The following is a 56,860-nucleotide window of genomic DNA, read 5'->3' as shown; positions in this document are numbered from 1 at the left end:
ACTCAGGTTCTGCGCTTCGGTCGCCAGGTCGTTAAGCACCGGGGTGCTTTCCTCGACCAGGTCCATGGTGCGGTTGGCGGCGCCTTCGGTGAGCTTGACCACGTAGGACAAACGCTCAGTGGCGTCGGTGATCTGCGAGACTTCCTCGGCCTGCGGCATGCGCGGGTCGATCTGAAAGCTGACGATCGCGCTGTGCAGCTCGCGGGTCAGCTTGCCGACTTCCTGGTACAGGCCACGGTCGCGGGTCTGGTTGAGCTGATGAATCAGCTGCACCGCCTCGCCGAACTGCCCCTTCTCCAGGCTTTCGACCAACTCCTGGGCATGCTTCTTCAGGGTCGATTCGAACTCCCCCAAAGACGTTTGTGATGATTCCATGGCGCCCCCTGAGCTGATTCAGCCGTTGACGCGTTCGAAGATCTTCTCGATCTTTTCTTTGAGCACCTGCGCGGTGAACGGCTTGACCACGTAGCCATTGACCCCGGCCTGGGCCGCTTCGATGATCTGGTCGCGCTTGGCTTCGGCGGTCACCATCAGCACCGGCATGCCCTTCAGGCGCTCGTGCGCGCGCACCTTGCGCAGCAGGTCGATACCGGACATGCCCGGCATGTTCCAGTCGGTCACCAGGAAGTCGTAATGGCCGCTTTCGAGCATCGGCAGCGCCGTGGTGCCGTCGTCGGCTTCGTCGGTGTTGGTGAAGCCCAGATCACGCAGCAGGTTCTTGATGATCCGCCGCATCGTCGAGAAGTCGTCAACGATGAGGATTTTCATGTCTTTGTTCAATTAGACCTCCAAGCAGTCTCTAACGCGCTCGGCCCCGAGCGCGCACTCAATCAATTCGGTACAACGTGAAAACGACTGCAACGACCCCCGGCTCAGCGCGCCCGCCACTCCCCCAGACGGCTGCGCAGGCGCGCGGCACACTGGCTATGCAGCTGGCTGACACGCGATTCGCTGACCCCCAGCACCTCACCGATTTCCTTGAGGTTCAGTTCTTCGTCGTAGTACAGCGCCAGGACCAGCCGCTCACGCTCCGGCAGGTTGGCGATGGCATCGGTCAGGGCGACCTGGAAGCGCTCGTCTTCCAGGTCGCGCGACGGCTCGACCTGGCCACTGGCGCCATCCTCGTGCAGCCCTTCGTGTTCGCCGTCCTGCAACAGGTCGTCGAAACTGAACAGGCGGCTGCCCAGGGTATCGTTCAAAATCCCGTAGTAATCATCGAGACTCAATTGAAGTTCGGCAGCAACTTCATGATCTTTAGCGTCGCGGCCGGTTCTGGCTTCAACGGCGCGCATCGCGTCGCTGACCATGCGGGTGTTGCGGTGCACCGAACGCGGCGCCCAGTCACCCTTGCGCACCTCATCGAGCATGGCGCCGCGGATGCGGATGCCGGCGTAGGTTTCAAAGCTCGCACCCTTGCTGGCGTCGTACTTGTTGGCGACTTCCAGCAGGCCGATCATGCCGGCCTGGATCAAGTCCTCGACCTGCACGTTGGCCGGCAGGCGCGCCAGCAGGTGGTAGGCAATACGCTTGACCAGCGGGGCGTAGCGTTCGATCAGTTCGTACTGGGCGTCCTTGGACGCCTTGCTGTACATCTTGAAGCCGCTCGCACTCATAGCACTGGCCCTGCACTGGTGGGCTGAACCAGGCGCTCGACGAAGAACTCCAGGTGCCCGCGCGGGTTGGCTGGCAACGGCCAGCTGTCGACCTTCTGCGCAATGGCCTTGAACGCCAGCGCGCATTTGGAGCGCGGGAAGGCCTCGTAGACCGCCCGCTGCTTTTGCACCGCCTTGCGCACACACTCGTCGTACGGCACGGCGCCGACGTATTGCAGGGCGACATCGAGGAAGCGGTCGGTGACCTTGGTCAGCTTGGCGAACAGGTTGCGACCTTCCTGCGGGCTCTGCGCCATGTTGGCCAACACGCGGAAACGGTTCATCCCGTAATCGCGATTGAGCAGTTTGATCAGCGCGTAGGCGTCGGTGATCGAGGTGGGTTCGTCGCACACCACCAGCAGCACTTCCTGCGCCGCGCGGACGAAGCTGACTACCGAGTCACCAATACCCGCAGCGGTGTCGATCACCAGCACGTCGAGGTTGTCGCCGATCTCGCTGAAGGCCTGGATCAGCCCGGCATGCTGGGCCGGCGCCAGGTGCACCATGCTCTGGGTGCCGGAGGCTGCCGGCACGATGCGTACACCGCCTGGCCCCTGCAACAGCACGTCGCGCAGCTCGCAGCGCCCTTCGATGACATCAGCCAGGGTGCGTTTGGGGGTCAGGCCCAGCAACACGTCGACATTGGCCAGGCCCAGGTCGGCGTCCAGCAGCATGACCCGGCGGCCGAGCTCGGCCAGCGCCAGGGACAGGTTCACTGAAACGTTAGTCTTGCCGACGCCACCTTTGCCACCGGTTACGGCGATCACCTGTACGGGATGCATGCTACCCATGTTCGTTGTTTACCTTGTCTCGCTTGGACCCAAGCCACACGAGGGGCGATGCGGCAGCCCCCTTGGTGTAGGTATTTTGGACACGCTTCATCAACCCGCTCGCCGTGGATTGTGATAGAGATCAGCGAACATGTCGGCCATGGCCTCTTCGCTGGGCTCGTCCTGCAACTGCACATTCACTGCGCGGGTCACCAGCTGGTGCGCCCGTGGCAAGTGCAGGTCGTCAGGAATGCGCGGGCCATCGGTGAGGTAGGCCACGGGCAGTTCATGACTGATGGCCAGGCTCAGCACATCGCCGAGGCTCGCCGTTTCATCGAGTTTGGTCAGGATGCAACCGGCCAGGCCGCAGCGCTTGTAGCTGTGGTAGGCGGCGGTCAGCACCTGCTTCTGGCTAGTAGTGGCCAGCACCAGGTAGTTCTTCGAGGCGATGCCACGGCCGGCCAGGCTTTCCAGCTGCATGCGCAGGGCCGGGTCGCTGGCCTGCAGGCCGGCGGTATCGATCAGCACCACGCGCTTGCGCAGCAGCGGCTCCAGCGCCTGGGCCAGCGACTGGCCCGGGTCGACGTAGGTCACCGGCACATTGAGGATGCGCCCCAAGGTCTTGAGCTGTTCCTGGGCACCGATGCGGAAGCTGTCCATGCTCACCAGCGCCAGGTTCTGCGGGCCGTACTTGAGCACGTAACGCGCGGCCAGCTTGGCCAGGGTGGTGGTCTTGCCCATGCCGGCGGGGCCTACCACGGCAATCACACCACCCTCTTCGATCGGCTCGACCTCAGGTACCTCGATCATCCGCGCCAGGTGCGCCAACAGCATGCGCCAGGCATGGCGCGGCTCTTCGATTTCCTGGGTGAGTTCGAGCAGCTCGCGGGCGATCGGGCCGGACAGGCCGATACGCTGCAAACGGCGCCAGAGGTTGGCCTGGGCCGGCTTGCTGCCTTGCAGCTGGTTCCAGGCCAGCGAACCGAGCTGCACTTCCAGCAGTTCGCGCAGGCCGGACAGTTCCGAGCGCATGGCATCGAACAAACGAGGGTCGACCGGCGCCGGGGCGGCCGGGGCTACTGCAGCTGGCGCATCCACGTGCGGCTCGATCAACGGCTCCGATGCGGTCAGCGACTGGCCGGCAAACAATTGGCGGCTGCCTTCGCTGGCCTCGCTGCGGTTGTCCAGCTCGGCCTGGGCGGTGGCGATCCGCGTGTGGGTCTTGCGCAGCTCTTCTTCGAGCTCGGCATTGGGCACGCGCGGGGCCAGCGCGGACAGCTTGTAGTCCAGCGCGGCCGTCAGCTCGACACCGCCGGCGATGCGGCGGTTACCGATGATGGCGGCGTCGGAGCCCAGCTCATCACGAACCAGCTTCATGGCCTGACGCATATCGGCGGCGAAAAAACGCTTAACTTGCATAACCCACTACCTCAGCCGTTGGGGCCCACGGTGGCAACGATGGTGACTTGCTTGTTATCCGGTATTTCCTGATACGCCAGAACATGCAAATTCGGTACAGCCAGGCGGCCGAAGCGCGACAGCATGGCACGGATCGGGCCAGCGACCAGGAGGATGGCCGGTTGGCCTTGCATCTCCTGGCGCTGAGCCGCTTCGATCAACGAACGCTGCAGCTTTTCGGCCATGCTCGGTTCCAGAAGAACACCGTCTTCCTGACCTTGCCCGGCCCTTTGCAGACTATTGAGCAAAATCTGTTCCAACCTTGGCTCAAGGGTGATCACAGGCAGCTCGGACTCAACGCCGACAATGCTTTGCACGATGGCACGACACAATCCGACGCGCACTGCCGCGACCAACGCGGCGGTATCTTGACTCTTGCCGGCATTGTTGGCGATCGCCTCGGCAATACTGCGGATGTCACGCACCGGCACTTGCTCGGCAAGCAGCGCTTGCAGGACCTTGAGCAGGCCCGACAAGGAAATGACACCCGGCACCAGTTCCTCAGCAAGTTTAGGCGAAGCCTTGCCCAGCACCTGCAGCAATTGCTGGACCTCTTCGTGGCCAATCAGTTCGTGGCAATGCTTCTGCAGAATCTGGTTCAGGTGGGTGGCCACCACAGTACTGGCATCGACCACGGTATAGCCCAACGACTGCGCCTGGGCGCGCTGAGCGATGTCGACCCACACCGCCTCCAGGCCGAATGCCGGATCGCGGGCGGCGATACCGTTGAGGGTGCCAAATACCTGGCCGGGGTTGATCGCAAGCTCCCGGTCGGGGTAGATCTCGGCCTCGGCCAGAATCACGCCCATCAGCGTCAGGCGGTAGGCGCTGGGCTGCAGGTCGAGGTTGTCGCGAATGTGCACGGTGGGCATGAGGAAGCCCAGATCCTGGGAAAGCTTCTTGCGCACCCCCTTGATCCGCGCCAGCAACTGGCCGCCTTGGTTGCGGTCGACCAGCGGAATCAGGCGGTAGCCGACTTCCAGGCCGATCATGTCGATCGGCGTCACGTCATCCCAGCCCAGCTCTTTGGTTTCCATCGCCCGTTGCGGCGACGGCAGCAAGTCCTGCTGGCGCTGCGCTTCCTGCTGCGCGACGACTTTGGCCTTCTGCTGCTTCTTCCACACCAGGTACGCACCACCACCGGCCAGCAGGCCAAGGCTGAGGAAGGCGACGTGCGGCATGCCTGGCACCAGGCCCATGACGATCATCAAACCCGCCGATACACCTAGCGCCTTCGGCGAATCGAACATCTGCCGGTTGATCAGCTTGCCCATGTCCTCGGAGCCCGAGGCACGGGTAACCATGATCGCGGCCGCAGTAGAGAGCAGCAGTGATGGCAATTGCGCCACCAAACCGTCACCGATGGTCAACAGGGCGTAGACCTTGCCGGCATCGCTGAACGACATGTTGTGCTGCAACATGCCGATGAGCATGCCGCCGATCAGGTTGATGAACAGGATCAACAGGCCGGCGATGGCGTCACCGCGGACGAACTTGCTGGCACCGTCCATCGAACCGTAGAACTCGGCCTCCTGGGCCACCTCGGCGCGACGCGCCTTGGCCTGGGCCTGGTCGATCAGGCCGGCGTTGAGGTCGGCGTCGATGGCCATCTGCTTGCCGGGCATGGCGTCGAGGGTGAAACGTGCGCTGACTTCGGAGATACGCCCGGCACCCTTGGTCACCACGACGAAGTTGATGATCATGAGGATGGCGAACACCACCGCACCGACGACGTAGTTGCCGCCGATCACCACTTCACCGAAGGCCTGGATCACCTTGCCCGCAGCGCCGTGGCCCTCTTGACCATGAAGCATGACCACACGTGTAGAGGCGACGTTAAGCGCCAGACGCAGAAGTGTGGCGACCAGCAGAATCGTGGGGAACGCGGCGAAGTCGAGCGGGCGCAAGGCGTATACGCAGACCAGCAGGACCACGATCGACAGGGCGATGTTGAAGGTGAAGAACACATCGAGCAGGAACGGCGGTATCGGCAACATCATCATTGCCAACATCACCAGCAGCAACAGCGGCACACCCAGGTTGCCCCGACCGAGGCCAGCCAGGTTGTGGCGTGCGTTGCTGATTAACTGAGTGCGATCCACCGGGTGTCCTCTTCGAGCAAAACTTTGACGCCCAAGGGGCGCTTGGGCGTGGCTCTGCAAGAAGCTTTCCAACTTTGCAGGTATCAGGGCTCATCTCCCCAATGCCGTGGCTGACGGCGACCTGCCTCAGCCTCACAGCCATAGCCTTGGCGTGGGTCAACTGACAAATATGCCAGTAGCGGCCTCATCTGCTGAATTGTAGGTTCAACGCTGACTGGCTCATCGAAACGTCATCCAGCAATCACTGGAAACGGGTAGTCGCGCAGGCCGATCGGGAACCTACATGAGGCCTGAGATTATGAAGTTTTTGATACTGCTTCTATTGAATTTGATGCTGGCAGCATGTGTCAGCCCGCCGCGCACACCATCGACGAATACCACTTCGACACTTGACGGCGAAGCTACCGCCGCAGCGCTCACCGAGCAATACATGGATACCACGCCCAGGTGCAACAACTCGGACACGCAACCCGCGTTTCTTTGCTCGGGCGTGATCATTCGAGTTACCACTTACTCCGATGACTATGAGTCGTGGGACCCCAGCCCTATGGCCAAGAAAAAGCGCGCTGTCTCATTCTCTTACCTGCGCAAGGATCAAAACTTCGGACTTTTCGCCTATAGCCGCCCCAACGCTAACGGCTTCATCTTTTATCCCAACTTCAAAGTCACGCCGGAGCGGCGCATACCGGTACTCTGCTTCTAACCACAGGACGCGATGACCGACCTGCGTGTTGAAAAAGGACCCTGCGGCCGCTATCCCAACAATCCCACAAGCGAAACCTGCTGGGGTCGAAATCCGCCCATTTATACAGCCCAGCAATGGGTTGCCGCCTACCCCGCCACCCCCCAATTCAATGCCAACATCTGTGCGTTTGATGTAAGAGATGAACGCGATGGACATGCCACAGGTGCCTTCCATCATGGCCTGCTGGCGAAACGGCTGGATTCGTCGAGATTCTTCATGGCATGGAACGAGCTATTGCTGAGTGTGTGGACCGACGACACGGATGGTCTCCTACCCATACAGGCATTTTTCTACAACACCGCCACTGCGTTGGTAGACGCTAGAAAAGACAGAGACCGATTTCGCGTAAAAACCGGCATCGACATTCCACTGATCAAAGTCACTCTACCCACTGCTGCAACGGGTGATGCCAAATTCGAGTTTATCCAAGCCGATCAATAGCCTGCGGCAAGTGCATCAATCATCCCGCCGTAAATCCGGCGGAATTGGCAAGTCTTCCTTCAACGGCTCCGGCCGCTTGCCCTTGCCCGATCGGTACTGGCGAATCTGGAACACATACGCCAGCACCTGTGCCACTGCCAGGTACAAGCCCGCCGGAATTTCCTGCTCAAGCTCGGTGGAGTAATAGATCGCCCGCGCCAGCGCGGGCGACTCCAGAATCTGCACCTTGTGCTCGACGCCAATCTCGCGAATCTTCAGGGCGATGAAATCCGTCCCTTTGGCCAGCAGCAACGGCGCCACCCCACCCTTCTCCGGGTCGTATTGCAGGGCCACCGCATAGTGCGTCGGGTTGGTGATAATCACATCCGCCTCGGGCACTGCGGCCATCATGCGTCGCTGCGAAGCTTCACGCTGCAGTTGGCGAATACGCTGCTTGACCTCAGGCTTCCCTTCGCTGTCCTTGTACTCGTCCTTGACCTCCTGCTTGGTCATCTTCAGCTTCTTGTGCGTCTGATACAGCTGGAACGGCACATCCGCCGCCGCAATGATCAACAGCCCGGCGGCCATCCACAGTGCACTCCAGCCGACCACCTGAACACTGTGGATGATCGCCTGCTCCAGCGGTTCGTTGGCGATCGCCAGCAGCGCCTGACGGTCGTTACTGAGCACCACCAGCGCCACGATGAGGATCATGAAGAACTTGGCCATCGCCTTCAGCAGCTCGGTCAGCGCATTCATCGAGAACATGCGCTTGATCCCTGACAACGGGTTCATGCGGCTGAATTTGGGCTGCAGCAGGCTGCCCGAGAAGATAAAGCCGCCAAGGGCGACGGGCGAGATCAAGGCGACAATGAACAACAGCACCAGAATCGGCTGCGTCGCCCAGATGGCCATCTTGCCCGAGGCCAGCAGGAACAGGCCCATCGAGCGCTCATCGGTGAGCACTTCGCGGGTCAGCGAAAAATTCATCTGCATCAAGGTCATCAAGGCCTCGGCCAGATTGCCACCAAAAGCCAGCAATGCACCGGCACCGCCCAGGGTCACCGCGACGGTGTTCAGCTCTTTGGAGCGGGCGATCTCACCTTTTTCACGCGCGTCACGTTTGCGCTTGTCGGTGGGGTCTTCTGTCTTGTCCTGGCCGCTCTCGCTCTCTGCCATGCTCAGCGCGCCCTGGCCAGTTCACGCAGCCATTGCAGCGCTTCGCTGGCCAATGCCTGGTAGTGGGACAGTATGTCGGCCAGGCCGACCCAGAAAATGCCGATGCCCAGCACCAGCGTCAGCGGGAAACCGATCGAGAAGATGTTCAGCTGTGGCGCGGCACGCGTCATCACGCCAAAGGCGATGTTGATCACCAACAGCGCGGCGATCGCCGGCAGGATCAGCAACAGCCCGGCACCGAACACCCAGCTCAGGCGCCCTGCCATCTCCCAGTAATGATTGACCACCAGCGCCTGGCCAACCGGCAAGGTGGTGAAGCTCTCGGTCAGCACCTCGAACACCACCAGGTGGCCATTCATCAGCAGAAACAGCACGCTCACCAGCATGGTCATGAATTGGCTGACCACGGCCACGTTGACGCCGTTGGCCGGATCGACCATCGAGGCGAAGGCCATGCCCATCTGAATCGCGATGATCTGTCCGGCAATGACGAACGCCTGGAACAGCAACTGCAGCGAAAAACCGAACAACGCGCCGACAATGATCTGCTCGCCGCAAAGCAGCAGGCCGCGCAGGCTCAAGGGGTCGAATTCAGGCAAGGGTGGCAGCGCCGGGACGATCACCACGGTGATCGCCACCGCCGCATACAGGCGCACGCGCGCCGGCAGCATGCGGGTGCCGAAGATCGGCATGGTCATCAGCACCGCCGTCACCCGGAACAGCGGCAGCAGAAAGGTGGCGACCCAGGTGCCGATCTGCGCGTCGGTCAGCTCCAGCATGGCCGTCTCAACCGATCAGCTGCGGGATGCTGGTGTACAGGCCGATGAAGTACTCCATGAACTTCTGCGTCAGCCAAGGCCCGGCCACGATCAGCGTCACCAGCATCACCAGCAGACGCGGCAAAAAGCTCAAGGTCTGTTCGTTGATCTGCGTGGCGGCCTGGAACATCGCCACCACCAGGCCGACCAACAGGCTTGGCACCACCAGGACAGCGACCATCAGGGTGGTCAGCCAGAGCGCGTCACGGAACAGGTCGACAGCGACTTCAGGTGTCATGCAAGGCTCTCCTTGGCAGCGTCAGACGCCACCGAAACTGCCGGCCAGGGTACCCATGATCAGCGCCCAGCCATCGACCAGGACGAACAGCATGATCTTGAACGGCAGCGAGATGATCAACGGCGACAGCATCATCATACCCATCGCCATCAGCACACTGGCGACCACCATGTCGATGATCAGGAACGGGATGAAGATCATGAAGCCGATCTGGAACGCGGTCTTCAGCTCAGAGGTGACGAACGCCGGCACCAGAATGGTCAGCGGCACCTGGTCGGGGCCGGCGATGTCGGTACGCTTGGACAGGCGCATGAACAGGTCGAGGTCGCTTTGCCGGGTCTGCGCCAGCATGAAGTCCTTGAGCGGGCCTTGAGCCTTGTCGATGGCCTGCTGGGCGGTCATCTGCTCCTTCAGGTACGGCTGCACGGCATCCTGGTTCACCCGGTCGAACACCGGCGCCATGATGAACAGGGTCAGGAACAGCGCCATGCCGGTCAACACCTGGTTCGACGGCGTCTGCTGCAGGCCCAGTGCCTGGCGCAGGATCGAGAAGACGATGATGATGCGCGTGAAGCTGGTCATCAGGATGACGAACGCTGGAATGAAGCTCAGCGCCGTCATGATCATCAGGATCTGCAGGCTGACCGAATACTCCTGCTGCCCGTCCGGGCCGTTGGACAGGGTAATGGCCGGGATCGACAGCGGGTCGGCGCCCAGGGCCAGCGGTGCGGCCAGCAGCAACGCCAGGGTCAGTACGATGCGCAGCGCGCCAGTCATCACTTCTTGTCCTTCTGATCCTTGCCCATCAGCTCCATCAGCCGCTGGGCGAATTCCGGCGTCGCCTGGCGGGCGCTGGCGGGCACTTCCACGGGTTCGGCCATCACATGCAAGGCTTCGATGCTGCCTGGGGTATGGCCGATGAGGATCTGCTCCTTGCCGACCTGCACCAGCAACAGCCGGTCACGCGGGCCGAGGGCACGGCTGCCAACAATCTCGATTACCTGGCCGCCCTTGGGCGCGGCGCCCTGCATGCGCCGCAGCAGCCACGCCAGGAAGAAGATCAGGCCCACTACCAGCAGCAGGCCCAGCACCATCTGCGCCAGCTGGCCGCCGAGGCTGCCAGGCGCGCCAGCCGGTGGCGTGGCCGGCACGGCCGGGGCGGCTGCGGCGATCACCACTTCGCTGACAAGCAGCGTGGCCAGGGCCGTGACGGCCCGCATCGTGCCCTTCACTCAGCGCAGCTTCTTGATACGTTCGCTGGGGCTGATCACATCGGTCAGGCGGATGCCGAACTTCTCGTTGACCACCACCACTTCGCCGTGGGCGATCAGCGTGCCGTTGACCAGCACGTCAAGCGGCTCACCGGCCAGGCGGTCGAGCTCGATCACCGAGCCCTGGTTGAGCTGCAGCAGGTTGCGGATGTTGATCTCGGTGCTGCCCACTTCCATGGAAATGTTCACCGGGATGTCCAGGATCACATCCAGGTTCGGGCCTTCCAGGCTGACGTTTTCCTTTGGCTTCGGGGAGCTTGCGAACTCCTCCATCGGCAGCCGGCCAGCGCCAGCGCTGCCGCTGTCGCCGCCCAGCAGCGCGTCGATGTCCGCCTGGCCGGCATCACCGGTTTCTTCAAGTGCCGCAGCCCACTCGTCGGCCAGGGCCTGGTCTTCCGGGGAGGTGATCTCGTTTTCGTTAGCCATGATGTCCTCGACAGGCATTCAATTCGTAGTGAGCGACCGGCACGCCGTCAGCGGCGTTCGATCGGGTCAATGATCTGCAGGGCCAGGTTGCCCTTGTGCGAACCCAGGGTTGCCTTGAACGACGGCACGCCGTTGGCGCGCACCACCAGGTGTTCAGGCAGCTCCACCGGGATCACGTCGCCAGGCTGCATGTGCAGCACATCGCGCAGTTTCAGCTGGCGACGGGCGACCGTGGCACTCAGCGGCACGGAAACGTCCAGCACATCCTCGCGCAGGGCCTTGACCCAGCGCTCGTCCTGGTCGTCCAGGTCGGACTGGAAACCGGCATCGAGCATTTCCCGCACCGGCTCGATCATCGAGTACGGCATGGTCACGTGCAGGTCGCCGCCGCCGCCGTCCAGTTCGATGTGGAAGGTCGACACCACCACCGCTTCGCTCGGCCCGACGATGTTGGCCATGGCCGGGTTGACTTCGGAGTTCATGTACTCGAAGTTGACCGGCATGATCGCCTGCCAGGCTTCCTTGAGGTCGATGAAGCACTGGTCCAGCACCATGCGCACCACGCGCAGCTCGGTCGGGGTGAACTCGCGGCCTTCGATCTTGGCGTGACGACCGTCACCGCCGAAGAAGTTGTCCACCAGCTTGAACACCAGCTTGGCGTCGAGGATGAACAGCGACGTGCCGCGCAGCGGCTTGATCTTGACCAGGTTGAGGCTGGTCGGCACGTACAGCGAATGCACGTACTCGCCGAACTTCATCACCTGCACGCCGCCAACCGCCACGTCCGCCGAGCGGCGCAGCAGGTTGAACATGCTGATGCGGGTATAGCGGGCGAAGCGCTCGTTGATCATCTCCAGGGTCGGCATGCGACCGCGCACGATCCGATCCTGGCTGGTCAGGTCATAGCTCTTGATGCTGCCGGGCTCGGCAGCGCTCTCGGTCTGTACCAGCCCATCATCGACGCCGTGCAACAGGGCATCGATCTCATCCTGGGACAGCAGGTCCTGTACGGCCATTGCGGACTCCTACTGCAATACGAAATTGGTGAACAGCAGCTGGTCGACCACCGGCTTGCCGACTTCCTTCTGCGCCACTTCCTGCACCACCGCGGTGGCTTTCTGGCGCAACATCTCCTGGCCCACAGGGCTGCCCGCCAAGGTGTCGAAACCTTGCCCGGAGAACATCATCACCAGGTTGTTGCGGATCACCGGCATGTGCACCTTGAGGGCATCCAGGTCGGCCTGATTACGGCCTTGCAGGGTGATGCTCACCTGCATGTAGCGCTGACGACCGTTCTGGTTGAAGTTGACCACGAAGGCCGGGGCCAGGGGCTCGTAGATCGCCGCCGGCTTGACGTTGGCCACAGCCGGGTCGGCTGCTGGAGCAGACTCGCTCTTGTGCATGAAGAACCAGGTGGCGCCCACCGACAGGCCGACCGCCAGCAACAGGGCCAGCACCAGCAGCAGGATCAGCTTGAGTTTGCCTTTAGTGGCGGGGTCTTTCACTGCGTCGCTCTTCGCCATGCCAATAATCCGTCGTCCATCGGGGTTTCAAAGGAGGATGACGTGGCTTGAGCAAGTGTTATGCCAGGTTTGGCGGAAAGTGGAGATGCCACAGGCATAATTGGCCGTAGGTAGACCGTAGGAGCGGATTCATCCGCGATGCGCCGCGCGGGCGGCGCTCGGTCTCAAACCCACCACACCCCTCAAGCGTAAAAATCAACCGCACTATCACCAATAACCACCTGCTGCTCAACAGCCCGGCCAACCTCGGCAACCTCCCCCTGCTCACCCCCACCGCCACTCTGCGCCCGCCGCGCCGCCACGCCGGACAACTGCGACCCCTCCTGCTGCGCCTGCTGCTGTTGCTGCCCACGCGACTGGTCCGCCACGTTGACATCCGGCTGTGCCAGCCCTTGCTGGGCAAACAGTTCACGCAGGCGATGCACCTGGCTATCCAGCGCATCACGCACCCCGGCGTGACCGCTGATGAATGTCACCTGGGTGGATTGATCCGCCGCCACATTGACGCGAATGTCCAGGCGCCCAAGCTCAGCCGGCTCCAGCTGGATATCCGCCGACTTGAGGTTTTGGCTGGACAGGTACATGACCCGATTGACCAGGCCTTCGGTCCAGGCATTCTGGTTCATCGGCAGCGGCTGGTGCAGCGGGCTGCTGCTCACCGGCACGGCATTCGCGGTCTTTGCCGTTGCAGCTTGGGTCAGGCTGGCCAGGCGGTTGGCGAAGTCATCGATGCGTGTATCGCTGCTCGCTTGCTTGGTGTCTTTGAGGCCGTCTTCAAGCAACGCACCGAACGCCTTGTCGCCCGTCTCGGACTGGCCCGCCTCGGCTTCGATCGTATCCATCAAGGTCGCCAACGGATTGACGGCAGGGTGACCATCGTCGGACTGGGGCTGGGCGGCATGGGTAGAGGTCGTGCCTTTTGCCTGGGCACTTTGCTCCAACGCCAGGCGCAGGGTCGGCAGATTGGCCAGGGGGTCGGCATCCGGGTCAAAGGCCTCGGCGGTGGGTTCTTCCGGCAATGGCTCGGTGAGGGGGGCTTGCGGCGGCTGCACAGCAGCCTGCAAGACAGGCGCCACCGCCTCTGCCTGAGCTTGCAGCAGTTGCGCCCCCGGCTGTGCATCGGTGATCTGGCCGGCCACCAGGTTGGCGTCCAGCGAGCTCGAATCATTGCCTGCGGCAGCATCGGCTTGCGACTGATCGGTTGCTGGCAATTTGTTGCCGTCATCGGCAACCGCCGGTTTATCGGCAGCGTCTTTCTTGCCGCCTTGGGCAGGTTCAGGTTTGTCCTTTGGCTTGGCCTGGGCGACCTTGTCGTCGCGAACCGGCACCTTGTCACGGGCCTGGCCAGCCATGACCTGATCAAAGCCGCCACCCTGCGCGGCCGCTGCCTGCGCCGGCTTGTCCGCCACCGAAACACCCGCGCGCGACGGCTTGCTCAGGATGTTGGCTTGCAACAATGGATTGGGTGCGACAGGCATTGATGGGTCTCCGCGCCAGAAACAAAAGTATCGTCTGGACACAGACAGGCAAAAGTCGCGCCAACTGGCTAATCAGCCTGCAGAAACCCGCTCGCGTTCACCCCGATAGAACCGCTGCACTTCCTGGTACTCCTGGTCGATGCGGTTGATCAGGTCTTCGATGCCATACAGCGGCCGCTCCTTGACCCGCTCCTCCAGCTGCTGGCACAGCTGCGCAAGGCCAATAGCGCCCATGTTGCTGCTGCTGCCCTTGAAGCTATGCGCTGCCATGCCGAGCTCGTCGGAATTACGGGCGCCGTGCAATTGGCTCAGGCGCCGCTCGGAGTCTTCCAGAAAGGTTTCAAGCAGCTGCAGGTAGCCATCTTCCATGACCTCCTGCAGGTCGCTGAGCACTTTGTGGTCAATATGCTTGTCAGTCACTTGCTCACTCCTTGATCAAGCCAGATTATGCCTCAGCCGCCAGACAGCTCACCAATCGAACTGTACCCAAGCGCAACGGCCGCCTTCTCGCCACCCGGCGTCACTGCCAAGGCGCCTTACCAGATTCAGACCGCGGCCACTCAAACCCTGCTCGCTGGCCGGCCTCGCCAGCACATGCAGCACGTCGAACCCCGCCCCACTGTCGCGGACCTCGATAGTCAGACGCCCACCTGCGGCCAGCGGTTCCACTTTCAAATCGATCCGCACAAAACCGTCGACCAACGCCAGCAGACGCCGGGCGCGCTCCTGATAATAGTCGGCAAACCCGTGCACATCACGCTTGAGCCGTGAGTCCAGGCCCAGCACGCCATGCTCCAGGGCGTTCGAATACAATTCGCTGAGCACGCTGTGCAGGGCGCCAGTGCGTGGCCGCAGGCCATGAATTTCCTGCAACAACTGCACGAGATAGGGTACCGGGTTGAAGCGCTTGAGACTTTCGCTGCGCAGCTCGAACCCCAGCGACCAGTCCAGCGGGCTGGAGCGCCCACTGTCAGAGTAGATCGTCGGCGCGGGCACTCGCTCCTCTGCGGTAAACATACGGATATCGCACAGGCTGATATCATCCCGGGGGCTGCCGCCAAAGCGTTCCAACGCCAGCATCACTTCGTCGAACAACTGCACCGGGTCGCGATTGGCAGCCAGCACCGCACGCAGACGCTCGACGCCGAACAGACACTCCTGCTCGTCCGCCGTGTCTACCACGCCATCGGACAGCAGCAGCAAGCGCTCACCCGCCGCCATCGGCAGTACCTCGGTACTGTCATCGAAGCGCTCCGCCGCGAGAATTCCCAATGGCAGGTGACGCGAGGGCAGGCTCGACAGCACTTCGCCGCACGCCGAAAGCCGGTAACCGTCGGGCATGCCGCCGTTCCACATCTCCACCGTACCGCGCTGCACACTCAGGCTGAGCAATTGCGCGCAGCAGAACATGTCCACCGGCAGGATGCGCTTAAGCTTGGCATTCATTTCGCGCAGCATCTGCGCCAGGCCATAGCCCTTGGCCGTCATGCCGTAGAACACTTCCGCCAGGGGCATGGCGCCGACTGCGGCGGGCAGCCCATGGCCGGTGAAATCGCCGAGCAGCACATGCATGTCGCCGGACGGGGTGAAGGCTGCCAGCAGCAAGTCGCCGTTGAACAACGCATAGGGCGATTGCAGGTAACGAATGTTGGGTGCTGTGATGCAGCCGGAATGGGCAACCTTGTCGAACACCGCCTTGGCCACCCGCTGCTCGTTGAGCAGGTGGTGGTGGTGACGGGTGATCAGGTCGCGCTGCGCCAGCACGGTCGCCTGCAGCCGCCGCAAACGGTCCATGGCACGGATCTTGGCACCGAGTATGACCGCGCTGTACGGCTTGGCCATGAAATCGTCGCCACCGGCCTCCAGGCAACGCACCAGGGCCTCCTCCTCGTTGAGCGAGGTGAGAAAGATGATCGGCACCAGCGCTTCGCCAGCCAGCGCCTTGATTTGCCGCGCCGCCTCGAAACCGTCCATAACCGGCATCAAGGCGTCGAGCAGGACCAGTTGCGGGCGCTTTTCGGCAAACAGCGCCACTGCCTGCTCGCCGTTATCAGCGGTAAACACGTGATGCCCCTGGCGCCGGACGATTTGCGCCAGCAACAAGCGGTCCGTAGCCCCATCTTCGGCCACCAGCACGGTCAGCGGCTGATCAGCCGGCATCTGGGCGCTCAACTGATATCGAACAGTTTTTCGAAATTGGAGATCGCCAGGATCTTGCGCACGTCGGAGCTGGCATGCACCACCCGCACGTCCGATTCGTCGCCGCCGGCATGATCGCGCAGCAGCAGCAACATGCCCAGTGCCGAACTGTCCAGGTAAGTGGTGTCTTTAAGGTCGACGACCACCGAGTCGGGCCGCCCCGCCTGACGTTCGTAAGCATCGCGAAACTCCTGATGCTTGCCGAAATCGAAGCGTCCTTTGACCTTGATCGTGAGCTTTTTCCCGTCCTGCGAAAAATCAGTCTCGACTGCCATGCTAGCGATTCCTTCGATGATGGCGAATGCAACTCTTCAAGGTTTAGCAGGCGGTGGTAACTGCCGCAAGCTAGAGATGCCCCTGCCGAGGCAAGCGCTGCGACAACTCATCCAGCAAGCGCTGCTCGCGCTTGTCTTCCGCCCGCCGCGCCTCGTCCATGTAGCGCTGCACCAACTTGCGCAGCCCCTCCACCCGGGCATAGGCCTGTTGCCAGGTGCCACGGGCATTGTTCAGGTTGTTCTGGTGCCAGGTCAGGCTCTGGCGCTGCTGGGTCATGGCCGTTTCCAGCTGCCCGAGAAAGCGCTGGTAGTTGACCAGCCAGCTGCCGTTGACGCCCTGACCACCGCGATTGATCCACTGCGCCTGGTAGCCCTCGCGAAACGACTCAAGCTCCGCCAGCTTGGCCTGGGCCTGTGCCACCAGCTGCTGGAAATGCCCAAGCCGCTGCGCGGCCTTGCGTTCGGCCTCTTCGGCCATGTTCACCACCGGCGCCAGGCGCGCGGCGCGGCTGGGCAGGCTCATGGCTTATCCGCCATTGGCCGGCGGCATGAACACTGCCCCCAGCTGCTGACGGCTCTGGCCCATGCCGACATTTTCGTCCAGCCCCTGGCGCAGGAAGTCCACCAACTTTGGCTGCAAGGCGATGGCCAGGTCGGTTTCCGGGTCGCCACCGGCCACATAGGCGCCAACGCTGATCAGGTCGCGGCTCTGCGACAGGCGCGACCACAGCTGTTTGAACTTCTGCGCCTGACGCAGGTGGTCGGCATCCACAACCTGCGGCATGACCCGGCTGATCGAGGCTTCGATGTCGATGGCCGGGTAATGGCCTTCTTCAGCCAGGCGCCGAGACAATACGAAGTGGCCGTCGAGCACGCCGCGCGCCGAGTCGGCGATCGGGTCCTGCTGGTCGTCGCCTTCGGACAGTACCGTGTAGAACGCAGTGATCGAGCCGCCGCCCGCTTCGCCATTGCCGGCACGCTCCACCAGCTTGGGCAGCTTGGCGAACACTGACGGCGGGTAGCCTCGGGTGGCCGGCGGCTCACCGATGGCCAGGGCGATTTCCCGCTGGGCCTGGGCGAAACGGGTCAGCGAGTCCATCAGCAACAGGACGTTCTTGCCCTTGTCGCGGAAGTATTCGGCAATGCGCGTGCAGTACATCGCCGCGCGCAAACGCATCAACGGCGCGTCGTCAGCCGGCGATGCCACCACCACCGAGCGCTTGAGGCCCTCTTCACCGAGAATGTGCTCGATGAACTCCTTCACCTCGCGACCCCGCTCGCCAATCAGGCCGACCACGATGATTTCGGCTTCGGTGAAGCGGGTCATCATGCCCAGCAGCACCGACTTACCCACACCAGTACCGGCGAACAGGCCCAGGCGCTGGCCACGGCCTACCGTCAGCAGGCCGTTGATGCTACGAATGCCCACGTCCAGCGGCTGGCTGATCGGATCACGATTGAGCGGGTTGATGATCGGGCCGTCCATCGGCACCCAGTCCTCAGCCTTCATCCCGCCTTTGCCGTCCAGGGCACGGCCGGCACCGTCCAGCACCCGGCCGAGCATGCTCATGCCCATCGGCAGGCGGCCACTGTCGTCCAGCGGCACCACCCGCGCGCCTGGTGCGATACCGGCGATGCTGCCGACCGGCATGAGGAAGACTTTGCTGCCGGCAAAGCCCATGACTTCGGCTTCGACCTGCACCGGGTGATAGGTGTCGTCGTTGATCACCAGGCAGCGAGCGCCCACGGCAGCGCGCAGGCCCTCGGCCTCCAGGGTGAGGCCGACCATGCGTAACAGGCGGCCTTCGACCACCGGCTGCACCGGCAGCGCGATCGCCTCGGCATAACCGCCCAGGCGCTTGCCGAAGCTGGTACGGTCAAGGCGCATCGGTAGCGCCCAGCTCGATCGAGACGTCCGGCGCCGCCGGGTGCAGGGACTGATCGTGCAACTGATCGAACAGCTGGGCCACGGCCTTTTCGATACGGGTTTCCATGGTTGCGTCGATGCGGCTGTGCGCGGTCTCGATGCGGCAACCGCCCGGCAACAGCGCGTCGTCTTCGAGCAGCTTCCAGCTTTCTTCATGGCGTTCGCGCAAGGCTTTGGCCAGTTCGAAATCCTGTGGGTTGAGGTGGATGCGGATGTTGTCCGCCCCCATCGGCAGCAGCTTCAAGGCTTCACGCAGCACCTGGGTGATCTGGCTGGAATCGCTGCGCAGCTCGCGGCCAATGACCTGGCGGGCCATGTGCGCGACCAGGTGCACGAGGGATTTCTCGATCTGCGTGTCCTGCTCGGCAATGGGTTCGAGCAGGTGCGCCATCAATTGCTCCAGGCCCGCCAGCTTGGCACTGAGCGCTTCCTCGGCCTCCTGGCGCACCTTGAGCTGAGTGCTGTGGAACCCCTCGCGCTCGCCGGTGGCGAAGCCTTCGTTGTAGGCCTCCTGGCGGATCGCTTCGAGCTCTTCGAGGGTCAACGGCTGGACTTCCTCCAGCGGCACTTCCTCGACTTCTTCCTCGATGATCTCGGGCTCTGGTTCCGGCTCGGGTTCTGGCTCAGGGTCGAAGCTGGGCAATGCCCAGACATCGACGCCTTCCAGGTCACGGGCACGAATCAGGTCGCTGGGGTGGTGTTCTTTGCTGGACATGTTTATCAACTACTCAACACTGACCAATGCAGTCTATGTGGGAGCGGCTTTAGCCGCGAACACCGGCAAAGCCGGTGCCATCAACCGCGTCGTTCACTTCGCGGCTAAAGCCGCTCCCACAGGAAAATCAGATCATTTCCTCGGCACCCTTGCCACCGAGCACGATCTCGCCGGCCTCGGCCATGCGTCGGGCGATGGTGAGGATTTCCTTCTGCGCCGTTTCCACGTCGCTGACACGCACCGGGCCTTTGGCTTCGAGGTCGTCGCGCAGCAGCTCGGAGGCACGCTTGGACATGTTCTTGAAGATCTTGTCCTTGACCCGCTCGTCGGCGCCCTTGAGCGACACCACCAGCACGTCGGAGGACACTTCGCGCAGCAATGCCTGGATGCCACGGTCGTCGACGTCGGCCAGGTTGTTGAAGACGAACATCAGGTCTTCGATCTGCTCCGAGAGGTCGTTGTCGATCTCGCGGATCGAGTCCATCAGTGCACCTTCCACGGAGCTGTCGAGGAAGTTCATGATGTCGGCGGCACGCTTGATGCCACCCAGGGTGGTGCGCGCGGCGTTAGAGTTGCCGGAGAACTGTTTCTCGAGAATCTGGTTCAGCTCCTTCAGCGCCGCTGGCTGCACGGTGTTGAGCGAAGACACGCGCAGGATGATGTCCAGGCGCACCTTGTGGTCGAAGTTGCTCAGCACTTCGCCGGCCTGATCGGGGTCGAGGTAGGCAACCACGATGGCCTGGATCTGCGGGTGCTCGAAGCGGATGACGTCGGCCACGGCACGCGGCTCCATCCACTTGAGGCTGTCCAGGCCGCTGGTGTTGCCACCGAGCAGGATGCGGTCGATCAGGCCGTTGGCCTTGTCCTCGCCCAATGCCTGGTTGAGCATCTTGCGGATATAGCCGTCGGAGCCCACGCCCAGGCTGGTCTGGTCGCCGACGATCTCGACGAACTCGCTCATCACCTGCTGCACCTGCTCGCGGTGTACGGTGCCCATCTGCGCCATGGCCACGCCGACCCGCTGCACTTCTTTCGGGCCCATATGGCGCAGCACCTGGGCAGCATCGGTCTCACCCAGCGAGAGCAGGAGGATCGCCGCCTTGTCGGTGCGGCTCAGCTTGGCGGTAACGGCTCGGTTGTCACTCATCGGCGTTGATCCACTCTTTCACGACCTGGGCCACGCGGCCCGGGTCTTCGGCCACCAGGCCTTTGATTGCGTTGAGCTGTGCCTCGTAACCCTCGCTCGGGCTTGGCAACAGAATGCTTGTCGGGCCACCCAGACTGACGCGGTCGTTGGCCAATTCGCCATCCAGACCGATCATGCCGCCCAGCTCCATGTCGCTGTCCGTCGCAGCAGCTTGCTTGCCGCCGCCAGTGATGTTGTTGAGTACCGGGCGCAACACGCCGAATACCAGCACCAGGATGAACACCACGCCCAGCACCTGCTTGACGATGTCCCAGAACCACGGCTGCTGATAGAACGCGATTTCTGCGATGTCTTCGCCACGGTCGGCGGCGAAGGGCACGTTGATAACGGTCACGCTGTCGCCACGGCTGGCATCGAAGCCCACCGCGTCCTGCACCAGGCGAGTGAAGCGCGCCAGGTCTTCAGCCCCCCACGGCGCGCGGGTGGCCTCGCCATTGGCATCGAGCTTGACCTGGTCGTCGACCACTACCGCCACCGACAAGCGGCTCAGACGGCCCTGCTGTTGGCGGGTGTGGCTGATCGAACGGTCCAGCTCGAAGTTCTTGGTGGTTTGCACACGCTTGTCGGCCGGGTATGGCGCGAGCATCGGCTGGCCGGTGGCCGGGTCCATGATCTGCTGACCGTTGGCATCCACCAGCGGCTGCCCCGGCTGGATGGCACCAGCGGCGGGTGCGGCAGTGGTGGCATTTTCCGGCGCCGAAGCGCCGGCCGGTGGCTGGTTGCTCAGCGCACCCGGCACGCCTTGCGGGCCAGAGCTGCTGGAACGCTGCTCATTGACCGCCTGCTCGCTGCGCAGCGCCGGCTGGTCCGGGTTGAACTGCTCGGAGGTGGATTCGGTCGCGCTGAAGTCGAGGTCGGCGGAGACTTCGGCCTTGTAACGGTCGTTGCCCAGCACCGGCTGCAGAATGTTGTGCACGCGCTGGGTGAGCATGCTCTCCATGCGGCGGCTGTAGTCGAACTGCTTGCCGGCCATGGTCAGCGCGGTGTCCTGCAACTGTTCGGAGAGCAGGTTGCCTTTCTGGTCGACCACGGTAACTTGCGATTTGTCCAGCTCAGGAACGCTGGTGGCGACCAGGTTGACGATGGCCATCACCTGCCCGGCTTCCAGCGCACGGCCTGGATACAGCTCGACCAGTACGGAAGCGCTTGGCTTGCGCTCGTCACGCACGAACACCGAGCTTTTCGGGATCGCCAGGTGCACGCGAGCAGCCTTGACGTTGTTCAGGCTGGAGACGGTGCGGGCCAGTTCGCCTTCGAGGCTGCGGCGATAACGGGTAGCCTCCATGAACTGGCTGGTACCCAGGCCCTGCTCCTTGTCGAGCAGCTCGAAGCCGACGTTGCCGTCGCTCGGCGCCACGCCCGCGGCCGCCAGCTTCAGGCGCGCACGGGAGAGGTCGTCGGCCTTGACCAGCAGAGCACCGGAATTGGGCTCGACATTGTAGGGGATGTCCGCGGCGGCCAGGGTATCCATGACCTGCTTGGTGTCCATGCCGGCCAGGCTGCCATACAGCGGCCGGTAGTCCGGCTGCTGCGACCACAGCACCACGGCGAAGCCGATCGCCACGCTCGCGGCCAACCCGACCAGCAGGCCGACCTGACGCAGCATGGGCATCTGCGAGATGTTTTCCAGGAACGACATGCCGAACAGCGGCGGTTTGGACGCTGGCGGGCCACTCTTGGCGGGGGGATTATCGACGACTGCTTCAGCCATGACTTACTTCCGTCCTCAAACCGGCATCTGCATGATGTCCTGGTACGCCTGGACCAGCTTGTTGCGTACCTGGGTCAGCGCTTGCATGGACACACTGGCTTTCTGCGAAGCAATCATCACGTCGGTCAGGTCGACACCGCTCTTGCCGATCTCGAAGGCATTGGCGAGCTGGGTCGACGCCTGCTGGGTCTCGTGCACCTTGCCGATGGCCTGGCCGAGCATATCGGCGAAGCTGCTTTGGCCTGGGGCCAACTCAGGCGCAGCAGTGGCTTTAGGCAACGACATGGCATCGGCCTGCATGGCCCGCATGTCCAGCATCAGACGGTTGAATTCAACACCTTGGCTCATGAACTTCTCTCTCCGGCGGCCGCATTTTTTTGACACTCATGCGGCGGATAGCCCAGAACTAGCAACAAGAGTGCCAGCCCGCTGCGCACACCTTCAATTAACTGAATCAGCCGTACAGGCTGGCTTCCACATCGAGCCCGGCATCGCGCATCTGCGCCAGCTTGTAGCGCAGGGTGCGCGGGCTGATACCCAGACGCTCGGCGGCCTCTTTGCGGCGGCCACGCTCGGCGCGCAGGGTGTCGATGATCATCTGGAACTCGTGGCGGCGCAGGTCATCGCCAAGACCTGCGGAGTCAAGCGACTGCTCGACGGCGACAGGGGCGACCGCCGACAAGGGAATGACACCCGCCAGACAGAAATCCGCCGCCTCGATCACACCGCCCTGCTGCAGGATCAGTGCACGCTGCAAAGCGTTATCCAGTTCGCGCACGTTGCCCGGCCAGGCATAGGCCTGCAGGCAGGCTTGCGCTGCGGCGGAAAGGCGCACCGGGGCATGCTTCATTTTCACTACGTGCCGTGAGAGCAGGCGCTCGGCCAGCGGCAGGATATCGCCACTGCGCTCGCGCAGCGGCTGCCAGGCCAGCGGGAACACCGAAAGCCGGTAGAACAGGTCCTCACGGAACCGCCCTGCCGCCACCTCACCCGCAATATCGCGGTTGGTGGTCGCCAGAATGCGGATATCCAGCGCAATCGGCTTGCGCCCACCCACCCGCTCCACTTCGCGCTCCTGCAACACGCGCAGCAGCTTGGCCTGCAGGCCCAGCGGCATTTCGGAAATCTCGTCGAGCAACAAGGTGCCGCCTTCGGCCTGCTCGAACTTGCCGGCTTGCGCAGCGATGGCCCCCGTGAAAGCACCCTTCTCATGGCCGAACAGGGTGGCTTCGAGCATGTTGTCAGGAATGGCCGCGCAGTTGATCGCGACAAAGGGCTGCGCTGCCCGTGGCGACTGCTGGTGGATGTAGCGTGCGAGCACTTCCTTGCCAGTGCCCGACTCACCCGAAATAAGCACGGTAGAATCGCTGCGCGCGACACGCGAGGCCAGCTCTAGCAGTTGTCGGCTGGCCACTTCGCAAGCCACCGGCCCCTCACTGTCGGCCTCACCCAGGCGTCCGGCAGCGTGACGCTCGACCAGGCTCAACAGCGCATTGGGCTCGAATGGCTTGACCAGGTAATCCGCAGCGCCCTGACGCATGGCCTCCACGGCGCGCTCCACCGCTGCGTGGGCGGTCATCAGCAGCACCGGCAGGTGCGGATGGTGGCGGCGCAGCTGCGCGAGCAGTTGATGCCCATCCATCCCCGGCATGTTCACATCGCTGACTACCAGGCTGTACGCCTCGCATTCCACAGCTTCCAATGCCTCTTCTGCACTGCCCACGGCACGATAGGCGAAGCCGCCAATCTCCAAGGTATCGCCCAGCGCCTGGCGCAACACGCGGTCATCTTCGACCAGCAGCACCTTGATGGTCATTACACAGCCTCCACAGGCTGCCCGCCGATCAACGGCAACTCAACCGTGACACAGGTGCCGCGCCCTACCTTCGAACGCAGCCGCAATGTGCCCTGGTGCGCACGCACCACGGCCTTGACCACCGCCAGGCCGAGACCGGTGCCGGTGGCCTTGGTGGTGAGGAACGGCTCCCCCAGACGACCCAGCAAATCAGCATCGATGCCACTGCCGGCATCACTGACGCACAGCCGCAGGGTGTGGCCGCGACGGAACAGGTGCACTTTGAGCCGCGCCTCGCCATTGCTGGCCTGCAGGGCGTTCTCGATCAGGTTGAGCAAGGCACCGACCAGGGTGTCGCGGTTGCACAGCAATTCACCCAGGTGGCTGTCGCATTGCCAGCGTACGGCATGCCCCTGCACGTGCGGCTGGGCAGCTTGCTGCAAGGCCTGGAACAGGCCCTTGGGCGTCAGCCGATCACCCAGCGGTAACTCGCCACGGGCAAACACCAGCATGTCGCGCACTTGGTGCTCCAGCTCGTGCAGGCGCTCTTTGAGGCTGCCGGCGAAGCGCTGGCGGGTCTCTGGCGCCAGTTCGCGCTCGGCATCGGCCAGGTGACTGGCGTATAGCATGGCCGCCGACAGCGGCGTGCGGATCTGATGGGCCAGCGAGGCGACCATACGCCCCAGCGACGACAGCCGCTCGTGCCGCGCCAGCTGGTCTTGCAGGCGACGGGTTTCAGTCAGGTCGTTGAGCAGCACCAACTGGCCGGGTTCGGCGTCCAGCGAGCGGGTGGCAATCGACAGGCGCCGACCATCGCGTAGCGAGACCTCGTGGCCATCGTCCTTGCGTGGCGCAAAACTGCGGGCGATCACTTCCCGCCACAGCTGGCCGAGCAACGGTTCACCAAGCAGTTCGCAGGCCGCCGGGTTGGCTTCGCGCACCCGGCCCTGGTCATCGATCACGATTACCCCGCCAGGCAGCAGATCGAGCAGGTTTTGCAGGCGATTGGCCAGGCGCTCCTTCTCGTTCAGCTCGGCCATGCGCTGGGCGCCGACCACCGCCAGCTCGCCCTTGAGCTCGCTGACGCGGGCTTCGAGCAGGCTGTAGGACTGATTGAGCTGGGTGGACACCTGGTTGAACAGGGCGAATGCCTGCTCCAGCCCCTGTCGACTCTCCTGTTCGACCGGGGAGTGCCCCTGCGGATCAGGGACTCGGGATAAGTGGGCGGCCTGGGGCATCGTGCTCTCTCGCGTGGCTGACCGTCATAAAAACGGTGTGGTGAGAGCGGTGTAGCAATAGCCGTGCCGGGGATGGGGTTTTGGAGGGTTGGGAGGCAGGTCTTGAGATTTGCAGTGATGCGTAAATCGAGCGCCGCGCGGGCGGCGCTCGATCTAAAGGGCGCCAGAGCACTCACGACTAGCCCCCCCCAACCCCACCTCAATCCTCCGCCTGGTCCTCGCCACCCTGCCGGCTCATCCCATACTTGCGCATCTTCTCCACCAGAGTGGTACGGCGAATACGCAAACGTTCAGCCGCCCGCGCCACGATACCGTTGGCGTCGTCCAGCGCCTGCTGAATCAGGCCCTGCTCCAGGCTGCCAAGGTAGTCCTTCAGATCCAGACCTTCAGGTGGCAGCATGGCATGGCTGGAGAAGTTCGGCGCATGGCCATTGATCGCCACGCGTTCTTCGAGGTCGCTGCGCAAACTGTCGACCAGTTGCTCGTCCTCGTCGTCGATGTAGCGGAATTTCTTTGGCAGCTCCGACACGCCGATCACCCCGTACGGGTGCATGATCGCCATACGCTCGACCAGGTTGGCCAGCTCGCGCACGTTGCCCGGCCAACCATGCCGGCACAGCGACATGATCGCGGCGGAGTTGAAGCGGATGGAACCGCGCTTCTCGTGCTCCATGCGTGAAATCAGTTCGTTCATCAGCAGCGGAATGTCTTCCACGCGCTCACGCAACGGCGCCATCTCGATCGGGAACACGTTCAGGCGGTAGTACAAGTCTTCGCGGAAAGTCCCGTCCTCGATCATGCTTTCGAGGTTCTTGTGCGTCGCGGCAATGATGCGCACGTCGATGCTCTGGGTCTTGTTGCTGCCGACCCGCTCGAAGGTACGCTCCTGCAGCACACGCAGCAGCTTGACCTGCATCGGCAGCGGCATGTCGCCGATCTCGTCGAGGAACAGCGTACCGCCGTTGGCCAGCTCGAAGCGCCCGGCACGGCTGGTGATGGCACCGGTAAAAGCGCCCTTCTCATGGCCGAACAATTCGCTTTCGAGCAACTCGGCCGGGATCGCCCCGCAGTTGACCGGTACGAACGGCGCTTCGCGGCGCTTGGAATGGTAGTGCAGGTTGCGCGCCACCACTTCCTTGCCTGTGCCGGACTCACCGAGAATCAGCACGCTGGCATCGGTGTCGGCCACCTGCTGCATCATCTGCCGCACATGCTGGATGGCACGGCTGGTGCCGACCAGGCTGCGGAACAGATTGGGTTCACGCTGACGACCGCGCTCACGGGCCTGGTCGTACATCTCGCGATAGACCTGGGCACGGTGCAGCGAATCGAGCAGCTGGCTGTAGCTCGGCGGCATTTCGAGGTTGGACAGCACGCGACGGCGCAGCTCTTCCGGGTAGTCCGCAGAAGAAATTTCGCCAATCAGCAACACCGGAAGGAACTCATCCCATCCGGCCACTGTCTTAAGCAACCCCAGCACATTGCCTGGAGCATTCACGGTTCCGATCAGCACGCAGAGGACTTCACGGCTCGAAGACAACGACTCCACCACCTGCTGCCAGTCCTGGCTCGAGCAGGGCAGGTTTTCTTCGCCGAGAAAATTCAGGACCACCGCCAGATCGCGGCGGCGGGCGCTGTCGTCATCGATCAGGAGAATCTTGGTTTCACGCCACATGCAATAGCAACTTCCCTAGTCATATCGGCGCCCGAAGGCGTGCTCGACATCATTCTGACTGAATGGTCAGTGGTCGGACGTCTGAAATACGAAAACAGCCACTAGTAAAGTCAAAAAAAAGCATACAGTCAAATTAATGGCGCACGACTTTTAGGACATCTGTGGTCAACTGAACAGATGGTATACCTTGGCAGCGTTTTTCGCCTGACGGATTTGTGTCATTTCATCGACTATGGATTGACGCTCGCCACTTGCAACCTCGATTAATTGCCGATAAACGGCCAGCAACTGCTCCAGGCTATCGCGCACGTCCGCCTCCTGGCCCTGCGCTTCGGCCAGCACATCATTGATGCGCAGGCGGCATTCCAGGTCCAACTCGCCCACGGCATCCCAGTCGCGGCTGGCCAGGGCGGCCAGCAGCAACTCGCGGGTCTGTTCGATACGGGTGATTACCTCGCTCATGGCATCCTCCTTGACTAGGGGGCCGGCGACTGGTCGCCGATCGCGTCCCAACCTTCCTTCACGGTGATCAGCAAGCGCGCCACTTCATCGATGATGGCGGGGTCGCTTTTCACGTTGGCTTCGATCAGTCGGCGGCTCATGTAGGTGTACAGGCTATCGAGCTCGGCCAGACTGTCGGCGTGGTTTTCCAGGTCCAGGCCTTCGCGCAGGCCACCGATGATGTCGATGGCCTTGCCGATGAGGATGCCCTTCTGGGCGACATCATTGCGCGCAATCGCGCCCTTGGCCTGCGCCATGCGGTCAAGGCCGCCCTGCATGAGCATCTGTACCAGACGGTGCGGACTGGCCTCGGAGGTCTGGGCCACGCCATTGACTTTCTGGTACTGCCGAAGGGCCAACATCGGGTTCATGGATCTACCTCGTTGCAGCGAAAAAGGTTGCTTGTACCCTGTGTATCGCCGGGCCGTCAAAAAACTTTAGGGGCAAAACAAAAAGCCCGGCACGTCGATGGACGCTGCCGGGCTTTTGTCACTCAGGGACGATCAGGAGTTCTTGGCCTGCGCATTGAGGGCGTCGAACACGGCCTTGATCTGGTTGGCCTGGGCATTGAGCTTGGCCACCGCGGTGTCCATGGCCACGTACTTCTTGGTCAGCGACTCGGTCAGCGACTCGGTGCGACGCTCCAGCGCAGTCTGCTGGTCCGCCAGATTCTTCGCGACCTTGTCCAGGTTGGCCTTGCGCGTGGCCAGGCTGCCGTCAGTGGCATTGTACGGATCGATCGCCTTGTTCATCCGCTCGAAGATACCGTTGGTGCCGGTGAACAGCTCCTGCACCTCGGCCCCCAGCTTCTTGTCATTCATCGCGGTGGTGAACTTGGTGGAGTTGAACTCCAGGGTGCCGTCCTTGGTGGTGTTGATACCCAGCTGGCTCAAGCTGGTCAACTGATCACCTGCCCCCACCTCAGTCAGCACCTTGCGCACATCGCCGAGCAACGAACGGGTCGTTGGGTCGTTGGTCAGCGGGCCGAGCACGAGGTTATCGTTCTCGTCGCGACTGGTGGTGGTCAGCGAGGTGATCGCCTTCTGCAGGGTGTTGTAGGCGTCAACGAACGACTGGATGGATTTCTGCAGCCCCTCGTTGTCTGCCGCAACGGTGACCTGGGTCGGGCTACCAACGCCATTGGTCTTGGTGCTGACCCCGGTCAGCTCCAGCTTCATGCCACTGATGGCATTGTCGATGGTGTTTTTTGCACTGGTGACTTTCAGGCCATCGATGGTCAGCTCGGCGTCCTGCGCCAGGGCGGTGATGAAACCTGCGCCGGTACCGGACATCTGCGTGGTGCCGTCGATTTCCAGCTCGGGAATACCACTGAGCGACAGGTCGGAACCCGCCCCGGTGGTGGTCGAGCTGAGCACCAGGCGCGAACCACCTTCACCGTTGACGATGTTCGCCGAAATGCCTTGCACGCCCAGTTCTTTGTTGATCTGGTCGCGCACGCTCTCCAGCGTGGCACCGGCGGCGATGTCCAGCTTCCAGGTATTGCCGCCCTGGCTGACGCTCAACTCGCCCGCCGTGATCGCGGAGGTCGAACCACCGGCAAACTGCTGGCTGGCCACCTTGGAACCGGTGGCCAGTTGATTGACCACGATATCGTAGTTGCCGGCAACGGCGGTATTGCCTGAGGTGACCTTGACCACAGCATCGTTGGCCGACTTCGCCGCATAGGCATTGAACGCCGGCGCGCTGGTGTCATTGAGTTTTTTCATGGCGTCCTGGAACGCCGTAAGGGCACTGCGCAGCGAGCCCACACCGGAGATCATCGCGGAGTTGTTGCTGGTCTGCCGAGTGATCTGCGCTTTCTTGGCTGCAGTATCAGCAGACACCAGCGCTTCGACCATTTCGGTAATATTCAGCCCGGTACCCTGGCCGATACTGGAGACAATGGTGCTCGCCATGAAATTATCCCTCTTCGTGTAACGTCAACCCTGCTCCTGCAAGCCTGACATGAACTGCGCCTAAAGGCATTCGCCGCCGATCAGACCTTGGCGTCGAACAAAAGACTGCTTACATCGCTCAGGCTGTTGGCGATTCGCAACGCTTCTTCAGAAGGTAATTGACGAATCAGCTCACCCGTCTCGCTGGCGATGACCTTGACCACGATCTTGCCGGATTCTTCGTCCGTGGAGAACTCCAGGTTGCGTCGTGACGAACTGAGGAACTTCTCGATTTCCGAAACGGCGCTTCTGACCTTTTCGGCATCAGTCCCTTTTTCGGCCGCAGTGACGGCCTTGGGTTCCAACGTATCACTGCCGCGGGGCGCATCGGCCGACCGGGCAACCGGCTTGTCGCCGACCTGTTCGGTCGAACGAGCAGTCGGGTAGGACAGATTCAACTTGACGCTCATGTCCATGACTTACCACCTCGCAACGAAAAGGCGGGGAAGCGCCTCAAAGTGCACTCCCCCGCCGGTCACCATCAGCGATTACTGAAGCAGCTTCAGTACAGCGGATGGCAGCTGGTTGGCCTGAGCCAGAACCGAGGTCGAAGCTTGCTGCAGGGTCTGCTGCTTGGTCAGCTGGGCAGTTTCAGCAGCGAAGTCGGTGTCCTGTACACGGCCACGGGCAGCTTCGGCGTTCTCGTTGATGTTCTGCAGGTTGTTGACGGTGCTGGTCAGACGGTTCTGCGAAGCACCCAGGTCAGCACGGGTGGTGTTGATGGTTTGCAGAGCGGCGTCGATGGCGTCCAGAGCAGCGTTCATGCTGGCTTCGGCTTCAGCGCTGGTGGAACCGGTGATGGCGATGGTAGCCGAGTCAACGCTCAGGGCGGCAGCGTCGAAGCCGCTGTCCAGGGAGATGCTGATCTGGTTGTCAGCGCCCGAGTTGGAGCCAACCTGGAAGGTCAGAACACCAGCGGTACCGTCCAGCAGGTTCTTGCCGTTCAGCTGGGTGGACTTGGCGATACGGCTCAGCTCGTCGGACATCTGCGCGAATTCTTTGTTCAGCGCGGCGCGGTCTTCGGTGCTGTTGGTGTCGTTTCGCGACTGGACTGCCAGTTCACGCATACGCTGCAGGATGTTGGTCTGCTCTTGCATCGCGCCTTCAGCGGTCTGGGCGATGGAGATACCGTCGTTGGCGTTTTTGATAGCCATGGTCTGACCACGGATCTGCGAGGTCATGCGGGTAGCGATCTGCAGGCCGGCGGCGTCGTCTTTGGCGCTGTTGATTTTCAGGCCGGAGGACAGACGGGTCATCGAGGTGCTCAGTGCATCGGAAGCACGGTTCAGGTTTTTCTGAACGCCCAGAGAGGTGGTGTTGGTGTTAACGGTCAAAGCCATGACGAATTCCTCGTTGGATTGGGTACTGCGGCTTCCGGCCTTGGCAATTCGCCGGGTGTGGCACAGAGAACCTTCGTAATAGTTATCGTCGTCAAGGCGGGTTGCTTTAGGGGATTTTGGAAAAAATTTGCTGGCATCCGGCCAGCCCAATGAAATCAAGGAGTTGACGCCAGATTACAGGCGCGCCACGGCAGTAGATTAGAAAAGAAAACGCCGCCAGGCAGTGGCGGCGTCTATCACGGCGATGAACGGTCAGTCACACCGCTCAATGATTGCCGAGCCCCACGACAGGCCCACACCGAAGCCGCTGAGGGCTACACGCCGGTGTTGCGAGCCGAGCACGTGCTTTTCAAGCAGCAGCGGAATGCTCGACGACACAGTATTGCCAGTCTCGACCATGTCCTTGACGAATTTCTGCTTGTGCTCACCCTCGACAAAGCGCGCCGACACCGCATCGACAATCGCCGCGCTGCCCTGGTGCAGGCAGTAAAGGTCGATGTCGCTCGCCTGCAGGTCGCTGGCTTCGAGCAACTGATGCAAATGCGCCGGCACCTTGACCAGGGCAAAGTTGTACACCTGACGGCCATTCATGAAGAACTTGCCGTCGGTGGTGCGCAGGTGCTCGGCACCGGCACCGTCACTGCCAAACAGCGACTTGCCCAGTTGCCAGGTAGCGCCCTCGCCCATCCAGGTGGCGGTGGCGGCATCACCGAACAGCATGGTGGTGTTGCGATCTTCGGGGTCGACAATCTTCGAATAGGGGTCGGCGGTGATCAGCAGGCCGTTCTTCAGGCCAGCGGCTTCCATGAAGCCCTTCATCGCGTACAAGCCGTAGACGTAGCCCGAACAACCCAGCGAGATATCGAAAGCGGCAATGGCGGTCGACAGGCCAAGCTTGTGCTGGACGATCGCCGCTGTGTGCGGCAGGCCTTCGGCATCACCGTTCTGGGTGACCACGATCACGGCATCAATGGATGCCGGGTCCAGCGATGGATTGGCAGCGAACAGATTCCTGGCGGCCTCGACACACAGGTCGGAGGTTTCCTGGGCGGCTTCCTTGCGTGGCAAGAAGGTCGAGCCGATCTTGCCAAAGATGAAATCCTGGTCCTTGCCGAATTTCGCGCCCTGGGCGTAGTTGTCCACGCCTTCAGTCGGCACGTAACTGGCGATGCTTTTAATGCCAATCATATGGCTTCCCAATTCAGTAACAGCGAAATACCCGCCACCCTGCAAACGGCAAAACGCCAGGCGATACGGGGTTTCCGATCCCTGACGGTTTGCCCGGGCGCATGAAGCGGCGGTTCCCGGTTTCGACAATATACAGTGAAGATGCGCGTTCTGACTCTCAAGTCACGCTCTTTTTGTCGAATCGACAAAGCACACCGCGCCACCCATAAAAAAGCCATGACCACCGTGCAGCGGTCATGGCTTGGCACAGCTTAAAAGCTGCTGTCAGTCGAGCAACGCCTGCCAATCGACCGAGCGCTGCCGATCGATGCTGAACAGCTTGTCGTCACGACTGTGGTTGGCGTTGTAGCAAGGGTCCTGAGCCAGCATGTGCGCCCAGCGCTCACGCATGGCCGTGCAGCCCATCGCATCATCGCTGACCTGGGCGTGGCGCACGGCCTGTGCCTGTGGTGTCCATACCACCAGCAGGCCGGCTGCGGCTGCCTGCAGACACAGGTCAACCTGCGCCGCGCGCACATCCGGGGCCTGCTCATCGAGACCACCGGCAGCGCGCAGCAATTCGGCACGCAGCATGATGCAACCCGACACCGCAGAAACGCCATGCTCCACCAGCAGGCGCTGCAGGGAGCCCGGCGCATGCTTGCCTTCGCCGGCAAACGCCGCGCGCACACCGGCCTGCGCGGTCAGTACCAGCCCCGCTTCGACAACCTTGCCATCCGTACCCAGCAGCTTACCACCCACCACACCGACCTCTGGCCGCTGGGCCTGGTTGAGCAACCCTTCCAACCAGTTGGCGTTGAGCACTTCGGCCGAACTTTCCAGCAGCACCAGGTATTCGCCACGGGCTTCACGGCTGGCCAGGTTGAGCATGGCAACGGGCGCCAGCGCCTGCTCACTGCGGATCACCCGCACCCGGTTGCCGGCTGCCTGCAGGCTCCCCAGCCAGTCGCGCAACTCGGCAGAGCGGCTGGCATTGTCGGCGATGAGGATTTCGTGGTTCTGGTAGCGGGTACGTTGCAGGACACTGACCATGCACGCCTGCAAGGCCTCGAAATTGTCCTGGCAGTGCAGGAGGATCGAGACCATCGGGCGGTCCTGGTGACGGTAATCGATCTGCAGCGTACCGGGGTGAGCCGAACCGACCGATGCCGCGTAACCGCGCTGAGCGATGTGCTGAGCCAGCACCGCTCGCTCCTGGTCGTGACTGTCGGCGCCCGGCGCCGTGCAAATCAGCAGCGGCTCGGCGAGGTGTGCCAAGCCGGCCATTCCGGCATCACCCACCAGTCGCAGCAACAGGTCGAATTCCAACGCCTGCGGATAACGCGCGTCGAAGCCACCCGCCTCCAGCCACAGGTCGCGACGCACCAGCCAATGCCGGGCCATCTGCCCCGGCACACTCTGCAGCAAGTCCAGATTGACGCCCGGGCGCAACACTTCACGCAACGAACCATCGGCCTGGCTTTGCAGCTCATCCATCGCCACCGCGCGCACGCCCTCCACGCCCAGCAACTCCAGACCCGCACGCAACAGGCCGGAGCCGGTGAACGTATCACCGCTTTCGGCCAGCATGACCCAGTCGGTATCCAACTGCCTGGCCGCCTCGTTCATGCGCTGGACATGGTCTTGCGCCGTGACCTTGACGAAGTGCACGGTCTGCTGCGGGCGGGTGACCGCCGGCAACTCGCCGGTGGTCAGCACCACCACCTTGAAGGCACGGCAATGGCTGCGCATGAGGCTGTCGAAGGTTGCCTGCAGCTTGGCCATGTCGGCTTCGAGGTCGAGCAGCAGGATACCGAACGTCGGGCCACCCTGATGCTGCGCCAGGTGCTCGGCAGCCACACGGGCCTGCTCGGCATCCGGCTCGCGGCGCTGCAACCAGTTGAGTAATTGCCCTGAGGGCAGGCTGTCCAGCAACGCCTGGCTGTCATAGCACGGCACCGACTGCAGGCGCTGCAACCAACCGCGCAGGGGCGCGGCCTCGGCTTCGTCACCGGCTTCTTCCAGCGAGGCCAGCAGGCACTGCACCACGGTGCGGTTGAACGGGCTGAGGGTCAATGCCTCCCACAGGCGACTACGCCGAGTGCGCGCATCGTCGTTGGCGTGAACCTGCATCAGCTGCCATTGGCGCAGCAGAATCGGCTCCAGCTCGATCAACTGCTGACGGCCGGCCGGCATGCTGTGAATCAGGAATTCGAACTCGGCGAGCAGGTCGAACATCGGTTTGTTATAGAACGGCATCTCGACGAACTGTTGCTCACCGAAAATGCGTCGTGGCTCAGGTTCCGCCAGCTTCCAGTGCGAACGCACGATGACGCAGCCCTGCAGCGCCACGCCGGTCAGCAGGCCCTCGGCCATCGCCTTGAAGCTTTCCAGGGCAATACGCTTGACCGCCTCCACGCCCTTGTCGCTCAGCGCGGTCGGGATCGACGCGAGAAACTCGGCGAAGTCTTCGCGGTCCTGGCGCGATTTCTCATCCTGCAGTGCCAGCACCGTGAGCACGTTGGTGTTGTGCTCGGAGCCGCCGTAATTGACCTCGCGCACGGCGTAGGGGATCGGCAGGATCCGCGCCTTGGCATTGGCCAACAGGTAGAAGGTGTGGCCGATTTCCTGCCACTCGAAGTTGGTGCCCGGCGGCAACAGGGCGTACCACTGCTGCAACAGGTCGGTGCGGGTGACCGCGTAGAACGGCGGCAGGAACTGTCCCATGAATTCGATCAGGCGCTGCTCGGGCTGCTCGGCGCAGTAGTCTTCCTGCACGCGGTTGTCGCGCTTGTAGAAATCCACCTGGGTACCACGCCCCAGGTACATCATGCCGTAGCCGTGGCACACGCCGTAGTCGGGATTCTGTTCGAGGAACTCCACCGAACGGGTCATGCCGTCATGCAGCAGGAAATCGTCGACCGCCGCGAAGGTCATGAACGGTGTGCGCACCTGGTTCACACCGTAGGTCAGCTTTTCCTGCAGCCCCGCATAGGAAAACTGCGGCAAGTGGCGGTAATCGACCTGCGGGTAGTCGCGCATCGCCTCTTCGTCAGCCTGCAACGAAGAGTCCAACACCAAAATGGTCGCCGGGTAGTTGCGATAGTAATACAAGGTCCGACGCAAGAACGCCGGGCGATTGTGGGTGATCACCACCAGGGTGAGGCGGTCCTTGAGCGACGTGTCGTCTGGATGCTGTGCATGAGCCTGCATAAATGTTCCTGCCCGTTGTCCGGCTGGTTCGAGGGTTCAGCGCACGCGGCGCAGGTAGCCGTCACGGGCCACGGTGATCAGCAGCTTGTCGTGGATGTCGGCATCGATGACGAAGTCTTCGGTTTCCTTGAGATAGGCCCACACGGCGGTGCGCGGGTTGTCGCCGACACCCCATGGGCGATTCGGGAAAGCGTCTGAAGGCATGTCCTCGACCACGGTGTCCATCACCACGCAATAGCAATCCTGCGACACCAGCGGCGCGTAAGCGCGCAGCTCAGCCAGCACATGCTCGTGAGTGTGGTTGGAGTCGAGCACCACCATGACTTTCTTGCCTTCTGCCAGGGCGCGCACCTGCTCGACGATTGCCGGATCGATGCTGGAGCCCTCGATCATGCTGATGCGCTTGAACATCGGATGGCTTTCGATGGCCTCGCGGTTATGCGGGCGGATGTCCAGGTCAATGCCGAGTACCTCGCCGTGGCCGACCAGTTCCATCATCGACGCGTAGTAGATGATCGAGCCACCGTGGGCGATGCCGCACTCGATGATCAGGTCGGGCTTGAGCTTCCAGATCAGCTCCTGCATGGCGACCATGTCCTGCGGCAGCTGGATGATCGGGCGGCCCATCCAGCTGAAATGGTAGGTGTACTTGTGCTTGGCCGACTCGTTGTAGAAGGTCTGGGCCAGTTCGCACAGTGCGGCGTTGCTGCCCTGGTCGCGGATCTCGGCCTGGCACTCTTCGGCAAATTCCTGCTGTGGCGTCTTGTTGCTCATGTGAAGCCTCATGAAAGTGTTGACCCGGCGGCACTAGCGGCGCACGGGTTCGGAAATGGATTGCAGTACGTGTTGCAAACGGTCGGTAACTGCCCAGAACGCCATGGGCTCGTGGGCCGGATAGGGGTAGTGGCCAAGGTTCAGTTGCACCTTCGCACCGCGCTCGCGCAGGCGTTGCTCGACCAGGCTGCGCACCGCGACTGGCTGGCCGCTGGCGCAGTTGACCACCCCGCTGAATTCCCGGCACTGCAAAAGACCCGCAAGCTGGCGCGCAGCCTGGGTGATCGGCTGGAAGTCGCGCAGCTGTTCGCCGCCTGACATGTCGAACGACGTCGCGCCACTGTCGATGGCGCGATCGAGCGCCGCCAGCAGGCTGTTGGGGTTCTGCCCCTCGCCATGCAGGTAGAACAGCCGCGCCCACTGCAGGGTGAACGGGTGATGGCGCTGCATGGCCTGGAGAAACTGATGCAGGCTGTGCTTGGCCAGCCCGTAGGGGTTGTCCGGCCGCGCCGGGCATGCTTCGCTCAAGGGCCCGCTCTGCATGCCGTATTCGAAGCAGGTACCGGTGACCAGCACCTGGGGCACGCCCGCCAGCACCAACTGTTTGATGAAGCGGTAGTCGGCCATCAGGTTCTGCTCCAGGTGGAACAGCGCCTGGTAGTTGGGCAGCCCCGGCCAGGCCAGATGGGCGACGGCATCGATCCCCTCGGCCAATTCGGCGATCTGCTCGGCCGTGGACTGGTGCAGGTCGGCACTGACGAACTGCACCTGATCGAACCAGGGCATCGCCTGGGCACGCTGGGCATCACGCGCCACAGCCCGCACGCGACAGCCACGCGCCAACAATTCGGCGACCAGATGGCGACCGACGAAACCGCTGGCGCCCGTTACCAGTACATGCTGCGCCGTCATAGCACGGTCAGCTCGGGCACGGCGATGACGAAGCGCCCACCCCATTCACGGACACCGGCCTGCTGTTCGCTGACCTCGCGCAGCAGGTTCCACGGCAGCACCAGCACGTAGTCCGGCTGCTCCTCGGCCAAGCGCGCCGGGGCCACTACCGGGATTCGGCTACCCGGCAGGAACTTGCCTTGCTTGTGCGGATTGGCGTCGGCGACCCAGGCCAGCAAATCGGCCTTGACCCCGGCGTAGTTGAGCAAGGTGTTGCCCTTTGCGGCGGCACCGTAGCCGACCACGCGCTTGCCCGCGGCCTTGGCCTCCAGCAAGAAGCGCAACAGCTGCAGCTTGATCCGCTCGGCAGCCGGGGCCAGCGTTGAATAGAACTCAGCGGTGCGCACGCCGACATCCGTTTCAATGGTGAGCAAGTCCGCCACTGCTGCGGTTACCGCCCGCCGCTCGCCGTCGGCGCGCTGCACGAACACCCGCAACGAACCGCCATGGGTCGGCAGTTGCTCGACATCGAAAATCTCCAGGCCGTTGCGCTGGCAGAGAATCTGCACGGCGGTCAGCGACAGATACGAATAGTGCTCGTGGTACAGCGTGTCGAACTGGTGCTCGGCCATCAGCGTGAGCAGGTGCGGGAACTCGAACGTCGCGACGCCCGTCGGCTTGAGCAGGGTGGTGAAACCGGCAAGGAAGTCATTGATATCCGGCACGTGGGCGAGCACGTTGTTCGCCGCCATCAGGTCGGCACTCCAGCCTTCATCCACCAGGCGGGAGGCCTCGGCACAGCCAAAGAACACCTCGCGGATGTCCAGGCCTTTGGCGCGGGCGGCGTCGGCGGTACTGCGGGTCGGCTCGATGCCCAGGCACGGGATGCCGCGACGGGCGACGTACTGCAGCAGGTAGCCGTCGTTGGCGGCGATTTCCACCACCCGGCTGTCCGCGTTCAACCCGAAGCGCTCGACCATGCTCGCCACATAAGCCTCGGCATGGGCCAGCCAGGAGCTGGAGTAGGAGCTGAAATAGGCGTAGTCGGCATCGAACAGCTGCTCGGCCCGGGTGTAGTCTTCGGTCTGCACCAGCCAGCACTGCTCGCACACCGCCACTTTCAACGGCACCCATTGCTCAGCCTCGGCCAGTTGCTCGACACGCAGGTAGGCATTGGACGGCGGCGACGTTCCCAGATCGATCAACGGCAAGTGCAGCGCACTGCCACAGCCTCGGCAATTCATAGGGTCACTCCGGTAAAGCGGTCATCCAGCCAGGGATGCTGTTCATCCCGGGCCGAGAGGTTGATCACAGGCAAGGGCCAGTCGATGGCAAGGCGCGGGTCGAGCACCGACAGGCCGCCCTCGTGTTCCGGCGCATAGTCGGCGCTGTGCAGGTAAAGCAGCTCGGCGTCATCGCTCAGTGCCTGGAAGCCATGGGCAAAGCCGGCCGGCACCAGCAGGCTGATGCCCTCCCCGGCCTTGAGGTATTCGCCGTGCCAGTGCAGAAACGTCGGAGAACCGGCACGCAGGTCGACCACCACATCCCACACCTCACCCTGCAGGCAGGTGATGTATTTGCTTTCCGGCTGCGGCCCAGCCTGGTAATGCAGGCCGCGCACACTGCCGCGCTCACGGGTCAGCGAGCGGTTGATCTGGCGGATATGGAAGGGTGCGCCGAAGCGCTCCAGGCTGGCTTCGCAGTACAGCCGCGAAAAGGCGCCGCGCGCATCCTCAAAGCGGCGATGCTCGACCCGGGCCAGGCCTTCAAGCGGCAATGGGTTCAGGGTGTACTGGCTCACAATGACTCCTGGTACAGGCTCAACTGGGTCAGGCTGATGGCGCGCATGTCCATGCCCTTGCGCCAGGCCAGATGCCAGCCCAATGTCCGCTCCAGGCATTCGTGCAGCGACCAGCGTGGGCGCCAGCCGAGCAACTGGCGGGCACGCGAACTGTCCAGGCGCAGCAAGCCGGCTTCGTGCATGTCGCTTTGTTGAACATTGACCCCAGGCGCTTGCGGCCACTGCCCGGCCAGCAGCTGCACCACATCGCCGACACTGCACATGTCGTCTTCACCGGGGCCGAAGTTCCAGGCACCGGCGAACCGCTGGCCCTGCTCATACAATCCAGCGGCCAGTTGCAGGTAGCCGGCAAGCGGCTCCAGGGCGTGCTGCCAGGGCCGCACGGCCTGCGGCAGGCGCAGGGTCACCGGCTCACCCTCGGACCAGGCCTTGAGCACATCGGGGATCAGCCGCTCCGGCGAGAAGTCGCCACCGCCCAGTACGTTGCCGGCGCGCGCCGTGGCCAGGCTCAGGCCATGCTCGGCAAAGCGTTCGGCCGGGAAAAACGATGCCGCGTAGGACTGCGCGAGAATCTCGCAGCAAGCCTTGCTGCTGCTGTAAGGGTCGTGCCCGCCCAGCGCTTCGTTTTCGCGATACGGCCAGGCCCATTCCTGGTTGGCGTAGACCTTGTCGGTGGTGACCACCACGCAAGCGCGCACGCCGCCGACCTGGCGCACGGCCTCGAGCAGGTTGAGCGTGCCCATGACGTTGGTCGAATACGTGCCCAGCGGATCGCGGTAACCTTCGCGTACCAACGGTTGGGCAGCCAGATGCAGGACGATCTCCGGCTGCACTTCGGCGACCAACTCCAGCAACACGCCCAGGTCACGTATGTCGCCACGCCGGTCATCGATGCCTTCACCGGCACGGGCCAGCTCGAACAGGCTCGGCTCGGTGCTCGGGTCAAGGGCGAAGCCTGTGACCTTGGCACCCAGTTGCTGCAGCCAAAGCACCAGCCAGCTGCCCTTGAATCCGGTGTGGCCGGTGACCAGCACACGCTTGCCGGCCCAGAACGCGGGGCTCAGTCCCATTGCTTCCATGGCGCCTCCCCACTGGCCCAGAGCTGCTCCAGGTGGTTCTTGTCACGCAGGGTGTCCATCGGGTGCCAGAAGCCGTCGTGTTCGAACGACATCAGTTGGCCCTCTTCGGCCAGGGTGATCAACGGCTCGGATTCCCACGGCGTGGCGTCGTCGGCAATGTACGGAATGACCTTGGGCGACAACACGAAGAAGCCGCCATTGATCCAACCGCCATCACCTCGCGGCTTCTCACTGAAGCCGCGCACCAAGTTGCCTTCGCGCTGCAAGGCACCGTAGCGTCCCGGCGGTTGCACGGCAGTGACGGTGGCCAGCTTGCCGTGGCTGCGGTGGAAGTCGACCAGCGCCCCCAGGTTGATGTCGGACACACCATCCCCGTAGGTGAAGCAGAACGCGTCGTCATGCTCCAGGTAGCGCGCAACACGGCGCAAGCGGCCGCCGGTCATGCTCTCGTCTCCGGTGTCGACCAGAGTCACGCGCCAGGGTTCGCTGTAGTTCTGGTGCACGTCCATGCGGTTGGCGCGCATGTCGAACGTCACGTCCGAGGTATGCAGGAAGTAGTTGGCGAAGAAGTCCTTGATCGCGTAGCCCTTGTAGCCCAGGCAGATCACGAAGTCGTGGATACCGTGCGCCGAATACTGCTTCATGATGTGCCAAAGAATTGGCTTGCCACCGATTTCGATCATCGGTTTGGGCTTGAGGTGCGACTCTTCGCTGATGCGCGTACCGAGACCACCCGCCAGAATGACTGCCTTCATCGATTTCCTCATGTACTTCGCGCCCCCTGAACCACCAGGGTGAAGGATTTATGGCGTTTTCAGCAGCATTGCAGGAACTGCGCCAAGTACACGAAAGAGAACGGCGTCTTGCGACGCCGTTGCTTCAGGTCAATCTGCCAGCCAACCCCATTCCCAATGCCGCAGGTTGTCATCGCGCAGGACGAAATCGCGCATGACCGCTTCGCGCAGCTCGTCGCCCATGCGGTAGCTGGCCGCCGGATCGGCCAAGTGCGAACGGATCGCCTGCAACCACTCCTCGGTACTGTTGCTGTAGACCCGTGTGCACGGCAGGTAGCCGCGATAGGCTTCGGTATCGGTGCAGATGGTCGGGTAGCCGCAGGCCCCGTATTCCAACAGGCGCAGGTTGCTTTTGCAGTCGTTGAAGATGTGGAATTCCAGCGGCGCCAGTGCCAGGTCGAGGTTGAGGCTGGCCAGCTTGGCCGGGTACGCCTGCAGGCTGACACCGGGGTGGAACTCATGGATGTAAGGCTTCAACGCCTCTGGGCACATGCCGAAGAACACCCACTCCACCTCCCCGGCCAGTTCGCGCACCACTTCGGCGATGATTTCCAGATCGCCGCTGTGGCTGGTGCCTCCCCCCCAGCCTACGCGTGGCTTGCTCGACGTGCCGCGGCGGCTCGGCGGCAGGTTCGCCCACAAGCGCGGCGCCAGCATATTCGGCACCACGCGGATGTCGCTGTGCATGTCCGCCAGCGCGTTGGCCAGCGCCTGGGTGGTCACGACCAGGCGGTCGCACAAGCCGATGCCACGGCGCAGGTGCTGCTCGATATCGGCCGGTTTGTTACGTGCGTGGCTGTTTTTCTTGGGCGCGCTGAGCACGTAGTCATCGATTTCGAATACCCGACGGGCATTGGAGAAACGCTTGATGCGCTCGATATCGCGCACCGAGTCGTCGGCATGGCGCAACTGCAGAATGATCACGTCGGGGTCCATCCGCGCCAGCTGCACCACGCTGGGCGATTCGTAGGCATAGCGCCCGACGATCCGTCCGGCCGCCTCCAGCTGGCTGAACGGCTCGGTGACCCGGTAATGCCCCACCGCACTGTCGTTCAGCGGCAACCCCAGCACCGACGGCAGGGCACGAGCGCACAACGGATTCCAGCTGCCCCGCAGGCTCGGCTCAAGGCTGAAATCGGCACTGGCCAGGCTCAGGCTGGGGTTGTAGGCCGGGTCGCGAACGACTTTGCTCAGCCAGCGCTCACAGAACAACTGTTGTTGCTCAAGCAATTGCTCATGGCTGAACTCGGCCTGGGCTGCCGGCCCATCGGCCTTGAGCAGCAGCGCATAAGGCGTACCCACCACCAGATAACCCTGGCGCCCTGCGCGCAGGCACAGGTCGACCTCGGCCAACCCCTGCCCAAGCCCTTGCCCAGCCAGCCCACCGAGGTCGTCGAATACCGCCTTGCGCACCATCAGGCAGTCGCTACCGACCGCACTCCAGTCCTGGACCACCTGCAAGCGCTGCAGGTATCCACGCGCCTGCAGGTCTTCCCCCGCAAAGGCCGGCCCAGCGCCACTGGACACACCCAGCACGCGCCCGGCCTCGACCACGCGCCCCTGGCCATCGACCAGCTTGGCGCCCACCACGGCAACTTCCGGGCGCCGGGCGTGCTGCAGCAGCTCATCCAGCCATTGGCCATCGAGCACTTGCAGTGAAGCATCGAGCAACAGCAAATATTCGCCACGGGCCTGCGCCGCTGCCGCGTCGATCAGCTGGACACGCAGACTGCTGTCCTGCTGTAGCACCCGCAGCATGCCCGCACCCAGCTCGGCCATTGCCTGCAGCCATTGCGCCATGCCCGCCTCGACCTGTGCACCCGCCACCAGCAGCAACTCATAATGGCCGTTGGCCGTGTGCTCGATCAGGCTTTGCACACAACCCTGGAGCCTGGCGAGGTCATCCCCGACGGGAATGATGATAGACACCAGCGCCGGGTGCTCATGCGGGTAGTCGACCCGGTTGAGCAGGGCGAGATCATCGTGGCGAATCCGGTGGACGACACCGAGGCGGTTCAAGTGCGCCGCCAACACGGGTTCACTTTGGGCGATCACTTCGGGCAGCGACAGCCACTGGGCAAAGCTCAGCGCCGACTGCACCTGGATTTCGGCAATGTGTTCGACCACCTGTGGGCCGCGGCTTTCGACCAGGCGCCAGAGCAAGTCATGCGGCGCCAGCTCGGCGAACGCCGGGTCGAGCCCACCCAGGTCGAGCATGGCTTCACGCGCGAATGCCAGCGCCCGCCCCACGTAGGGATAGCTGCGCAACAGATCCAGGTTGAAGCCTGGCTTGAACACCGGCTCGCCCGGTTGGCCGTCAAGCCAGGCCCCTTCGTCGCCATAGGCGCACGCCACCTCCGGGAACACCGCAACGCGCTCGGCGAGCAGCAAGACCGCCGACTCGCTCAGGCGATCACCGGCGCGCAGCAGGTAGATCCAGTCGGCATCGTGCAGCGAGGCCAACAGCAGGTTCAACTGCCGCGGCCAGTCCGCCTGCAACGGCTGGTGCACCAGCGGGATATCGCTCACGGGCAGTTGCTCGCCCAACAAGACGCAGGCATGCACCGGATACAGCTGCGCGGACAGGCTGTCGAAAGTCTGACGCAGCGCCTCGGCATCGCCGTCGACATCCAGCACCACCGGCACGATGCGCGGTTGCCGTGGCCAGGCCGCCACGGTCTGCGGCAACTGGCGGCGCTGGACCTCGCTGAACTGACGCGCGGCCAGCCACTGCTGGTACAGCTCGGCATAGCTTTCGCTATCGCTGCCCACACGCCCGCTCAGGCGCGTTGCCCAGTTGCTGATGATTCGCGCCACGCACAGCTCTTGCCACTGCCGCGGCTGCTGCTGCGCTTCGTGCAGCGGTACGTAGCGAACCCAGCCGCTGGCCGGTGCGGCTTCGCCGCTGCGCGCAGCGACCATCTGCAGCAGCCAGCGCCATTCCTGGGGGGCGCCCTGGGCAATGCCCGGTTGCTTGCTCAGGCGCTGCGGGTGCAGGCGTTCGAGCAAGCCGGGCTCGCTGAGCATGACCATGTTGCTACGCCGCATCAGGCAGGCGAACAGCGCCAGGTCGAGCAGCGCGACAAAACTCTGGCCTTCGCCGGTCAGCGCCTGCAACCACTGCAGCGCCTGCTCGCGGCGCATCAGCGCGGCCGAGAAGTTGCCGAGGAAGTTGACCGGCCGACCGTCGAGCAACGCCAGCATGTCCTCGCCCTTGAACAGGCTGTCGACATTGGCAAAGCGCGCGTTGGCCAGGCGCATCGGCAGGATGAAGTTGTTCTCGTCGGCCAGCAGGCGCTGCGACATCACCAGGCCCACCTCGTCATGCGTCTGCAGGACTTCGGCCTGGCGCGCCACGCAGTGCGGGAACAGCCGGTCATCGTCACACAATAGCTTGACCAGTGAGCCGCGCGCCTGCGTCAGGCCGTGCAGCAGATTGCCGATGAACCCCATGCGCGGGGTGTTGCGCAGGTAACGCAGACGCGCGCCCTGCTCCGCCTGCGCGGCGCGAACGATCGCCTCGATCTCGTCGCCCTCGCTGTCATCGCAAACCAAAACCTCCAGTTCGGCATGGGTCTGGCCGAGGGCACTTTCCAAGGCCATCGCAAAGAAACGTGGGTTGTAGGCAGGGATGACGATACTGACGAGCGGCTTTTCGTTCACGTTGACGACCTTGGAAAAAAAAGTGCGCCGCACCTGACGGTGACGGCGCACGTTTGACTGCGCACGGGGCGCTATCAGATGTAGTTGACCAGCGACAGCCCGGCGACCTTGGCATAGGCCTGCAGCGAGGCTTGCAGCATGTTGGTCTGCAACTGCAGGCGCACCATGACTTCAGCCGGGTCGCTTTCGCGGATCGAGCTTTGCGTCTTGGTGTTCTCGGCGCTCAGCGCTTCGTTGGTTTCGGCCTGCACGTCCAGCGCCTGACCACGGCCACCGATCGAGGCGATCGACGAGGTCACCTGGTTGGTCGCGCTGCCGATGTTGCCGATGGCCGAGTCCAGTGCCGCCTTCAATTTCTGCTGGGCCTCGGGGTCACCATCGACCGGGCTGTTGAGTGCCGCACGCAGTTGGCCAATGGTGTCGAGGACGTTCTGGGTCTGATGGGTGTCGACCTTGATGCCGAACGAGTCGCCCGCGCTCGGTGCACCCGACAGCTCGAATTCGACGCCCATCGCCGTGGCAGTAGTGCCGCTCAGGGTGCCGGTGGAGATCGGCTTGCTGTTGGCACTGACCGGCGAGGCATACAGTTCGAAATCGGTCGCGCTGGTGAACTTGAGCACCGCGCCTTCCGGGAAGGCGGCCTGGTAGGCGGCCTGGTCGGTGATCTTGGCACTGGTCACCTGGGTCGACGAAGGATTGCCCGGGCTGCGCGTGCCAGTGATCTCGTCGGCCTTGGAGCTGAGGCTGAAGGTGTGGCCGGCGATCGCGGCATCCGGATTGGCTTCATCACCCGCCTTGAAGCTGATGTCCAGGCGCAGGTCGACGCCACGGAAGCTGATCATGGTGTTCTCGCCCTTGGGGTCGAACTTGCCCCCTTGGGTGGCTTCGAGGGTCACGTCGTTGCCGCTGGCATCGGTGATCTTGAACTCGGTGCTGCTGGTGAATTCGACGCTGTACGGCTCGCCGCTGCGGAAGCGATCGTTATAGGTCGAGCTACCGGAAACCTGGCCGTTGGACAGGCTGACCCGGCCATCGTCGACCGCCGGCGAGGTCAGGCGCGTTTCGCTGCGGCTGGTATTCAGCGCCTGCTCGAAGGCATCGTAGCCGTTCTCGTTGGCCGCCAGGCTGATCATGTCGCCCACCTGCAGCTTCAGCTGGCCCTGGTCGCCCTGATAGCTGTAGGTGCCGTCGGCGTTGCGTACATAGGGCTGGGTATCGCCCTTGGAGCCGGAGAACAGGTACTTGCCGTTCTCGTCCTTGCTGTTCATCAGGGTGAACAGCTGCTGCTCCAGCGAGTCCAGTTCGGCGGCATTGGCCTTGCGGTCGGCGTCGGTGAAGCCGGCGTTACCGGAGCTTACCGCCAGTTCGTTGACCCGCTGCAGGATGGTGCCGATCGAGTTCAGGGTGCTTTCGGCGCTGCCCAGGGCGTTGCGCACGGTGGTGATATTGCCCTGGTACTGATTGAGCATGTTCTGCTGCTGCTCAAGCTGCAGCAGGCGCGCCGCGCCAACCGGATCGTCGGCGGCGGTGCGCACGCGGATGCCGTCGCTGGCCTCTTGCTGAGTTTTCACCGTACTGGCGAAATTCTTCTGATAGTTGGCCTGGTTGGTGTTGTAGAACTGCGAAGTAGAGATGCGTACGCTCACGATCTACGGCTCCTTAAAGACTGTTGATCAGGGTGGCGAAGGTTTCCTGGGCCGCCTTGATGATCTGCGACGACGCGGTGTAGTACTGCTGGAACTTGATCAGGTTGCCGGTCTCTTCGTCGATCGACACGCCCGACAGGCCGTTACGGCTGTCTTGTGCAGAGGTGTGCAGCGCCGTGGTGGCATCGCTGTCCATCTGCGCCTGGCCGGCCTTGCCGCCGACGTTGGACACCAGCTTGGCGTAGGCATCGGTGAAGCTGATGCCCTTGCCGTCGGCGCCGACTTCGACGGTGGACTTGGTCTGCAGGTCGATCACCGACTGGCCGTTGCGGTTATCCGCCGAGCCTGCGCCAGTCAGCGCCACGGTGTAGCTGTCGCCATTCTTCGGGGCGCCGGAGACGCTCATCTCGAAGGTGAAGTTGCCGCCCAGCGAGTTGCCGTTGGCATCGACCATCGGCACCGACAGCTGCAGCTTGTTTTCCTGGCCCGGCACGATGGTGCCGCTGCCGATTTCGGTGCCCTTGGCGTCGTACATCTTGTACGCCTGGGGCGAGGTGGTTTCGTCACCGAACACCAGCTTGACCGGGGTCGAATACTTAAGGCCGTTCTGCAGCTGGGTACGCTGGGCGGCGTCGTATATATCCAGTTCGGTGGTCAGCGTCGGCTGGCTGATCACGCCCGTGCCCTTGTTGCCGGAACCGCTGGTGGCGGTCAGCGGCGACGCCAGCGCCAGGCGCTTGGGGTCGGTGAGCACGGTGTCGATGTTGGCCGCGGCGTTGCGGGTCGGGGTGATCTTGAAGCTGTCACCGGCGCTCAGGCCACCGCCATTGAGCGACAGGCTGAAACCGTCGATCACGGGTGGTGGGTTGTCGGTCAGGTCGAAACTGCCCATGTCGGTGCCTTCGGGCAGCTTGCGCACGTTGTAGCCGGTGGCGCTGGTGAAGGTCACCTGGTAGTCGCTGGTGGACAGCTTGCCGGTGTCCTTGATGGTCACATCGAGGTTGCCGGAACCGGCGCTGTTGCCGGTCTTGGCAATGCTGCGCTGGGCGATGGCGGCGGCGCTGTTGATGTCGCCGAACAGGGTGGCGCCGAAGTCGCCATTCTTGTCGATGCCTTGGGCCAGTTGGCTGTTGATCGCGTCGGCCACCACCAGGGCCACGCGGCCCAGCTCGTTGAGCGCAGGGTCCAGGGTTTCCTTGCGGTAGCGCAGCAGGCCGCCGATTTCACCACCGCTGGTGCTGCTGGTGATGTCCATCTTGGTCGAGCCGCGGTTGAGGATCAGGCTCATGCGGGTCGGGTCGGTGGCACTCGGCTCGACGCCGATGGTCTGGGTGGTGTTGCCCAGCACCAGCGCCTGGCCGTTCTTCAGGTAGATGTCGTAGTTGCCGTTCTTCTGCTCTACCACATCGGCGCCGATCAGCGCCGTCAACTCGCGCACCGCGCCATCGCGCTGGTCGAGCAGGTCGTTGGGCTGGCCGTTGATGGCGCTCAGCTTGGAGATCTGGCCGTTGAGGTCGGCGATGGTCTTGGTCAGGTTGTTGACCTGGGTAGCCATCGACCCCAGATTGGCGTTGATGTTGCTGTTCTGCTGGTTGAGCTGCGACGACAAGGTATTGAAGCGCTTGGCCAGGGACTGGGCGCTGGTCAGCAGCAACTGGCGCGAGGCGTCTTCGGTCGGCTTGGCGGCGGCATCCTGCATGGCCGTGAAGAAGCTCTGCAGCGCGGCGGTGATGCCGGTGTCACTGCTGGACAGGGCGGTGTCCAACGGCGTGATCTGGTCCAGGTACGAGGAGGCCTCGCTGCTCAGCGACGTGGTGGTGCGCAGCTGGTTCTCGAGGAACGCGTTGTACACCCGGCGCACATCGGCCAGCGTGGTGCCGCTGCCGATGAAGACCTGGCCGACCTGCTGGCCGCCCTTGGTCTTCTGTACGTTCTGCTGGCGCGAATAGCTCTCGACGTCGGCGTTGGCGATGTTGTTACCGAGGGTGTACATCCCCGATTGCGCGGCGCCAAGCCCCGACATACCAATATTGATCAGACTCGCCATGGTTCCATGCCCTTAAAGTTTCGTTGTGGTACCGAGCGTTGCGTATTGCTCGTACGACTGCATCTGCTTTGCTATCTGCGAGATCTTGCTGGCGTAATTCGGGTCGGTGGCGTACCCGGCCTTTTGCAACTCTTGCACGAACTGTTCTGGTTTATCGGCTGCCTTCACCGCATCTTGATAGCGGGAGTTGTTCTGCAGCAGGCTGACCAGGTCGTGGAAGCTGTCCTGGTAGGAATCGTAGGAACGGAACGCCGCGGTCTCCTTGACGAACTGGCCGTCGCGGAACTCGCTGGTGATCGCTCGCGCCGAATCGCCTTGCCAGTTGCCGCTGGCCTTGATGCCGAACAGGTTGTGGCTGCTGCTGCCATCGCTGTTGCGCATCACCGACTTGCCCCAACCGGTTTCCAGCGCCGCCTGGGCCACCAGGTAGCGGGGGTCGATACCGATGCGCTTGGCGGCCTGTTCGGCCATCGGCAGCATGGTGGCGACGAATTCATCGCTGTCGGCAAAGGCCTTTTTCGGCGCCAGCGGTGGCTGCGCCACGGCGCGGCCGGTGATGCGCAGACCGTTGTCCGGGACGGCAATGGCCCTGGCCACCTGCTGCCCATCCCGCGCCGGCACGGCGGCGGTATTGGTGCTGGCAGCCGGGTTGGTAGCCGAAGGCACGATACCCGCCAGCAGGCGGTCGGTGAGCTTGCCCGGCAACGCCAGGCGCCGCGAATTGAGCGCGGCGACGTCGTTGCGGCTGGCCGACTGGGCGGCGTGCACCGGCTCGGCCACCTTGTTGCCCCACAGCGTCGGGGCATTGCCCTCGATGCGCGGGAACGGGCTGGTGTTGGCCGGGGTGCTCTTGTTTTTCGACAGCTGGCGCACCAGCACGTCCTGCAGGCCGATACCACCGCCCTCGCGGGACATGCTCACGGCCAACTGCTGGTCGTACATGTCGCGGTACTGCTTGACCGTCTCGCTGTTCATCGGGTTGTCGTCGGCCAGCACATCGCTGGCCTTGCGCGAGGCCTTGAGCATCTCGCTGATGAACAGCGACTCGAATTCCTGGGCCACCTTGCGCACGTTGGCGTCGCTGTCGCGGTCGCCGTGCTTGAGCGAGCTCAGGCGGTTGAGGTCGGTGTAGGCGCCGCTGTCGGCGGTGCTGGAAACCAGGCTTTTCGAATTCATCCGTGGCGTCCTCAGATCACGATCAGGTCGGCCTGCAAGGCGCCGGCCTGTTTCAGGGCTTCGAGGATCGCCATCAGGTCGCTAGGCGCCGCGCCGACCTGGTTCACCGCGCGGACGATTTCATCCAGCGTGGTGCCCGGGCCGAACTTGAACATCGGCTTGGCTTCCTGTTGCGCATTCACCCGCGAGCGCGGCACCACGGCGGTCTCACCGTTGGAAAACGGCCCCGGCTGGCTGACGATCGGGTCTTCGGTAATGGTCACGGTCAGGCTGCCGTGGGTCACCGCTGCCGGCGAGACCTTGACGTTCTGGCCGATGACGATGGTGCCGGTCCGCGAGTTGATGATGACTTTGGCCACGGCCTGGCCTGGGTCGATCTCAAGGTTCTCAAGAATCGACAGGTAATCGACGCGCTGGCTCGGGTCCATCGGCGCGCTGACACGCACCGAACCACCATCCACGGCCTGGGCCACGCCTGGGCCGAGCAGTTCGTTGACCTTGTCGACGATGCGCTTGGCGGTGGTGAAGTCAGGGCGGTTGAGGTTCAGGGTCAGGGTGTTGCCCTGGTTGAAGCCGCTCGGCACGGCACGCTCGACCGAGGCGCCACCAGGGATGCGGCCCGCCGACGGAACGTTGACGGTGATCTTCGAGCCGTCGCGGCCTTCGGCGTCGAAGCCGCCAACCACCAGGTTGCCCTGGGCGATGGCGTAGACGTTGCCGTCGATCCCTTTGAGCGGGGTCATCAGCAGGCTGCCGCCGCGCAGGCTCTTGGAGTTACCGATCGACGACACGGTGATGTCCACCACCTGGCCGGGTTTGGCGAACGCCGGCAGGTCGGCATGCACCGACACTGCGGCGACGTTTTTCAGCTGCACGTTACCGGAGCCGGCCGGCACCTTGATGCCGAACTGCGACAGCATGTTGTTGAAGGTCTGCAGGGTGAACGGCGTCTGGGTGGTCTGGTCACCCGTGCCGTTGAGCCCCACCACCAAGCCGTAGCCGATCAACTGGTTGGAACGCACGCCAGAAATGCTGGCGATGTCCTTCAGGCGCTCGGCATGGGCGCCGAACGCACAGGACAGAAGCAAGGTTGCGGCAATCAGCTGCCTGACGTTGAACATGTTCATCCGTACTCAGAAAGGCCAAAGCGGGCTGATGAAGAAGCGGTCGAGCCAACCGGGCTGGCTGGCATCGGCGAACGAGCCGGTGCCCGAATAGGTGATGCGCGCATCGGCCACGCGGGTGGACGGCACGGTGTTGTCGGTGGCGATGTCGTCGGCGCGGATCAGGCCGGCGATGCGCACCAGCTCCTCGCCAGTGTTCAGGGTCAGCCATTTCTCGCCGCGCACGGCGATGATGCCGTTGGGCAGCACTTCGGCGACGGTCACGGTGACCGAGCCGGTCAGGGTGTTGCCCTGGGTGGCCTTGCTGTCGCCCTTGGTGGTGCGGTCACCGCTGTAGCCAGCTTCGAGCGAGAGGTCGCCACCGCCGAACGGGTTGTTGGTGTTCGGTGTGGCGCCGAACAGCGAGGTCAGGCCGATGTCTGCCTTGCTGTTTTTCTGGATCTGCGAACCGGCATTCTTGCTCGCCGAAGTTCGCTCGTTAAGGGTGATAGTGATGATGTCACCCACCCGGAACGCCTTACGGTCGGTGTACAGGTTCTGGTCGAAGCCGGCCTGGTAGATCGAACCGTTGTTGGCCGCGGCCGGCAATGGGGTGCGCGGCAGGACCGGCGCATAGTACGGGTCGTTGGGCTTGGGCGTCGGCGCGACGCAACCAGCCAGAACCACCACCCCCCCCAGGGCGAATACGGACAACAAACGCTTCATGACGCATACCTCACGGTGTAACGGAACCTGGTGGGCTTACAGCTGCTGGGTGACGAACGACAGCATCTGGTCTGCGGTGGAAATGACCTTGGAGTTCATTTCGTAGGCGCGCTGAGTGGTGATCATGTTCACCAGCTCTTCCACGGTGCTGACGTTGGAGTTTTCCAGGGTCTGCTGCAGGGTGGTGCCGAAGCCGTTCAGGCCTGGAGTACCCACCTGTGGCGCGCCGCTGGCGGCGGTTTCCAGGAACAGGTTCTCGCCGATAGCCTGCAGGCCTGCCGGGTTGATGAAGTCGGCGGTCTGGATGTTGCCGATGACCTGCGCGGCCGGGTTGCCGGCGGTGGTGATCGACACGGTGCCGTCCTGGCCGACGGTGAAGGTCTGGGCGTCGTTCGGCACGACGATCGCAGGCTCCAGGGCAAAGCCGTTGGCGGTGACGATTTGGCCATCGGAGTTCAGGTGGAAGGTACCGTCACGGGTGTACGAGACAGTGCCGTCCGGCTGCAGGACCTGGAAGAAACCACGGCCATTGACCGCCATGTCCAGCGGGTTTTCGGTGGTCTGCAGGCTGCCGGTCTGGAAGTTTTTCTGGGTGCCGACGATGCGCACACCGGTACCGACCTGCAGGCCCGACGGCAGCTCGCTGTCCTGAGTGGACTGCGCGCCTGGCTGGCGTTTGATCTGGTACAGCAGGTCCTGGAATTCAGCGCGGTCGCGCTTGAAACCGGTGGTCGAAACGTTGGCCAGGTTGTTGGAAATGACCGTGAGATTGGTGTCCTGGGCGGACAGGCCGGTTTTAGCGACCCAAAGAGCCGGAAGCATCAGTATTCTCCTCGTGCGCCTGTTTTACGGCACCCGTTCAAGTGTGGTTAGCCGATTTGCAAAACACGCGCCATGGCTTCATCGCCTTCCTTGGCCGCGTTCATCATCTTCACGTGCAGTTCGAATTGGCGGGACAGCGCCAGCACCGAGGTCATTTCCTCGACGGCATTGACGTTGCTGCCTTCGAGAAAGCCCGACACCACCTTGACGTTGACGTCGGCTGCCGCTGGCTGGCCATTGGTGGTGTGGATCAAGCCGTCGAGGCCCTTGGTCATGCCCTTGGTGTCCGGGTTGACCAGCTTGATGCGGTCGACCTCGGCCATCACCCGCGGGTCTTCACCCATGGAGCGGATGCTGATGGTGCCATCGGAGCCGACTTCGACTTTCTGCTCTGGCGGAATGGCGATCGGGCCGCCGTTGCCGATCACCGGCATGCCATTGCCGGCGCGCAATACGCCGAGGGCATCGATGTTCAGGCTGCCGGTGCGCACATAGGCTTCGCTGCCGTCCGGGGCCTGCACGGCGATGAAGCCCTGGCCACTCACGGCCACGTCCAGGTCACGCCCGGTCTCGATCATCGGCCCTTCGCTGAAGTCGGTGGCGGGACGCTCGGTCATGGCGAAGGCCCGCGACGGAAAGCTGTCGCCGAACACCGGCATCGAGCGCGCCTGCTCCAGGTCACGCTGGAAACCATTGGTGGAAATGTTCGCCAGGTTGTTGGCATGGGCCTTCTGCGCCAGCGCGTTCTGGCTGGCGCCGGTCATGGCCACGTAAAGCATCTTGTCCACAGTCATCCTCCGCTGCACTGGCGATCGCTTGCCGCTCGCCGTTGCTGTGCAGGCACTAAAGCAAGTTCCGAACCAACTTTTAAAAATTGGGAAAAGGCCCGTGAATACGGGCTTTTGCGGGATAGGGTGATGAGAGGAACGCCGGTTATCCGGCGCCGGATTGCCGGTGGCGGCAAAGGGGTGTGTCGTCAGTGCCGGCCTCTTCGCGGCTAAAGCCGCTCTCACAGGGACCGTACTGAATCTGTGGGAGCGGCTTTAGCCGCGAAGAGGCCGGCACAGGATTCACCGATCCCGGCACCCACCATTGTTGTAGGGCCCGGCAAACCGCTTCCAGCCCTCCCCCGGCGGCCACTGCGAGCACACCAGGCGCCCATCCACCTGACTCTCCCAACGCCACCAGGGCGCCGGGCCTGCCTGCACCTGGTACAGACAGAACATCGCCAGCAATGCCACAAGCCACTTCTTCATGATGCCTCCGGCAAAAACGACGAACCCCTTCACGACAAAGGGGTTCGCCTTCACGCCATCAACCCGCGACCATCAGGTCATCTGGATGATGGTCTGCATGATGGTGCTTTCGGTGGAGATGGTCTTGGCGTTCGCCTGGTAGTTGCTCTGCGCCTTGATCAGCTCGACCAGCTCCTGGGTCAGGTTGACGTTGGAGCCTTCCAGCGCGTTGGACTCCACGCTGCCCAGGGTGCCGGTCTTCGGCGCATCGATGCCGGGAATGCCGGACGCGTAGGTTTCAGTCCAGCGAGTACCGCCAACCTGCTGCAGGCCCTGCTCGTTGGCGAAGCTGGCCAGGGCCACCTGGCCGATGGCGCGCGACTGCTGGTTGCTGAAGCTGGCGAACAGCACGCCGGTGGAGTCGATGCTCAGGCTCGACAGGATGCCGGTGGCGTAACCGTCCTGGGACTGCGACATGCGCGCTGTCTCGGTGTTGTAGGAGGTGGTGCTGTTCATCGATAGCTTCATGCCGTCGGCATTGCCGGTTGCACCGTTGGACGCCCAGTTGCCCGAGGCATCTTCAACCGCAGGCACCCAACCAGTCATGGTGAAGGTGTTGTTGGTCACGGTGAACGACGAACCGGTCGGGTGGTCGGTGTTGTCAGCCGTCATGGCCTTCACCGAGCCATCGCTGTTGAAGCTGATGGTGCCGGTCAGTGGCGTGGTGGAAGACGGATCGAACGGGTTGCGGCCGTCGACCAGGGTGTACATGGTCCACTCATTGGTGCCGGTCTTGCGGTAGTACTGCTCCATGGTGTGCTCGTTACCCTGGCTGTCGTACACCTTGGTCGGGAACGACTTGGTGTAGGTCGACTCGTCAGTCGGGTCGAAGGCCAGGTTGGGGACCATGTTGCCGGAGCCATCGTCGATTTCCAGCGGAATGTCTTTGGCCGAGGAGTTCAGGTTGATGCCCTGGTCGATCAGCGAGGTGGACTTGGGCTGCAGTGCCGAGGTGTCGATCTGCAGGTCGGTCAGCACGCCCTTGGCGATCTTGCCAGTGGAATCGGCGGCGTAGCCTTGCAGGCGCAGGCCGTCCGAGGTGACCACGAAGTTGTCCTTGTCAGCCTGGAAGGCACCGGCACGGGTATAGACGCGCGAGCCGTTGTCGGACAGCACGAAAAAGCCCTGGCCCTGGATGCCCATGTCCAGCACGTTGCCGGTGGTGTTGACGTCACCTTGGGTGAACTGCTGCGACACCGCCGCCAGGCGCACGCCGTTGCCGACCTGGTTCTTGCCCACGCCCAGACGGTTGGCGCCGGCGTAGACGTCGGCGAACTCGGCACGCGACGATTTGAAACCGGTGGTGTTGACGTTGGCGATGTTGTTGCCGGTAACGTCCAGCTGCTTGTTGGCTGCGTACAGACCGCTAAGGCCGATATTGAAAGACATGAATTCGCTCCTGTGCCGCGCTAGCGGGCCTTAGATACCGATGGTTTGTACGTCGGAGAGGGAAACTTTGCCGACACCCGCGAGGTTGAGCACCATTTCGCCGGTGGCGTTGAAGCTGACGCTGGTCACCTTGGCCGGCAGCAGGGTGCTCATCTGCACCGACTGGCCATCCACGGTGGTGCTGGCGGTGAAGGTGTAGGTACCCGGGTCGACCTTCTCGCCGCTGTTGTTGGTGCCATCCCAGATGAAGTCGGCATAACCGGCTTTCTGCTCGCCCAGCTCGATGGTCTTGACGGTGTTGCCGTCCTTGTCCTTGATGGTGATCTTCGCTTCGCTGATCGCCTGCGGCACCACGAACTGCGCATTGAAGCTCTCGGCGGTATCGACCACGGCCTTGTCGTTCTGCACGACCACCGAACGGCCGACCAGCGACGACGCCTGCAGGGCCTGGGACGAGGCCATGGCGTTGGTGATGCTGGTGACCGAATCGTTCAGCGAGGTGATGCCTTCGAGGCTGCTGAACTGCGCCAACTGCGCCACGAACTCGCCGTTGTCCTGCGGGTCCAGCGGGTTCTGGTGCTGCATCTGGGTAACCAGCAGCTGCAGGAACGCGTCCTTGCCGAGCGTGTCGGTACCGGTCTTGGACGCGGTATCGGCGGTTTTCTTGGTGGTACCACCTACACCCGATGCCGTCAGGACATCGTTGAGGTTCACACCGCTGGTGCTATCGACTGCCATGGTCTGGATTCCTTATCACTGACCCAGGGTCAGGACTTTCTGCATCATGTTCTTGGCGGTGTTCATCAACTCGGCGTTGGTCTGGAACGCCCGGCTGGCGGAGATCATGTCAGCCATCTCCTCGACCACGTTGACGTTCGGGTAATAGACGTAGCCGTCCTTGTTCGCCGCTGGATGATTGGGCTCGTAGCGCGCTTCCAGATTGCTCTGGTCTTCGATGATGCCCTTGACCTGCACGCCCTGCCCCGCCTCGCCCTGGTCCTCGAACAGTGACTGGCTGCCGCCGCTCTGGGCGGTCTGGAAGGTGGTGGCGAATACTGGGTGGCGCGCGCGGTAGGTCTGGTCGATGCTCGACGAGACGGTCTCGGCGTTGGCGATGTTCGAGGCGACGGTGTTGAGGCGGGTGTTCTGCGCACTCATGCCGCTACCGGCAATGTTGAAAACGCTGGACAGGGACATGGTTATTCTCCGCGCAGGGCCGATACCAGCCCTTTGAATTTGCTGTTGAGCAAGGTGAAGCTGGCCTGGAAGCCCATGGCGTTTTCCGTGTAGTTCGCTTGCTCGACCTGGGCGTCCACGGTGTTCTGGTCGATCGACGGCTGGGTCGGCGTGCGGTACTGCAGCGTGTCGTCGGCCATCGCCAGGCCTTCAGCCTCGATGTGACGGCTGTTGGTTCGGTCCATGGCGAAGCGGCCACCGGTTTGCTGCTTCTGGCTTTCGGCGGCGAGCACCGAAGAGAAGTCCAGGTCACGCGCCTTGTAGTTGGGCGTGTCAGCGTTGGCGATGTTGTTGGCCAGCACTTCGGCGCGCTGGGCGCGGAAGCCCAGGGCCTTTTCATGGATGCCAAGCGCCTTGTCGAAACTGATGCTCATGTCGGGGAAACCTTCGAAGGTTGACCGGAAACTTGTTGGCCAAGCTATAGCAAGGGCTGTGCCAACCGGTTGAAAGCCCGAAAACACTGGGCTGCGACATGAATCATTGACGGCTTGCTGCCAGAAAAGCGGCAAAGTGCTTCCGCTTGATGAGGGGAAAGCGGCAATTGCCGGGTGGCAAAAGCGGCAAAACAAAAAATTGACGTCAGCCGTTTTGCAGAGATCGAGCCGGTAGTCATTCAACAATGACCAGCACAACGTCATGACGAAAGTTCCTACAGCGTTTTAGGAATGCATCAACTGCCCCGCGAATCACTTCCTCGCTAGTGTTCAGGCCCTCATTGAAGCGCACATCAGGCCGCCAACGGACCTTTGTCGACTGATCGGCGCCATATGCACAGGGAGCTAGTCATGAGCATCAGCAACGCCATCGACCTCGCCACGCGCCAGGCCATCACCAATCCACAGCTGACCTGCAACACCTGCCGCCGCTCCGGCCTGCCCATCCTGCTGTTGCGCACCGCCTACGCGCCGCACCCGCGCAAAACCCAGTCCTACCGCCTGGCCGTCGACAGCGAAATCACTCACCTGCCCATGCGCACCGACCAGTTGCGCACCCTGCGCCAGGGCTACGTCTACGTCCTGCTCGACCAGCAGATCTGGCAGGCTTACCAGGTCACGCCTGAAGGCGCACTGCGCCAATTCTCGCCGCTGCAACCACCGCTGGCACCGGGCAAACCGCTGCCCGAGCATTGCGCCACGCAGTGTCACGACGTGATCGCCGCCTTCATCAACATCAACACCCTGCTCTACAGCAAGGCCTGGATCGCCTTCGCCAACGACCCCTGGCCGCGTGAGGTGCTGGACTTCTACCGCGACGGGATTGCCAGCAATACGCCAGACTGCGTCGGCCGTTTCGTCGAGCTGGACCTGAACGTCGCCCGCAACGACCCCGCCAGCGTCGGCATTGCCATGACCGAAACCGATCTTGGCCTCGACGACGTCCTCGAATATGCCAGCGCTTACGCCGGCAAGTATTCCAGCGT

Annotated in this window: 56 protein-coding genes (1 of these 56 cut by a window edge); 3 read left to right on the top strand and 53 right to left on the bottom strand. The window is 63.0% G+C overall.

Annotated elements, in window-relative coordinates:
- The 6 genes from ACIQUF_RS24205 to flhA all read right to left on the bottom strand — a co-directional run.
- Positions 1-375: the start of a protein phosphatase CheZ gene (locus ACIQUF_RS24205; RefSeq protein WP_403136152.1), read on the bottom strand. Its footprint begins 414 nt before the window's first position; the window shows 375 of its 789 coding nt (coding positions 1-375); its start codon is at positions 373-375; the stop codon falls past the left edge of the window.
- An 18-nt stretch (positions 376-393) separates the two neighbouring features.
- Positions 394-768, bottom strand: a complete 375-nt coding sequence (locus ACIQUF_RS24200; RefSeq protein ID WP_133328372.1) for a chemotaxis response regulator CheY — start codon at positions 766-768, stop codon at positions 394-396.
- A gap of 104 nt (positions 769-872) precedes the next feature.
- The gene (gene fliA / locus ACIQUF_RS24195) at positions 873-1,613 is read right to left on the bottom strand and encodes an RNA polymerase sigma factor FliA (RefSeq protein WP_403136151.1); all 741 of its coding nucleotides are present in this window, start codon (positions 1,611-1,613) and stop codon (positions 873-875) included.
- Positions 1,610-2,443 carry a flagellar synthesis regulator FleN gene (gene fleN / locus ACIQUF_RS24190; protein WP_016393812.1) on the bottom strand — a complete coding sequence of 278 codons (834 nt, stop codon included), beginning with the start codon at positions 2,441-2,443 and terminating at the stop codon, positions 1,610-1,612. Before fleN ends, fliA begins: the two co-directional genes overlap by 4 nt.
- A 90-nt stretch (positions 2,444-2,533) precedes the next feature.
- Complete coding sequence (gene flhF, locus ACIQUF_RS24185) at positions 2,534-3,841, bottom strand: flagellar biosynthesis protein FlhF (protein WP_403136149.1); 1,308 nt, start codon at positions 3,839-3,841, stop codon at positions 2,534-2,536.
- 11 nt (positions 3,842-3,852) lie between these two features.
- Positions 3,853-5,982 carry a flagellar biosynthesis protein FlhA gene (flhA, locus tag ACIQUF_RS24180; RefSeq protein ID WP_403136147.1) on the bottom strand — a complete coding sequence of 710 codons (2,130 nt, stop codon included), beginning with the start codon at positions 5,980-5,982 and terminating at the stop codon, positions 3,853-3,855.
- 298 nt (positions 5,983-6,280) lie between these two features.
- On the opposite strand from flhA, the gene ACIQUF_RS24175 reads away from it, so the two are divergent.
- The gene (locus ACIQUF_RS24175) at positions 6,281-6,685 is read left to right on the top strand and encodes a hypothetical protein (RefSeq protein WP_403136145.1); all 405 of its coding nucleotides are present in this window, start codon (positions 6,281-6,283) and stop codon (positions 6,683-6,685) included.
- A gap of 12 nt (positions 6,686-6,697) precedes the next feature.
- The gene (locus ACIQUF_RS24170) at positions 6,698-7,168 is read left to right on the top strand and encodes a hypothetical protein (protein ID WP_403136143.1); all 471 of its coding nucleotides are present in this window, start codon (positions 6,698-6,700) and stop codon (positions 7,166-7,168) included.
- Between the two features lie 15 nt (positions 7,169-7,183).
- Here the strand turns inward: ACIQUF_RS24170 and flhB are convergent, their stop codons facing one another.
- The 47 genes from flhB to flgB form a co-directional block, all read right to left on the bottom strand.
- Complete coding sequence (gene flhB / locus ACIQUF_RS24165) at positions 7,184-8,326, bottom strand: flagellar biosynthesis protein FlhB (RefSeq protein WP_403136141.1); 1,143 nt, start codon at positions 8,324-8,326, stop codon at positions 7,184-7,186.
- 2 nt (positions 8,327-8,328) lie between these two features.
- Entirely contained in the window at positions 8,329-9,105 is a 777-nt protein-coding gene (gene fliR, locus ACIQUF_RS24160) for a flagellar biosynthetic protein FliR (protein ID WP_403136140.1), read from the bottom strand.
- Positions 9,106-9,112: 7 nt separating this feature from the next.
- Entirely contained in the window at positions 9,113-9,382 is a 270-nt protein-coding gene (gene fliQ, locus ACIQUF_RS24155) for a flagellar biosynthesis protein FliQ (protein WP_186555986.1), read from the bottom strand.
- Positions 9,383-9,403: 21 nt separating this feature from the next.
- Entirely contained in the window at positions 9,404-10,159 is a 756-nt protein-coding gene (fliP, locus tag ACIQUF_RS24150) for a flagellar type III secretion system pore protein FliP (protein ID WP_403136138.1), read from the bottom strand.
- Positions 10,159-10,602: a flagellar biosynthetic protein FliO gene (gene fliO, locus ACIQUF_RS24145; RefSeq protein ID WP_403136136.1), complete on the bottom strand. Its 444-nt coding sequence runs from the start codon at positions 10,600-10,602 to the stop codon at positions 10,159-10,161. The genes fliP and fliO overlap by 1 nt, the downstream gene beginning before the upstream one ends.
- Before the next feature lie 12 nt (positions 10,603-10,614).
- A complete protein-coding gene (fliN, locus tag ACIQUF_RS24140; RefSeq protein ID WP_400795111.1) occupies positions 10,615-11,079 on the bottom strand; it encodes a flagellar motor switch protein FliN in 465 nt (154 codons plus the stop codon).
- A gap of 47 nt (positions 11,080-11,126) precedes the next feature.
- Positions 11,127-12,095 carry a flagellar motor switch protein FliM gene (gene fliM, locus ACIQUF_RS24135; protein WP_403136135.1) on the bottom strand — a complete coding sequence of 323 codons (969 nt, stop codon included), beginning with the start codon at positions 12,093-12,095 and terminating at the stop codon, positions 11,127-11,129.
- Between the two features lie 9 nt (positions 12,096-12,104).
- Positions 12,105-12,602, bottom strand: a complete 498-nt coding sequence (gene fliL, locus ACIQUF_RS24130; RefSeq protein WP_403136133.1) for a flagellar basal body-associated protein FliL — start codon at positions 12,600-12,602, stop codon at positions 12,105-12,107.
- Positions 12,603-12,784: 182 nt separating this feature from the next.
- On the bottom strand, positions 12,785-14,080 hold the full coding sequence (locus ACIQUF_RS24125) for a flagellar hook-length control protein FliK (RefSeq protein WP_403136131.1): 1,296 nt from the start codon (positions 14,078-14,080) through the stop codon (positions 12,785-12,787).
- Between the two features lie 72 nt (positions 14,081-14,152).
- A complete protein-coding gene (locus ACIQUF_RS24120; RefSeq protein ID WP_403136130.1) occupies positions 14,153-14,500 on the bottom strand; it encodes an Hpt domain-containing protein in 348 nt (115 codons plus the stop codon).
- A gap of 48 nt (positions 14,501-14,548) precedes the next feature.
- Positions 14,549-16,240: a SpoIIE family protein phosphatase gene (locus tag ACIQUF_RS24115; RefSeq protein ID WP_403136129.1), complete on the bottom strand. Its 1,692-nt coding sequence runs from the start codon at positions 16,238-16,240 to the stop codon at positions 14,549-14,551.
- Between the two features lie 8 nt (positions 16,241-16,248).
- A complete protein-coding gene (locus ACIQUF_RS24110; RefSeq protein WP_400795123.1) occupies positions 16,249-16,554 on the bottom strand; it encodes an STAS domain-containing protein in 306 nt (101 codons plus the stop codon).
- Positions 16,555-16,624: 70 nt separating this feature from the next.
- Positions 16,625-17,077 (bottom strand): flagellar export protein FliJ, encoded by a 453-nt coding sequence (gene fliJ / locus ACIQUF_RS24105; protein ID WP_400795125.1) that lies wholly within the window; start codon positions 17,075-17,077, stop codon positions 16,625-16,627.
- Positions 17,078-17,080: 3 nt separating this feature from the next.
- A complete protein-coding gene (gene fliI / locus ACIQUF_RS24100) occupies positions 17,081-18,442 on the bottom strand; it encodes a flagellar protein export ATPase FliI (RefSeq protein WP_403136127.1) in 1,362 nt (453 codons plus the stop codon).
- The gene (gene fliH / locus ACIQUF_RS24095; protein ID WP_403136125.1) at positions 18,432-19,196 is read right to left on the bottom strand and encodes a flagellar assembly protein FliH; all 765 of its coding nucleotides are present in this window, start codon (positions 19,194-19,196) and stop codon (positions 18,432-18,434) included. Before fliH ends, fliI begins: the two co-directional genes overlap by 11 nt.
- A 127-nt stretch (positions 19,197-19,323) precedes the next feature.
- Positions 19,324-20,343 (bottom strand): flagellar motor switch protein FliG, encoded by a 1,020-nt coding sequence (gene fliG / locus ACIQUF_RS24090; protein ID WP_401071782.1) that lies wholly within the window; start codon positions 20,341-20,343, stop codon positions 19,324-19,326.
- Positions 20,336-22,114, bottom strand: a complete 1,779-nt coding sequence (fliF, locus tag ACIQUF_RS24085; protein WP_403136123.1) for a flagellar basal-body MS-ring/collar protein FliF — start codon at positions 22,112-22,114, stop codon at positions 20,336-20,338. The genes fliG and fliF overlap by 8 nt, the downstream gene beginning before the upstream one ends.
- Positions 22,115-22,129: 15 nt before the next feature.
- Positions 22,130-22,462, bottom strand: a complete 333-nt coding sequence (fliE, locus tag ACIQUF_RS24080) for a flagellar hook-basal body complex protein FliE (protein WP_346613980.1) — start codon at positions 22,460-22,462, stop codon at positions 22,130-22,132.
- 106 nt (positions 22,463-22,568) lie between these two features.
- On the bottom strand, positions 22,569-23,930 hold the full coding sequence (locus tag ACIQUF_RS24075) for a sigma-54-dependent transcriptional regulator (RefSeq protein ID WP_403136120.1): 1,362 nt from the start codon (positions 23,928-23,930) through the stop codon (positions 22,569-22,571).
- Positions 23,930-25,147, bottom strand: a complete 1,218-nt coding sequence (locus ACIQUF_RS24070; protein WP_403136119.1) for a sensor histidine kinase — start codon at positions 25,145-25,147, stop codon at positions 23,930-23,932. The genes ACIQUF_RS24075 and ACIQUF_RS24070 overlap by 1 nt, the downstream gene beginning before the upstream one ends.
- 199 nt (positions 25,148-25,346) lie before the next feature.
- Positions 25,347-26,822: a transcriptional regulator FleQ gene (gene fleQ, locus ACIQUF_RS24065; protein WP_403136118.1), complete on the bottom strand. Its 1,476-nt coding sequence runs from the start codon at positions 26,820-26,822 to the stop codon at positions 25,347-25,349.
- Between the two features lie 165 nt (positions 26,823-26,987).
- On the bottom strand, positions 26,988-27,284 hold the full coding sequence (fliT, locus tag ACIQUF_RS24060; RefSeq protein WP_403136117.1) for a flagellar protein FliT: 297 nt from the start codon (positions 27,282-27,284) through the stop codon (positions 26,988-26,990).
- Positions 27,285-27,298: 14 nt separating this feature from the next.
- Complete coding sequence (gene fliS, locus ACIQUF_RS24055) at positions 27,299-27,694, bottom strand: flagellar export chaperone FliS (RefSeq protein ID WP_403136115.1); 396 nt, start codon at positions 27,692-27,694, stop codon at positions 27,299-27,301.
- Between the two features lie 132 nt (positions 27,695-27,826).
- Positions 27,827-29,239 carry a flagellar filament capping protein FliD gene (gene fliD, locus ACIQUF_RS24050; RefSeq protein WP_403136114.1) on the bottom strand — a complete coding sequence of 471 codons (1,413 nt, stop codon included), beginning with the start codon at positions 29,237-29,239 and terminating at the stop codon, positions 27,827-27,829.
- Positions 29,240-29,319: 80 nt separating this feature from the next.
- Positions 29,320-29,694 (bottom strand): flagellar protein FlaG, encoded by a 375-nt coding sequence (locus ACIQUF_RS24045; RefSeq protein ID WP_403136112.1) that lies wholly within the window; start codon positions 29,692-29,694, stop codon positions 29,320-29,322.
- Between the two features lie 72 nt (positions 29,695-29,766).
- On the bottom strand, positions 29,767-30,618 hold the full coding sequence (locus tag ACIQUF_RS24040; protein ID WP_403136110.1) for a flagellin domain-containing protein: 852 nt from the start codon (positions 30,616-30,618) through the stop codon (positions 29,767-29,769).
- A gap of 252 nt (positions 30,619-30,870) precedes the next feature.
- On the bottom strand, positions 30,871-31,806 hold the full coding sequence (locus tag ACIQUF_RS24035) for a ketoacyl-ACP synthase III (protein WP_403136109.1): 936 nt from the start codon (positions 31,804-31,806) through the stop codon (positions 30,871-30,873).
- A 264-nt stretch (positions 31,807-32,070) separates the two neighbouring features.
- On the bottom strand, positions 32,071-34,998 hold the full coding sequence (locus ACIQUF_RS24030) for a TIGR00180 family glycosyltransferase (RefSeq protein ID WP_403136107.1): 2,928 nt from the start codon (positions 34,996-34,998) through the stop codon (positions 32,071-32,073).
- Positions 34,999-35,034: 36 nt separating this feature from the next.
- Complete coding sequence (locus ACIQUF_RS24025) at positions 35,035-35,772, bottom strand: cephalosporin hydroxylase family protein (RefSeq protein WP_403136105.1); 738 nt, start codon at positions 35,770-35,772, stop codon at positions 35,035-35,037.
- 33 nt (positions 35,773-35,805) lie between these two features.
- Positions 35,806-36,684 carry an NAD-dependent epimerase/dehydratase family protein gene (locus tag ACIQUF_RS24020; RefSeq protein ID WP_403136103.1) on the bottom strand — a complete coding sequence of 293 codons (879 nt, stop codon included), beginning with the start codon at positions 36,682-36,684 and terminating at the stop codon, positions 35,806-35,808.
- On the bottom strand, positions 36,681-37,907 hold the full coding sequence (locus ACIQUF_RS24015) for a methyltransferase domain-containing protein (RefSeq protein WP_403136101.1): 1,227 nt from the start codon (positions 37,905-37,907) through the stop codon (positions 36,681-36,683). The genes ACIQUF_RS24020 and ACIQUF_RS24015 overlap by 4 nt, the downstream gene beginning before the upstream one ends.
- A complete protein-coding gene (locus ACIQUF_RS24010) occupies positions 37,904-38,464 on the bottom strand; it encodes a dTDP-4-dehydrorhamnose 3,5-epimerase family protein (protein WP_403136100.1) in 561 nt (186 codons plus the stop codon). Before ACIQUF_RS24010 ends, ACIQUF_RS24015 begins: the two co-directional genes overlap by 4 nt.
- The gene (gene rfbG / locus ACIQUF_RS24005) at positions 38,461-39,543 is read right to left on the bottom strand and encodes a CDP-glucose 4,6-dehydratase (protein WP_403136098.1); all 1,083 of its coding nucleotides are present in this window, start codon (positions 39,541-39,543) and stop codon (positions 38,461-38,463) included. Before rfbG ends, ACIQUF_RS24010 begins: the two co-directional genes overlap by 4 nt.
- On the bottom strand, positions 39,525-40,298 hold the full coding sequence (gene rfbF / locus ACIQUF_RS24000) for a glucose-1-phosphate cytidylyltransferase (protein ID WP_403136096.1): 774 nt from the start codon (positions 40,296-40,298) through the stop codon (positions 39,525-39,527). The genes rfbG and rfbF overlap by 19 nt, the downstream gene beginning before the upstream one ends.
- A 129-nt stretch (positions 40,299-40,427) precedes the next feature.
- Positions 40,428-44,000 carry a glycosyltransferase gene (locus ACIQUF_RS23995; RefSeq protein ID WP_403136094.1) on the bottom strand — a complete coding sequence of 1,191 codons (3,573 nt, stop codon included), beginning with the start codon at positions 43,998-44,000 and terminating at the stop codon, positions 40,428-40,430.
- A gap of 74 nt (positions 44,001-44,074) precedes the next feature.
- Positions 44,075-45,646 carry a flagellar hook-associated protein 3 gene (locus ACIQUF_RS23990; RefSeq protein WP_403136092.1) on the bottom strand — a complete coding sequence of 524 codons (1,572 nt, stop codon included), beginning with the start codon at positions 45,644-45,646 and terminating at the stop codon, positions 44,075-44,077.
- A 13-nt stretch (positions 45,647-45,659) separates the two neighbouring features.
- Positions 45,660-47,693, bottom strand: coding sequence for a flagellar hook-associated protein FlgK (flgK, locus tag ACIQUF_RS23985; RefSeq protein WP_403136090.1), 2,034 nt, complete (start codon positions 47,691-47,693; stop codon positions 45,660-45,662).
- 12 nt (positions 47,694-47,705) lie between these two features.
- A complete protein-coding gene (gene flgJ, locus ACIQUF_RS23980; protein WP_403136089.1) occupies positions 47,706-48,869 on the bottom strand; it encodes a flagellar assembly peptidoglycan hydrolase FlgJ in 1,164 nt (387 codons plus the stop codon).
- 11 nt (positions 48,870-48,880) lie between these two features.
- Positions 48,881-49,990, bottom strand: a complete 1,110-nt coding sequence (locus ACIQUF_RS23975) for a flagellar basal body P-ring protein FlgI (protein WP_403136088.1) — start codon at positions 49,988-49,990, stop codon at positions 48,881-48,883.
- A 12-nt stretch (positions 49,991-50,002) separates the two neighbouring features.
- Positions 50,003-50,698: a flagellar basal body L-ring protein FlgH gene (gene flgH, locus ACIQUF_RS23970; protein WP_400795169.1), complete on the bottom strand. Its 696-nt coding sequence runs from the start codon at positions 50,696-50,698 to the stop codon at positions 50,003-50,005.
- A gap of 36 nt (positions 50,699-50,734) precedes the next feature.
- Complete coding sequence (gene flgG, locus ACIQUF_RS23965; protein ID WP_054900084.1) at positions 50,735-51,520, bottom strand: flagellar basal-body rod protein FlgG; 786 nt, start codon at positions 51,518-51,520, stop codon at positions 50,735-50,737.
- 47 nt (positions 51,521-51,567) lie between these two features.
- Positions 51,568-52,308 (bottom strand): flagellar basal-body rod protein FlgF, encoded by a 741-nt coding sequence (gene flgF / locus ACIQUF_RS23960; protein WP_400795171.1) that lies wholly within the window; start codon positions 52,306-52,308, stop codon positions 51,568-51,570.
- Between the two features lie 282 nt (positions 52,309-52,590).
- The gene (locus tag ACIQUF_RS23955) at positions 52,591-52,776 is read right to left on the bottom strand and encodes a hypothetical protein (protein WP_403136087.1); all 186 of its coding nucleotides are present in this window, start codon (positions 52,774-52,776) and stop codon (positions 52,591-52,593) included.
- Between the two features lie 72 nt (positions 52,777-52,848).
- A complete protein-coding gene (gene flgE, locus ACIQUF_RS23950; RefSeq protein ID WP_403136085.1) occupies positions 52,849-54,204 on the bottom strand; it encodes a flagellar hook protein FlgE in 1,356 nt (451 codons plus the stop codon).
- 30 nt (positions 54,205-54,234) lie between these two features.
- On the bottom strand, positions 54,235-54,942 hold the full coding sequence (flgD, locus tag ACIQUF_RS23945; protein ID WP_403136084.1) for a flagellar hook assembly protein FlgD: 708 nt from the start codon (positions 54,940-54,942) through the stop codon (positions 54,235-54,237).
- Between the two features lie 15 nt (positions 54,943-54,957).
- A complete protein-coding gene (gene flgC, locus ACIQUF_RS23940; RefSeq protein ID WP_403136082.1) occupies positions 54,958-55,401 on the bottom strand; it encodes a flagellar basal body rod protein FlgC in 444 nt (147 codons plus the stop codon).
- A gap of 2 nt (positions 55,402-55,403) precedes the next feature.
- The gene (gene flgB, locus ACIQUF_RS23935) at positions 55,404-55,814 is read right to left on the bottom strand and encodes a flagellar basal body rod protein FlgB (protein ID WP_403136079.1); all 411 of its coding nucleotides are present in this window, start codon (positions 55,812-55,814) and stop codon (positions 55,404-55,406) included.
- A 411-nt stretch (positions 55,815-56,225) separates the two neighbouring features.
- On the opposite strand from flgB, the gene ACIQUF_RS23930 reads away from it, so the two are divergent.
- Positions 56,226-56,860 (top strand): T6SS effector BTH_I2691 family protein (locus tag ACIQUF_RS23930; RefSeq protein WP_403136077.1); only part of this gene is annotated, 635 nt, incomplete at its 3' end.

This window comes from Pseudomonas sp. NPDC090233 (assembly GCF_044772285.1).
GTDB lineage: Bacteria > Pseudomonadota > Gammaproteobacteria > Pseudomonadales > Pseudomonadaceae > Aquipseudomonas.
The sequence above is the reverse complement of the archived record's forward strand: the minus strand, read 5'-3'. Positions and strand labels throughout refer to the sequence as shown.

Excerpts from the sequence above, each read along its gene's own strand:
- ACIQUF_RS24020 (WP_403136103.1), bottom strand. The coding sequence starts at position 36,684 with ATGACGGCGCAGCATGTACTGGTAACGGGCGCCAGCGGTTTCGTCGGT.
- ACIQUF_RS24045 (WP_403136112.1), bottom strand. The coding sequence starts at position 29,694 with ATGGACATGAGCGTCAAGTTGAATCTGTCCTACCCGACTGCTCGTTCG.
- fleN (WP_016393812.1), bottom strand. The coding sequence starts at position 2,443 with ATGGGTAGCATGCATCCCGTACAGGTGATCGCCGTAACCGGTGGCAAA.
- ACIQUF_RS24110 (WP_400795123.1), bottom strand. The coding sequence starts at position 16,554 with ATGGCAGTCGAGACTGATTTTTCGCAGGACGGGAAAAAGCTCACGATC.
- fliP (WP_403136138.1), bottom strand. The coding sequence starts at position 10,159 with ATGACTGGCGCGCTGCGCATCGTACTGACCCTGGCGTTGCTGCTGGCC.
- flgG (WP_054900084.1), bottom strand. The coding sequence starts at position 51,520 with ATGCTTCCGGCTCTTTGGGTCGCTAAAACCGGCCTGTCCGCCCAGGAC.
- ACIQUF_RS24175 (WP_403136145.1), top strand. The coding sequence starts at position 6,281 with ATGAAGTTTTTGATACTGCTTCTATTGAATTTGATGCTGGCAGCATGT.
- ACIQUF_RS23975 (WP_403136088.1), bottom strand. The coding sequence starts at position 49,990 with ATGTTCAACGTCAGGCAGCTGATTGCCGCAACCTTGCTTCTGTCCTGT.
- ACIQUF_RS24200 (WP_133328372.1), bottom strand. The coding sequence starts at position 768 with ATGAAAATCCTCATCGTTGACGACTTCTCGACGATGCGGCGGATCATC.
- rfbF (WP_403136096.1), bottom strand. The coding sequence starts at position 40,298 with ATGAAGGCAGTCATTCTGGCGGGTGGTCTCGGTACGCGCATCAGCGAA.
- ACIQUF_RS24040 (WP_403136110.1), bottom strand. The coding sequence starts at position 30,618 with ATGGCTTTGACCGTTAACACCAACACCACCTCTCTGGGCGTTCAGAAA.
- ACIQUF_RS24015 (WP_403136101.1), bottom strand. The coding sequence starts at position 37,907 with ATGAATTGCCGAGGCTGTGGCAGTGCGCTGCACTTGCCGTTGATCGAT.
- flgJ (WP_403136089.1), bottom strand. The coding sequence starts at position 48,869 with ATGAATTCGAAAAGCCTGGTTTCCAGCACCGCCGACAGCGGCGCCTAC.
- fliJ (WP_400795125.1), bottom strand. The coding sequence starts at position 17,077 with ATGAGCCTGCCCAGCCGCGCCGCGCGCCTGGCGCCGGTGGTGAACATG.
- fliN (WP_400795111.1), bottom strand. The coding sequence starts at position 11,079 with ATGGCTAACGAAAACGAGATCACCTCCCCGGAAGACCAGGCCCTGGCC.
- fleQ (WP_403136118.1), bottom strand. The coding sequence starts at position 26,822 with ATGTGGCGTGAAACCAAGATTCTCCTGATCGATGACGACAGCGCCCGC.
- flhF (WP_403136149.1), bottom strand. The coding sequence starts at position 3,841 with ATGCAAGTTAAGCGTTTTTTCGCCGCCGATATGCGTCAGGCCATGAAG.
- rfbG (WP_403136098.1), bottom strand. The coding sequence starts at position 39,543 with ATGGAAGCAATGGGACTGAGCCCCGCGTTCTGGGCCGGCAAGCGTGTG.
- ACIQUF_RS24035 (WP_403136109.1), bottom strand. The coding sequence starts at position 31,806 with ATGATTGGCATTAAAAGCATCGCCAGTTACGTGCCGACTGAAGGCGTG.
- flgB (WP_403136079.1), bottom strand. The coding sequence starts at position 55,814 with ATGAGCATCAGTTTCGACAAGGCGCTTGGCATCCATGAAAAGGCCCTG.
- fliG (WP_401071782.1), bottom strand. The coding sequence starts at position 20,343 with ATGAGTGACAACCGAGCCGTTACCGCCAAGCTGAGCCGCACCGACAAG.
- fliS (WP_403136115.1), bottom strand. The coding sequence starts at position 27,694 with ATGAACCCGATGTTGGCCCTTCGGCAGTACCAGAAAGTCAATGGCGTG.
- ACIQUF_RS24115 (WP_403136129.1), bottom strand. The coding sequence starts at position 16,240 with ATGCCGGCTGATCAGCCGCTGACCGTGCTGGTGGCCGAAGATGGGGCT.
- fliF (WP_403136123.1), bottom strand. The coding sequence starts at position 22,114 with ATGGCTGAAGCAGTCGTCGATAATCCCCCCGCCAAGAGTGGCCCGCCA.
- flgE (WP_403136085.1), bottom strand. The coding sequence starts at position 54,204 with ATGTCTTTCAATATCGGCCTTAGCGGTCTGTACGCAGCCAACAAGCAG.
- flhB (WP_403136141.1), bottom strand. The coding sequence starts at position 8,326 with ATGGCAGAGAGCGAGAGCGGCCAGGACAAGACAGAAGACCCCACCGAC.
- fliR (WP_403136140.1), bottom strand. The coding sequence starts at position 9,105 with ATGCTGGAGCTGACCGACGCGCAGATCGGCACCTGGGTCGCCACCTTT.
- fliD (WP_403136114.1), bottom strand. The coding sequence starts at position 29,239 with ATGGCGAGCACCATTGTCTCCAGTATCGGCCAGGGTACCGGGCTGAAT.
- fliE (WP_346613980.1), bottom strand. The coding sequence starts at position 22,462 with ATGAGCCAAGGTGTTGAATTCAACCGTCTGATGCTGGACATGCGGGCC.
- fliO (WP_403136136.1), bottom strand. The coding sequence starts at position 10,602 with ATGCGGGCCGTCACGGCCCTGGCCACGCTGCTTGTCAGCGAAGTGGTG.
- fliM (WP_403136135.1), bottom strand. The coding sequence starts at position 12,095 with ATGGCCGTACAGGACCTGCTGTCCCAGGATGAGATCGATGCCCTGTTG.
- fliQ (WP_186555986.1), bottom strand. The coding sequence starts at position 9,382 with ATGACACCTGAAGTCGCTGTCGACCTGTTCCGTGACGCGCTCTGGCTG.
- flgK (WP_403136090.1), bottom strand. The coding sequence starts at position 47,693 with ATGGCGAGTCTGATCAATATTGGTATGTCGGGGCTTGGCGCCGCGCAA.
- fliI (WP_403136127.1), bottom strand. The coding sequence starts at position 18,442 with ATGCGCCTTGACCGTACCAGCTTCGGCAAGCGCCTGGGCGGTTATGCC.
- ACIQUF_RS24170 (WP_403136143.1), top strand. The coding sequence starts at position 6,698 with ATGACCGACCTGCGTGTTGAAAAAGGACCCTGCGGCCGCTATCCCAAC.
- fliA (WP_403136151.1), bottom strand. The coding sequence starts at position 1,613 with ATGAGTGCGAGCGGCTTCAAGATGTACAGCAAGGCGTCCAAGGACGCC.
- fliH (WP_403136125.1), bottom strand. The coding sequence starts at position 19,196 with ATGTCCAGCAAAGAACACCACCCCAGCGACCTGATTCGTGCCCGTGAC.
- fliT (WP_403136117.1), bottom strand. The coding sequence starts at position 27,284 with ATGAGCGAGGTAATCACCCGTATCGAACAGACCCGCGAGTTGCTGCTG.
- flgD (WP_403136084.1), bottom strand. The coding sequence starts at position 54,942 with ATGGCAGTCGATAGCACCAGCGGTGTGAACCTCAACGATGTCCTGACG.
- ACIQUF_RS24030 (WP_403136107.1), bottom strand. The coding sequence starts at position 34,998 with ATGCAGGCTCATGCACAGCATCCAGACGACACGTCGCTCAAGGACCGC.
- ACIQUF_RS24025 (WP_403136105.1), bottom strand. The coding sequence starts at position 35,772 with ATGAGCAACAAGACGCCACAGCAGGAATTTGCCGAAGAGTGCCAGGCC.
- ACIQUF_RS24125 (WP_403136131.1), bottom strand. The coding sequence starts at position 14,080 with ATGCCTGTCGCACCCAATCCATTGTTGCAAGCCAACATCCTGAGCAAG.
- ACIQUF_RS24070 (WP_403136119.1), bottom strand. The coding sequence starts at position 25,147 with ATGCCCCAGGCCGCCCACTTATCCCGAGTCCCTGATCCGCAGGGGCAC.
- ACIQUF_RS24075 (WP_403136120.1), bottom strand. The coding sequence starts at position 23,930 with ATGACCATCAAGGTGCTGCTGGTCGAAGATGACCGCGTGTTGCGCCAG.
- flgC (WP_403136082.1), bottom strand. The coding sequence starts at position 55,401 with ATGTCCCTGTCCAGCGTTTTCAACATTGCCGGTAGCGGCATGAGTGCG.
- flgH (WP_400795169.1), bottom strand. The coding sequence starts at position 50,698 with ATGAAGCGTTTGTTGTCCGTATTCGCCCTGGGGGGGGTGGTGGTTCTG.
- fliL (WP_403136133.1), bottom strand. The coding sequence starts at position 12,602 with ATGGCGAAGAGCGACGCAGTGAAAGACCCCGCCACTAAAGGCAAACTC.
- ACIQUF_RS23955 (WP_403136087.1), bottom strand. The coding sequence starts at position 52,776 with ATGAAGAAGTGGCTTGTGGCATTGCTGGCGATGTTCTGTCTGTACCAG.